The sequence below is a fragment of the Streptomyces antarcticus genome (assembly GCF_026627255.1).
GTDB lineage: Bacteria > Actinomycetota > Actinomycetes > Streptomycetales > Streptomycetaceae > Streptomyces > Streptomyces antarcticus.
Genome location: NZ_JAPNLM010000011.1, coordinates 168,914 through 225,272, shown reverse-complemented (window position 1 = coordinate 225,272; position 56,359 = coordinate 168,914). Strand labels below are relative to the sequence as shown.

Genomic DNA, 56,359 nt, shown 5'->3' with positions numbered 1-56,359 from the left:
GAGAAGGACCTCACCGGACCGGCCCCCGTCCGCATCGCGACCACGGCATACGCGGAGACCGAAGACCACACGGGCCGCTTCTTCGAGGAGTGCTGCACCTTCCACACCGACCACCGGGCCGAACAAGCACGCCTCTACAGCGTCTACCGCACCTGGTGCCAGAATGAAGGTACGCCCACGATCTCCTCCCGCGCCTTCGCAGCACGGGCCCGCGAGCTCGCAGGCCTCGCCTCACCCAAAGAAATGATCTTGTCCAACTCGAAGAAGTACTACCCCGGAATCGGACTGCTCGCAGAGGAGGAGGACGCATGAGCTCGCTCATCTCCGACGACGAGATCCACCACGAAGTCGACCTTGTCTGGCTGGAGGACGTCACTGAGCTCGACTACGTCCGCCAGTCCCTCGACCGGCTTCCCACCCGACGAGGCAAGCCCGCGTACCACCGCGACGGCCGTCTCGTCGGCTACGCCCAACTGGGACCGCAGGCGAAGCCCTCCCGCTCCAGCGGTACTTTCCGCCGCCGTGTCTTCTGGCTCCTGCCCCACGACCGGGACACCGTCCCGGGCGGCCTCTACGCATCGGGAGCCCCGGCGGAAGCGGTGGACCCCACCACGTTGACCGCTGGGAGCAAGGGCAGGAAGACGGAGCGGTCAGAGCGGCCTGCGCAGGCGGCCGACGTCTGACGGACGGACGGTCGGCACCTGTAGAGGAACGCATGTCCGACCTTCGGTCGCTTCAGTCGCTGATATCGCTGCTGGCAGCGTTCTGACCTGCGGACTTCCCGAAAGCGACTGAAGCGAGACGCTGAACCGCAGGACTACGGCCGCGGTGCCTGAGCCGAACGGGCCTCCCGCGGAGCCCTTCCGCGGAGCCCTTCCGCGGAGCCCTTCCGCGGAGCCCTTCCGCGACACCTACGCCGTGCGCCGCTTTCGCAGGCGCTGGCGGTGCGCCTCGTACAGGACGACGGTGGCGGCGTTCGACGCGTTCAGGGAGCTGGCGGAGCCCGTCATCGGAATGCTGATCACGTGGTCACAGAGCTCGCGCCAGGCCGCGCTGAGGCCCGCGGTCTCGTTGCCGATGAGCAGCAGGACCGGCTGGGTGAGATCGAACTCCGAGACATCGGCATCACCGTGCTCGTCCGTGCCGACGACGGCCACCGGCCGGCCTTGGGCACGTTCGGCCTCCAGCCACTCCATGACCTCGTGGTGCGACTGACTGCGCACCACGGGCACGGAGAAGAAGGAGCCCGTGGAGGCGCGTACCGACTTCGGGTCGTACGGATCCGCGGCGTGCCCCGTCACGATGAGACCGTCGGCGCCGAACGCGTCGGCCGACCGTACGATGCTTCCGATGTTGCCGGGCTGCGTCGGCCGGTCGAAGACGAGGCCGAGGAAGTCACCGTGGACCTCGATCCGCGACAGGGTGTCCGGCGGCATCTCGACCACAGCCAGGACTTCGGCAGCCCCGTCCTCCTTCTCGCTCAGTTCCGTGAGGAGCTGCGGTGCCATCGCGACGCGCTCGGCGCCGTTCCCGCGCAACAGGTCCTCCGCCCAGCGCGAGAGGGGCTTGTCGCCGTTGTACAGCAGGGAGCGAACGGTCCAGCCGTGCTCCACCGCCATGGTGATCGGGCGTACGCCCTGGACCAGGAACTCCTTCGCGCGTCCGCGCTTGGTGCGGTTGCCCAGGAGCGTCTGCAACTGCTGGAACCGGGCATTGCGGGTCGTGATGCGCTGAACCGCCACCCGTCCTCCAAACGCTCAATGATCACTTGAGTCCGAAACGCGCTGGTAGGCGCGGTAAAGGCTCCCGGAAGATTACACCGCCCCGACCGCTGCGGCCGTACGGAAGCCGCGCAGCGGTCGGCCGTCAGGCCGGGGGACCGCCCCTGCCCGGGCCCGGGCCCGCCCCCGCCGGCGGTTCAGGAGGCCGACGTCGGGACGGGCCGGCCGAGGAGTACCGCTTCCTCGGCGGGGGTGAGGGCGGGGCCGGGCAGGGGCTGGAGTCGCGGTCCGCGGAGCGCGCTGAGGAGCACCCGGGGGCGAACGAGGAGCGTTCCGTTCGCCTGGAGGGTCATGACGTCGGTGAGGGCCGCGACGGCGGTGAAGTCCGAGCAGGCGGTCGTGATGAGCCGGTTGATGTACCTGGAGGCGAGGCGGTCGGCGAGGTTGGGCTTCTTGCCGGTCGCGTGGGGGAACGAGGCGTCCTGGCCCACGGCCAGGAGCCAGGCGGCGGCCGCGGGGCGGGCCATTGCGCGTTGCGCGCGCCGTGCGAAGCCCTTCGACGCGATGCCGCTGTCCTTGGCCACGTCGCGCAGGGCCCGGGCCCCCTGGGCCGCCGCGGACATCCCGTGCCCGTAGAGCGGGTTGAGGGCGGTGGCGGAGTCTCCGAGGGCGATGAAGCCGTCGACGCGGGCCTTCTCGTAGTGGCGACGCCGGTTGGCCGTGTTCCGGGCGACCGTCACCGGGCCGACGGGCTCGGCCCGTTTCAGGTACTCCGCTATGAGGGGGCTTCGCAACGTCCCCGCGAACGTGGTGAACTGGGCCTCGGCGCTGGTGGGTTCGGCTCCGCGCGTGCCGGAGAGACTGACCAGCCACTCGTCGCCCTCGATGGGGAGGATGGTGCCGGCCGTGCCGGGCCCGGCACGCCGGGCGTCGGCCTGGACGTTGATGACCGGCCATCCGGCGGTGTCGGCGGGCGCCTTGTAGCGGCGGCTCGCGTAGGTGACTCCCGCGTCGACGACCGTCTCGGGAACAGCGCGGACCCCCAGCGCGGCCAGCCATTGCGGGGCGCGCGACGTGCGGCCCGTCGCGTCGATGACCACGTCCGCCTCGAGGACCTCCTCGGTGCCGTCCCCGTGCCGGATGGCGGCGCCGGTGACCCGGCTGCGGGTGCCGAGGAGACGTACCGGCTCGGCCCCGGACAGCAGACGTACGCCCGGCAGCGCGAGGGCCTGGGTGCGGACGGCCCAGTCGACGAGGTCGCGGCCCGCGCTGATGAGGTACTGCGCTTCGGGCCAGCACCGGCGGTACCAGCCGCCGGGGGACAGGGAGATCATGCCGTTGGGGATGGGCACCCGGTGCGCGCCGGCGCGCAGCCACATCTCCATGGTTCCGGGGAGGAGCGATTCGATCGCGTCGGCCCCGCCCGCCCAGAGCATGTGGGCGTGCCGGGCCTGGGGGAGGCCGCGGCGGGGCTGTGGGGTGTCCGGCAGCGCGTGTCGCTCGACGATGTCGATGCTGTCGCTGTACGGGGCGAGGGCGGCTGCGGCCAGGGTGCCGCTCAGCCCGCCTCCGAGGATCAGGACTCTGCGAGGTCGGGGGGTGGTGGCCATGCGGGTCTGCTCTCTGCCCCGGCACGGGCCGGTGTGGCGGAAGTCGAGTGGAGCGTGGATGGTGACCGATGTGCCGGGGAGTGCCTGCCCCGGCGTGGCAGGCGGAAGATCCTTCCGCCACGGCGGGCAGGCAGGGGATCTTCCCGGGCCGGCCGGGGCCAGGTTCGGCGGGTCAGCCGGGGTCAGGTCCGGCGGATCAGCCGGGGCCGGGTCCGACGGGTCAGCCGGTGAGGGGCGTGGTCGTCGCCTCCGGGGCCGGGTTCTGGGCGAGCCACCGCCCGTACGCCCGGGTCATTCCCCGGTTGCGCAGGCTGTCGAGCGCGAGGGCGAGGCGGGCGGAGGTCCGGGCACGGGGCGGGCGGCCGCGGGAGACGCGGCTCATGTGGGTCCGTACGAGGGCCAGGACGCCGGCGCTGGCGATGTCGGTGTCCCGCCAGTTCAGGCGCGGCGCGGCGACCTCGACGTCCTCGCCGTTCTCCCAGCGTGCGGGCAGGTCGGGGTGCAGGGCGAGGGCGGTGGCCAGCCCGACCATCGCGAACCCGCTCGCCAGGACTCGTTCGGCGGACGCGCGACGGCCGATGCCTCCCGTCAGCATGAGCGGCATGGGCGCGGACGCGACGAGCCGCTCGGCGATGGCGAGGAAGTACGCTTCCCGGTCGAGCTTCCGGTCGTCGGCGGTGCGCCCCATGGTCGCGGCGCTCTCCATGCTTCCTCCGGAGAGTTCCACCAGGTCCACGTCGAGGTCCTTGAGGAACGCGAGCACCTGTTCGACCTCGTCGACGTCGAAGCCGCCGCGCTGGAAGTCGGCCGTGTTGATCTTGATGCTCACGGCGAACTCCGGGGAGACCACCGCGCGGACGGCGTGCACCACCTCCAGCAGCAGCCTGGCCCTGTTCTCCAGGCTGCCGCCCCACTGGTCGGTCCGGCGGTTGACCAGGGGCGAGAGGAACTGACTCAGCAGGTATCCGTGGGCCGCGTGGATCTGGACGCCGTGGAACCCGCTCTCCTGCGCGAGACGTGCCGTGGTGGCGAACCGGCCGATGGTGGCCTGGATGTCGGCTTCGCGCATGGCCGTCGGGCGGGCGAAGACCCGCGTGTGTCTTCCGAGGCTGACGCCGATGTCGGACGGAGCCCAGGCGACACCGGGGAGGTCCGACCGTACCTGCCGGCCGGGGTGGTTGATCTGCATCCAGACCTGGCCGCCCTCCGATCCGGCTGCCGCGGCCCAGCGCCGGAAGGGGGCCAGGTCGGTATCGGCGTCGAGGACGATCGTTCCCGGAGAGGTGAGGGCCCGTCGGTCCACCATCACGTTTCCTGTGATGATCAGTCCGCTGCCGCCGCGTGCCCAGCTGCGGTAGAGCTGCTCGATCTCCGGGCCGGGCAGCTGGCCGGGCTGGCGGGCCAGGCTCTCCTCCATGGCGGCCTTGGCGATCCGGTTCCCGATGCGGCTTCCGTTGCGCAGTACGAGAGGTGTGGACAGGTGCATGGCAGGGCTCCTCTGTATGTCGTCACGCGCGGTCCGGTCGTGTTCCGCGGGTAGGGGTGCGGCCCGGTCCGTTCCCGGGCCGTCGGGGTGCCGGATCAGCGGGCTCGCAGCCGCAGGACCCGGCCTGCTGCCGTCCGCACGCGGGAGAGGCGTGCGGAGAGGCTCGGAGCCACGGGCTTGATCCGGCTCCCGCCCATCCGGCCCGTCTGGGGATCGGACCACAGCTGGCCGACCTCCTCGGCTATCGCGTGCTGGGCCCTGCGGGACGCCATCGGGTGGCTGATGCCCCGTCCGAGGGTCACGCGCAGGGCCCTGGCGGCGGCCTCGGTGGCCAGCGGCCCCCGGGCGTCCAGGGGACTTAAGGTTGCCAGCGCGTCCCCGATGACGACGAAGCCGCGGGGGCCGCGTACGCGCTCGTACCGGTTCCACCGCAGAGCCGACGTGGGGGAGACGACGACGTCGCCGGCGGGCTCCGCCTCCGCGATGAGCCTGCCAATGCCGGGGTCCGACAGGGCGAGCGCGGCATCGGCGAACGCTTCGGCGCCGGCGAGCCGTTCACGGTCCGGGGCGGTCTGGGTGACGGCCCACATCCCGCCCTCGACCGGGACGAGCGCCGCGCTGTGCGCGCCGTCCGCGACCGCGGTGAGGGGGACGTCAGCCTGCCCGTCCGGTGTCCGGAAGCGCCGGCTGGCCGTGAACCCGGCCGCGCCGCGTGTGCTGACCGGTGCGGCGGCGACACCGAGGTCCCTGAGCCAGGACGCGGTACACGCGTCGGCGCCGCTCGCGTCGACGACGAGCTGGGCGGTGACCTCCTGTTCCGTCCCGTCGTCGAACCGCACGTGTGCGCCGAGCACCGCGGACTCGTCCCCGATGAGCCCGACGGCGCGGGCGCCGTCCAGGATGGCGGCGCTCCGCTCGTGCGCGGGGTTGGCGACGACCACCTCGCGCAGCACCCCGATCAGGAGGTCGCGGCTGCACGTCAGCAACTCGCGTGTCCCCCACGCCCGCGGACGTGTCCGGGACAGGTGGGCACCGGCGGCGCCCGCGGGAAGGGGGAACGTCCGAGCACCGCGGCGCCCCAGCATCGCGCCCGAACCGTACGCCAGGTCGTTGATGTCCCACATGCCCCCGATGTGCAGGACTTCGCCGTGCTCAGCCGGTTCGGAGCCCGTTTCCGCGCCCCGGCCGGCGGGCTGGCCGCCCGCGAGCACGAGCAGGTCGTAGCCGGCCAGGGCGACCACGGATGCGGCCAGCAGGCCTGCGTACCCCCCGCCGATGATAAGAGCTTCGACGTGTTTCGGGTGCGTGGTGGTCATGGCCGTCTCTCTGTGAGGGTTCTCGGTGCGGCGGACGGAAGGCGGGGCTCGCGTGGGCTCGCGGTGCGGCGGCCGGAAGGCGTTCGCGGCCTGTTCTCCGTTGTCATGCACGGTGCTCGGGGAGTGCCGTGGTCTGCCGTGTCACCTCCACGCGCGCGGAGCGCAGGATCGCGGCGGACATGGTGAGGAGGTCCTCGGAGTCCTCGGTGGAACTGACCGTCCAGCGGAGCTCCGGCGCGACCGCGGGCGCGGCGCACCCCTTCCAGATGACCGCGCGGGCTATCACCGCGGCATCGGCCTCGCTGCGGGCCCGGCTCTCGGACTGCTCGGCCAGGGCGCGTGCGTACACCCCCGCACCGGTCGAGCGGTCGAACCAGGGCGTCAGCCGCAGTACCGCGTCGAAGATGTCCCGCTCGCGCTGCATGAGGCGGTGCTCCACGGGCTGCCACCACGGCATGGGGGGTTGGCTCGTGGAAGGTATCTCGGGACGGATCTCCAGCCACAGGGGCTGGAGTCCGCGAAAGCGGCGCAGGGCCCGCCACCGTGAGCCGATGCCCTGTCCGATGGGCGGCAGGAGGAAACCGGCGGAGACCAGGAAGGCGCTGAACCCGGCCAGGGAGAAGGCGACGTTGGTGCTCAGCCAGTCCAAGTCGTGTCCGAGCCAGCGGGCGACGATCGCCGTGTACTTCAGGAGGTCGTAGGCGAAGGTGCACGCCGCACCGGCCGCGATGAGGAGCAGTCCGGCCTTCAGGGTGCCGGGGACCTTCCTCGACCAACGCCAGCTGAGGACCACCATGGTGACGGCCGCCACGCTGTGCGCCGCCAGGTAGAGGAGGATCATCTCGCGGATCCAGGGCGTGCCGGAGTAGTACGTGTCCAGGTCGCGGAGCCGCTCCACCGGGGCGTCGCCCAGCGCGAACAGGACGCAGATGGCCACCATGACGGCGGCGTAGGCCGTCAGGCACAGCCTGGTCTGCCGCAGGGTCACGCGCGCGTCGTCGTTTCCCCGCCAGTGGATCAGCAGCACGATGGTGACGCCGTCGAACGCGGTCAGGATGCAGTACACGATGGGTGCGGCGATGTTCGGAACGCCGAGCGCCTCGTTGATGGCCGCGAGGTTGGGGGGAGCGGCGGTGACGAACAGGAGCGCGCCGACGAAGAGGGTCGCGATGACGGCCCACAGCAGCGGGTCCCGCGGGCTCTTTCTCAGCGCCCAGACCTTGATGGTGGTGGCGACGAGCAAGCCGCCGGCCGAACACAGGTACGCCGTTCCCGCGTTCATTGACGGCTTCCGTGCGTCATGGGGGAGGGAATGCGCATGATCAATCGCTCTCTGAGTGGGCGCCGCCGACGGGGAGACCGGAGTGGTGGATCTTGGAGAACTGGATGCTCAGGCGGGCGAGCCCGTTCGTTCCGGAGACGCGGGTGGGAATCGCGCCGCCCGGCTCCAGGGCGAACGCCGTCCGGCCGGATTCCGGCTCCCCAGGTTCCGGCTCCCCAGGTTCCGGCTTCCCGGACTCCGGCTCCCCGGGTACCCGCGCGGCGGCCAGGGCCGCGTGGATGGTGGCCGCTTCCGCGAAGATGAGGGCGGCTTCCGGCTTGCAGCCCTGCGAGGAGGCGTACCGCTCGGCTGCCTCGCGGTGGCCGCCGTCCAGGTGGGGCGCCAGATTGAGCAGACGATCGGCGATCTCGGTGGACCGGGCCATCGCCCGGATCTCCAGCGACGAGGTGGGACGGATCCGCATGGGCTTCCCGGGCCCCGCGAACGGTTCGAGCGCGTGCCAGAGGGGCTTCATCGCCCGGTAGGCCCGCCAGGACACCCACATCGACCCCAGCCGCGGCCCGACGACCGGCACCAGGAAACCGATCGTGGTCATGGCCGCGCCCAGTCCCGCGAGGGGAGGGGCCACGTCGGTGCTGAGCCAGTCCCAGGTGTCCGAACCGGCCCAGCGGGCGCCGACGGCCAGGAACTTGAACAGGGCGAACGACAGGGTGAGGGAGAACGCGGCCACGAGGATGAGCAGACCCCAGTGGGTCCACGCCGCCTGGACCTGCCGGAGTTCACGTGCCCACCGCCAGCACTTCGTCGCCACCACGACACTCGTGGCGGTGTGCGCGCTCAGGTACAGCACGATCATCTCGCGGACGTACGGGGTGGTCGCGTAGAAGGTGTCGAACTCGCGCTGCTGCTCGATGGGCACGTCGCTGAGCGAGAACAGCACACAGAACGTCGTGATCACCGCGGCGGTCGCCGCGATCCACACCCTCGTGTGCCGCCGGACGGTCCCCTCGGTCCCTCCGCGCCAGTGGATGAGGAGCACCAGCGAGCCGCACGACAGGCACGACAGGATGCAGTAGACGATGAGAGCGGAGATGTTCGGGACGCCGGTGAGCCGGTTGACCCGCTCGATCGTCGGCGGCGCACCGAACACGAAGCCCGCGGCCGAGGCCGCGAGGATCACGAAGATCGACTTCGACATCGGCGAGTGCCAGGTACGCAGGAACGAGGGAGACTTCACCACCAGCGCCACCGCCAGGACGACGGCGGGTATGTAGTAGTCCGATCCGGTCATGCTCAGTAGCCTCTGCCCATACTGGACTGGATCCGCCCCGCCAGGCCGGTGACCGGCACCGCTCCGCCTCCTTGCAGGTGTTCCCGCAGCCGGGATCCCAGCTGCAGCCCGAACTGCTCGGCGTCGCTCTCCTCGTTGGTGTCGACATGGCTCCGCGCGGCCAGGGAGACGAGGTCGTCGCTCGCCAGCTCCCCACCGAGTGACCTGGCGGCTGCCGTGGCGACGTCGCTCTGGGCCCCGTGGGAGAGGCAGTCCCCCCTCAGGGCGTGCCATATCTCGTGAGCGAAGATCACGAACTGGTGGAGCGTGGTCGTCTTGGTCTCGACGATGATCACGATGCGGTCGTCGAAGCTCGCGGTGAGACCGCTGGCCGTCTCCGCGGGGAACTCACGGAAGTACAGGAGGACCGGGCGGTACGGCCGTTCCCCGCGGTCCTGGTTGAAGCGCTGCTCGACGTCGGCCCTCAACGCCTCGAACAGGCTGTCCGGATCCGAGGGGATCGGCTTGTCGAGGCCCGCGAGGACCTCGTCGCAGAACCGTGCGATCCTCCGCTCGGCCGACCGCCGCGCCAGGAGGCCCTTCGGCGCGACGAGCAAGCTCCCGGGACGTATCAGCCTGCCGAGAGCCGCGCGTACCCCCTCGCGGAAGTCGGCCGTCTGCCGCTCGTTCATCCGAATGCCCCCACTCTGCGTTTCCTTCGATGGGCGGCGATGCCACAACCCACCTTGCCGTGCCTGTGACTGACGGTCAGCCAGTCCTCCGGGCTCCGCCCGAGCCTGCCTGCGGGCTCGGGGCCGCGTTCTCTCGTGCGATCGCGTCCACGAAGGCCATCAGCGCCGTCTCCAGATCAGGCGGCAGCTCCCTGTCGCCCAGACGGAGCTGGATCTGCATGGCATGACGGTTCCTCACGGCCTCGGAGGGGTTCTTGAGGAACGTCGTGAGGCCCGGGATGACTCTGCTGTCCAGAACGCGCTTCACGGCCTCAGGCGGCGTGTGGGTGAAGTACTCCATGGGGACGTCGAAGAACCGGGCCAGGCCCGCGCCGTGCCAGATGTTCGGAGTGCTGCGGTTCAGCAGCTTGCCGTGCCACTGCGGCGTCATCCCGCTTCCGGCGGCGATCTCGGCAGTCGTGTACTGCCGTCGGCCGCCCGTGTCGCTGTCCACGGTCAGCCGGGTCTCCCTGAGGAACGCGATGCGGCGGGCGAGTTCGGCCGTGTCGCTGGCCGGCGATTCGACGATCTCGCCGTCGAGCAGGCGACGGATGTCGGCCTCGGGGAGCGAGGTGTGGAAGGAAAGGTCCTTCAGGTTGAAAGTCGACGCTCTGTCAAGTCCCGATTCCGACTGGAGGTCTTCGACTTCCCTCACGGTCTGGGCGAGCTGCTCGTACCCGTCGCTCATGGACCCTCCCGGCAGGATGTACGCGGTACAGGTGGTCCGGACGAGACCGAGACCCGCCGGCCGCCACTAGATCACGGAAACGGTCGGCTCCGCAATGAAACGATCGTTTCATGAGACGGGTGGTAGCGGGTAGCGGGTAGCGGGTGGCGGGTGGCGGGTAGCCACCCCGCCCCTTACGCCCCGCACGTCTCTTGTCGCCCGCGCGGCCGCCGAGTTGATCGGTACCGCCGCGGGCGGGTCGCGGACGCCTCGCGCAGGGTTGCTACGCGCAGGGTGGCGTTCCGTAGCGGGCGGCGATCGTGGCGGCGCGGTCGCGCAGGGAGTCGCGCAACCACTGCGGGGCCAGGGCTTCCGCGTTCGTGCCGAGGTGCCACAGCGCCCATTCGGCGTGCCGCGCGTCCTGGAAGGTCACCTCGAGCCGAAGGCGGCCGTCTGCGTCGGCTTCCTCGGCGAGGACGGCCAGGGCGGTGCCCACCAGGTCCTCCCGCCGCGCCGGGTCCATCCGTACCAGGACGGCGACCTGGTCGCCGCCGGTCCGGAACTGCCTGCTGCGTTCCTGCCAGGCCCGGTCCAGATCGACCCGCTCCGGTCGCTGTGCCGGTTCGGGGAGCTCCTCCGCGGCCGAGACCCGGGACAGCCGGTAGGTGCGGTCCGCGCCCGACCTCGTGGCCAGCAGATAGCCCTGTTCGCGTACGGTGACCAGGCCGATCGGGTCCACTGTGCGCCACTTCGGGGGCTGGCCCACGGCCGCGTACCGGATGCGCAGCTTGTGTCCGGCGAACACCGCGCGCCGGATCTCGGTCACCACGGGGTCGGGTACCTCATCGGTGGCCAGCCGGCGCGCGAGGGCGTCGGTCTCCGGGTCGATCAGCAATCGCTGAGCCGCGCCCGCGGCGGTCGCCCGATAGCTCTCGGGGAGCGCGTCAACCACCTTGCGCATGGCCGAGGCGAGCGCCGGGCCGAGGCCGAACGCCTGCGCGCCGCGCCGCGATCCGGCGACCAACAGGGCCAGCGCCTCGTCGTGGTTCAGTCCGGTGAGCTCGGTGCGGAAACCGGGCAGCAGCGCGAAACCGCCGTGCCGGCCGCGTTCCGCGTAGACCGGGACACCGGCTGCGGACAGCGCGTCGATGTCGCGCAGCACGGTGCGGGTGGACACCTCCAGCTCGCGGGCCAGCGTGGCCGCGGACAGCCGACCGTGCTGCCGCAGCAGCAGTACCAGCGAGACCAGCCGATCGGCGCGCACACGAAAACGCTACCGGAATACACGACACACTGTGTCGTGATTCGTTGACAGGCTTCAACACGACAGCAGGTACATCGCACACGAGAGGTGACTCGCATGGCACACGCCCTGGTCAACCCGGACGGCTTGCACGACCCGGTCCCGTTCGGCTACAGCCACACCGCCACCGTCCCCGCGGGTACGGAACTGGTGCTGATCGCCGGCCAGTACGGATCGGGCCCGGACGGCGCGGTCGTCTCGGCCGATTTCACCGAGCAGGTCAAGCAGGCGTTCCGCAACGTCGGAGTCGCTCTCGCCGCCCATGGGCTCGACCTCGGCCACGTCGTCCAGCTCAGGACGTACGTGGTGAACCACGATGTCAGCAAGCTCGGGCCGATCGCCGGGGCCGTGCAGGAGGGCTGGGGTGCGAAACCGCCCACGCAGACCCTCATCGGCGTCGCGAGCCTGGCCGCGCCCGACGTGCTGTTCGAGGTCGAGGCCCTCGCCGCCCGGCCCTGACGTGCCACAGCCGGGTGAACGGGCGTCATGGAGGCCGAACGCCCCGGTGAGCGGTGTCTCGTGTGACCCGGGCCGACTCAGCCGGCCGTCGGGTTCGCGGCGCCGCTGCGGCGAACCGTCCCGAGGGGAATGCAGTTCCCCGAGTCTCCGCGGACTGGCCGTTCACGTGTACGAATCGGCGGGACTTCCGGCGTACGGGACCTATGGCGCTGAACCGGCCCGCGGGGCCGATGCGTAGGCACTCCGGGCCGAACCGATCCCGGCGATCCCGGCGATCCCGGCGATCACCGGTCATCGCCGGGCGAGACCTGAACGCCTCGCCCGGCGATGCCCCGCTCCTCGTCCGGCCGCGTCGCGCCCCGTCCCGTCGCGTCGCGCCGTTGGCCCCGTGCTGTCACGGAAGTGTCACGTGCCCTGTCGGCCCGGGCGGCTTCTGACAGCATCAGGACCATCGAACCCAGGGGGGTCCCATGCGTTTCCACGTTCGCTTAGTCACCGTCGCCGCCACCGCCGTCGCCACCGGGCTGCTGCTCGCCGGGTGCGGCTCGACTCCGGCCGAGGAACTGGAGGACTGGTGGTCCTCCGGGGGCAAGGACAGCATGAAGGCGCTCTCCGACACCTCGGGGCGGGTCAACAGCGTGTATTCGGGCCCGAACGACAGCAGGGTCACCGCCTGCCAGGAGCTGCTGACCGCGGTGACGAAGGCCAAGAAGCTCGACACCGTCCCGAGCGACGATGCCCGGGGGTTCTTGACGGAAGCCCTGACCGCCTTCGAGCACGGAGGCAACGAGTGCGTCGCCGGGGCCGCCGGCAACAACGAACCCCAGGCCGGCGAGGGCATCCGCGAGGTACAGAAGGGGCTCAGCCGGCTGGCCTCCGCCATGGCCATGATCAGGAAAGACCTCGAGGCCGAGTGACGCCGGAAGCGTCGAACTCGGCGAGCTCGGCGACGCGGACTCGGACATCGCCGTGGGCCGAACGGTGCCGCGACCCCCGGCGGAAGCGCTACGGCCGCACCGTGGGTGTGCCGTCGGCCTCCGCCGTGGCCCGGGCGATGAGGAGGGCCACGTCGTCATGGTCTCCCGGGTGGCGCAAGGTGAGCAGGAGCTGATCGCAGGTCTCGTCCAACGACCGGTGGGGGTCGTCGAGGGCGCCGAGGAGTACCTCGAGGCGGGTGTCGATCGGCTCGTGGCGGGTCTCGACCAGACCGTCGGTGTAGAGGACGAGCTGGTCGCCCGGGCCCATGGCGAGGCTGGTGGTGTGGAAGGCGACGCCGCAGCCGCCCAGTGGTGCGCCCGTGGGCAGGTCGAGGAGCTCGCGCGTGCCGTCCGGGTGGAGGAGGACGGGCGGCAGGTGCCCGGCGAGGGAGAGGTGACAGCGCGCCGCTCGGGGGTCGTAGACGGCATAGACGCAGGTCGCGATCGTGTCGAGGCCCTCGGTGACATGGTCCAGGTGGTGCAGGACCTGGGCGGGGTCGAGGTCGAGATCGGCCAGCGTCCGGGTGGCGGTCCGCAGCTGGCCCATGCTGGCCGCGGCTGCGACTCCGCTGCCCATGACGTCGCCGACGACGAGGGCCGTCTTGTCGCCGCTCAGGGGGATCACGTCGAACCAGTCGCCGCCGATCTCCATGGTGGCCTGGGCGGGCCGGTAGCGGGTGGCGACCTCCAGGCCCGGCCGCCGCGGTGGTGTGCGGGGCAGCAGGCTGTGCTGGAGGGTGAGGGCGGTGTGGCGCTGCTCTTCCACGGCGCGGTGCCGCTCGGTGACGTCCACGCTGGAGGTGGCGACGCCCAGCACGTTCCCGTTGGGGGCCTCGAGCCGGTAGAACGAGATCGACCAGGCGTGATCGTGATCCGGGTCGGCCGGGGTACGGCCGACGGTGTACTGGTCCACGATAGGGATGCCGGTCGCCAGGACCTGGCGCATCGCCGCTTCGAACGACGCGTCCACCGCCGGGAGCACCTCATGGACGTACCGGCCGATGTGCTCGGCGGCCGGCACCCCGTTGAGGCGCTCCTCCGCCGGGTTGACCGAGACGTACCTCAGGTCGGTGTCCAGCACGCCCAGACCGATCGGCGACTGGGCGACGAGCCGGGCGGCCAGGGCGAGATCCCGTTCGACCTGCTGTACGGTCGCCTGGTCCGCGGCCAGGCCCAGGGCGTAGTACTCCTCCTGGGAGTCCAGCAGCCGCATGTTGCGAAACTCGACCATGCGCGTGCTGCCGTCCTTGTGCCGGACGGGGAACGTGCCGGCCCAGTTGCCCCTGCCCTCCATGACCTGGGCGAACATGTCCAGCACGGCCGGAACGTTCTCCTCGTGGAGGAGCAGGCGGGCCGCGAACTCGCCGAGCGCCTCCTCGGCGGTGTACCCGAACAGGTCCTCGGCCTGCGGGCTCCACAGGTCGATCCTGCCCTCGGAATCGAGGAGCACCGCCGCGACGCCCAGCACGTCGAGCAGGCCGCCCTGCCCGGGCTCAGCGGCCCGCGCCCCGTCAGCGTCGCCCCGCGAAGGCTCGATCGCACCCATACTCCGGACTCCTCCTGGTACTCCGGACTCCTCCCGGCCGCTGGAGGCCGTGGCCTCCTGCCTGGTCGGGGCGGTGTACCGGCGTCTGTCCTCACGGCCATCCCATCGTCGCCCCTCCACCGCCCATACGTGTGCGCCACGCTGTCGGGGGTGGTCGAGCTGTGCGGTGTGAAACCGGTCCTGGACCGCAGGCCGCGCGAGAAGTCCTGCGGCGAAGCGGGAGGGAGGAGGCCGCAGGCGTGGCGTCCGTCCTGACGTGGGACGCGGCGTCCTGACGTGGGACGTGGCGTCCTGGATCAGGATGCCGATCGTGTCAGCCAACTACGCCTGTTTCCGAGCGCCCTCCGGCAGCATCACCACGCTGCGCGAAGCCAGGTGTCGTCCATCGTCCGCCCGGGTGGGATCAGGCTTGCAGCCGGGCTCGGGCCGCTTTGGTCGTCCGGCGCTTGAGCGCGCGTCGCTCGTCCTCGGTGAGGCCGCCGCAGACGCCCATGTCCTGGCCCCCTTCGAGGGCCCACCGCAGGCAGTCGTTGAGAACCGGGCAGCCCCGGCACACCGCCTTGGCCTCCTCGACTTGGAGCAGGGCCGGGCCGCTGGTGCCGATGGGGAAGAACAGGTCCGGGTCTGCCTGCCGGCAGGCGGCCTGGTGACGCCAGTCCATCGTCGTGCCTCCGTTGCGTTGCCTTCCGGATGGGTCACTGCTCGCCTGGCCGGTATCGGCGGCTGTATGCAGGGGAACGGGCAATCGTCGGCCTGATTCGGAATCGGAACGTGCGGGACTCCGTTTGACGCACGCGTACGGGGTAGGCGGGCCGCATGTTCAGGCATCGACGTGTTCGTACGGCTGTTGTACTTGTGATCAGCTGGTTGGTATTGACCGGCGTCGAGCGCTGGGGTGAGGACGCTTCCTGGCGGTCGGCCCTGCTCAGCGGGCTGCTGTGGGGGGCCGTGGTCACCGGCGCCTGGTGGTTCGCCGAGTGGACGCAAGTGGGCCGCTCCCGGGGTGAACGGCCCGTAGGCGGCGCCGGTACCGCGCGCGTTCCGCGGATGGCGGAGGCGCGGGACGAGCAGACACCCGAGGGTCAGCATCGGAAAGGCTAGGCCGGACGTCCGGGGGTGCCGCCGGCGAACAGGGTGTCGAGCGCCGGGGTCCGTGGTGGCCCGGGGGCTCACTAGACTCCGATCATGAACCCGGAGATGATCTGCGGCCCGGCCGACGGGCCGGCCCTCCTCGACGCCGCGGGCCTGGCCTCCGACCCGAAGCGGACTGAGCGGTTCGCGCGGCCTGCGTACGAGATCCTCGCGGAGCTGGTACGGGGAGGCGCCGCGCTGGGCTGGGTGGAACCGCCCTCGCCGGACGAGGTCGCGGCGCTGCTCGACGACATCGTCTCCGCGGCGCGGGCGGGGGACGCGGCCCTGCGCGCCGCCCACCTCGACAACCGGCTCGTCGGCCTGGGCTACTGGCGTCGCTACACGCGGCAGACCCATCGCCCACACGCCGACCTGGAGAAACTCGCGGTGGACGCCACCGTCCACGGCCGTGGCGTCGGCCGTGCACTGACAGCCGCCTTGATCGAGGACGCCCGGACGGCCGGGATCGAGGTCCTCACCTTGGACGTCCGGGGTGACAATGCCGCGGCCCTTCGCCTGTACCGCTCGCTCGGCTTCACCGAGTACGGCCGTCTCCCCGACTTCGTGGCCGTCGGGGAGAAGCGGTACGACAAGGTCTTCTGCATGCTGGACCTCCGCAGGTAGCCGCCCCCGGTGGCTCCCCCCGGTGGCTCCCCCCGGTGGCTCCCCCCGGTGGCTCCCGCCCCGGGGGCGGGGGTCTACGGCGTGCCGGGGAGTCTGACCGTGGCGAGGAGACCGCCCTCGGGGCGGGAGGCGAGGTGGAGGGTCCCGCCGTGGGCGCGGACGACGCTGTCGACGCCCGATACGCGCGCGATACACGGACCCCCGGCGCGGAACTCCTGGCCTTCGCCCGTGCGATGCACGCCGAGGAACGGGCCGCCGGGCAGGTCGCCGTCCTCGGCCAGCCGCTCGCCGCCGGCCAGACCGCGCCCGCCCTCGCCGCAGCGACCTCGGCCGGGCTCGCGCTGTGGATCGAGGAACTGGAGGCCGTACTGCCCCGGCTGCTCGGGGCGACCCCCCCCTGGCCGCCCTCGACTCGCTCGAACAGCCGCCGTCTTCGCCGAGGCCCCTGCAAGGACTCGGCCCCCTCCCAGGCTCTCCGGGGCGTAGATACGGTGCTGACGGCGGGGGGCGGCCGGGGCGGAAGGATCGCCGGAGCGGGCAGTGCCGTGTGTGGTTTGCTGTCGCCCGGGAGCAGTACCCGACCCGTACGTACCGCTTCGGCCATGGAACGCTGGTTCGGCCGACGACGAGGGAGTCGTATATGACCACGGCGAAAGATCTTTTCACCCTTGCCATGGAACCCCGCCCGGAGGGTGCCGTGGGGCAGGGCGACCTCTCCTTGTCCCTCGCAGGTGCCGAACTGATCGATCTCCTGAGTACGCGGGCCATCGCCCTGGACGGAGACCTCATCGTGCCGGGCGCGCAGCACGTACCGGACGACCGGCTGATCGGCGCGGCGGCGTCGGCCCTCCTTCGGCAGCCACCGTACGAGCCCCTCGAGGACTGGCTGTGGCGCCGGGGCCGCGACCTCGCCGCCGCCTACCAGGCCGCGTTCGAGGAGGACGGTCTGCTGACACGCGCCCGGCGCGGCCGACTGCCTTTCGGGGCCGAGCGCATGGAGCTCGTCGACACTCCCGACCGGCTTCGGGCGCGGAGCCGCTGGGAGGAGGACGAGCCCGTCCTCGCGGCTCTCGCCGCGGCCGTCGGCATCCGCCGCGGCCCGGCCGAGGCCGAGGAGAAGGCGGAGGCCGAGGCCGAGACGGCGCCGGGCGGCGGAGCGGTGACGACCGTGCTGGCCGCGGTCAACGACGCGGTCCTGGAACTGGAAGCCGTCCGCCAGCGGCGGTCCATCGAGAACGCGGCCTTCGCCAACGTCTGGCGGGTCCCGTAGCCGTACCGCGTACGCCGCGCGACGAGCTCGGTTCCGTGCGCTCTGTCCCCGTCCTCTGTCCCCGTCCTCCGGTGCTCCGGAAGTGGTGCGCAGATGCTGTGTTCGGACGTGCATGGAACGGGCCGCGCCGGACACACGTATGCCAACTGGCCTGAACGCAGGAACAGTCGGGCCGCTCCCCGTCCCTACGTCACCGAGGAAGTGAGACGTCATGCCGCTGACATTCCGCAAGAGCTTCAGGATCCTGCCCGGCGTCCGGCTCAACATCAACCGCAAGTCGTGGTCGATCACCACCGGTGGCGGCAAGCACGGCCCGCGTCACACCCACAGCAGCACCGGACGCCGCACCACCTCGGTGGACCTGCCCGGCCCCTTCGGCTGGCGCAAGACCACCCGCAGCTGATCCGCGGGGTGTGTGCGGGCGTCCACGAACCCCCGGCCGGGCAGGCCGGGGGTTCGTTCCGCCGGGTAGCGCTGGGCGTGGACGAAGAACACCGGTAGACGACACGACCGTTGGACCCCCACGGGCAAGGATGCGGAATCGGCCCGCGGATGAGCGTGCGCAGGGGAAAGCATGCTCGTTCGCCCCGTCGGCCGAAGTTCCTCCCACCACACGTCCGACCGCGCGGGCACGGACGGTCAACGGGCCACAGCGGACTCGTGGTCTCGCCGCTCCTCAGGCGCGTTCGGCCTCGGAGGCGGTGATGGCGGGCTCACAACCGGTGGGCAGGAGCTCCGCCAGGAGGCGCACGGCCTCTTCGGCGGTGGCGACTTCGCCGATCACGGCGTAGGGCTCGCGTCGGCGAACCGTGAACCGCCCGTTGCGCAGGGGCTCGATCGACCCGCCCCACACAGTCCAGGGGTGGCCGGTGGAGCTGCCGAGGCCGAGGGCGAAGTGACTGGTGAACGGATAGAGCCGCCGGATTCGTGGTTGAGCGGCTGCGGCCTCCAGCAGGGGGACGATCGGGGGGAAGGGGCGGCCGGCCGCGCGGATCTTCTGCGCTTCCTGCCTCCACTGCCACGCGAGCAGGAGGGACTGCCACCTCGCCTCGACGAGGTCAACGGGCCCGCGGGCGCGTGCCGCGGCCATGTCCGGCATGACCGGTCTCGGAGGCAGGAGCGGCTGTCGGTCGGAGGCCTCGTTCTTCGCGTCCACGGTCACAGTCTCGCTGCCCGAGCCTGAGACCGGTACGTGTGATGTCCGGGCGGGCGACGCCGGTCCCCGGGCCGGAGCGCCCGGCACCGGACACGTGCCGGTCAGGCCGCGCGCCGGTCAGGAGGTGTTTCGCTCAGGCCGCGAAGCGGCGGTTGCCGGTGAGCGACCACACGGCGGAGATCCGGCCGTCCGTGACCGCGAACATGTCGATGCCGCTCTTGACGATGATGTCGCCGTCTCCGTCGGCGTGGCTCTCGATCCACCGGCAGGCCATCTCGCCGCGCTCGGTGTCGACCAGCGGTGCGGCGTCGGCGGCGAACGTCATGCCGGTGAGGGCTTGGCTGTTGGCCGTGATGAACGCCGTCAGTTCGTTCTGGCCGAACGTCTTGGCGGAGCCGGTGCCGTCGAAGTCGTCCGCGAAGTGCAGCCGGAAGTCGGGGGCGAGGATCTGCTCGGCGGGGGCGACGTCTCCGTTCCAGAGCGCCGTCCAGCCCTCCACCAGCCGGGTGCCGGCCTCCCGGGTCAGCGGAGCGGAGTCGGTGGTGGTGGGGGTCGTCGTCACAGGCATGAGTGCCCTCCGTGGTCGGTTCGTTGTGACTCAGCCTCCGGGCCGGGGGCGACAACCCCCTGTCGGTGTTTGGCCCTTGGAGCCGCGGCTCAAGCGAAACCGTAGAGCTTGTCAAGTGCGGCGAAATCCCAACCGGGGGTGTCCAGTTGGGACAGGTCCACCGGACGCGGTTCCGTCGTCTCCTCCAGAGCCCGCGCCTCGCGAATGCGGTCGAGGCGGAACCCCCGCACCGCGGAGCGCGCCCGGCACCAGCCGATGAGGTACCAGTGGTCGCCTCCGAGGAAGCCCAGGGGCTCGACGGTGCGGTCGGTGACCTCCTCGCCCCGCGCGTCGGCGTAGCACAGGTGCAGCAGCCGGCGGCTCGCGAGCGCCTCGAGCAGGGTGTGCGGGAGCGCGGAGGGCCGTACGGGGTTCACGGCGAGCCGTACCCGAGCGGCGAGTTCGCGCGCGGCCTGGCGTTCGCGCTGCGGCATGACGGCGAAGACCTTGTGCAGCGCCGAGCGGGCGTCCGCGGCGAACGGTGTCCCGGACAGTCCGTGCAGGGCGACGGCCAGGGCCGCGGCCTCGGACGGGGTGACGGTCAGGGGCGGCAGGGTGTGATCCTTGTCCACCACGTATCCGCCGCTGCGGCCCGGTTCGGCGTAGAGCGGCACTCCGGACTGCTGCAGGGCGCTGAGGTCGCGCTCGATGGTGCGGGTGCTGACGCCGAAGCGCTCCGCGAGCCACCGGGCGCTGCGCGGCCGGGGCGAGACCGCGCGCAACTCCTCCACGAGGGCGTACAGACGCTCGGTACGGTTCACAGGCAAGGACCGTAGCCGATGGGCGCCGTCGTAATCCGGTACCGGCCTGAACCCCCCGGCGCCGGGGGGCGGCGAGGCCGCGTACGTCGTCGCTGAGGGCGGTGGTGAGGCCGGTGAGGCCGGTGAGGCCGAGCGCGGGCTGTGGGGGGAGGGGCGAGGCGATCTCACGGATGGCCGATGTGCTGCAGGCCACGGCGCAGGGACCATCCCCGGCTGCCGCCGCGGTCTGGGCCGCAGTGCCCGCTCGCATGCTTGAGCGCCGGCTCGAAGAGGATTCCGCCTTCGCCGATGCCGTGGCGGGCGCCGCCGCTCTGGCGGAGGTACACGGGCTCGGACGAAGCGCGAGCCGATGCCCGCCAGGCTCCGGGTCGCATTGATCGCGATCAGCCGCGGCGAGAGCCGGCGGGACGCCGCCCGGCTCTCGGGCATTGCGGCATCCCGGTTCCAGGAGCTGTGACGCACGTCTCCGGCCATGGACGCGCTCGTGCGAGCGGCGCAGCGGGCCCGCCCGGCCAGGGGCCAGGGGCAGACACCTGCTCCCGTCCGCGGTCCGGCGTGTCCAGCCGCGTGCGTCCGGCTCCACGTACCAGAAGTACCGCCTCGTCCGCCGCGGCGACCCGACCGGGAGCCGATCCGGCGGCGGAGAACGGGTGACGGTGACCCGGCCCGGCCGCGGCCTGGTGGGCGGATGCGGCTAGACTGGCGGGAGCGAAGGGGAGTAGTCCTGCGATACCGCTGGTCGACACGCTGGATGTCCTTGGGCATCCCGGCCACCGGGCCCCACATCCTGGGGTGGACGAGACCTTCGGCTACGGCATGACCGAGCCCGCATCTCCGTGCGGGCTGCTTCGTCGTGCCGGGCCGAGTGGTTCTTCCCATCGCCCGCCCGGGTGCTGAAGGAGCTGGCGGTCCGGCCCCAGCAGAAAGACCCGGAATGACCTTCGACCCAGTGGCGATCCTCACCGCCTTCGGGCTGATCTTCCTCGCCGAGCTTCCCGACAAGACCATGTTCGCCTCGCTCGCCATGGGCACGCGCATGAGACCGCTGTACGTGTGGTTCGGCACCTCGACCGCGTTCATCGTGCACGTCGCCATCGCGGTGAGCGCCGGCAGCCTCCTCAGCCTGCTGCCGAACATGGCCGTCAAGCTCGTATCCGCCGCTCTGTTCGCGTTCGGCGCGTTCGTGCTGCTCCGCAGTGGAGACGACGACGAGGGTGACGCCGACGCGAAGATCGTGACGGGGTTCTGGCCCGTCTACACCACCGCGTTCATGGCCGTCTTCATCAGCGAGTGGGGTGATCTGACCCAGATCACCACCGCCAACCTCGCGGCCGCCAACGGATGGCTTCCCACCGCGATCGGCTCGGCCGTCGCCCTCATGTCCGTCTCCGCACTCGCCCTCGTGGCAGGGCAGTTCATCGCCAAGAGGGTGCCGCTGAAGACCGTCCAGCGCATCGGCGCGCTCTGCATGGCCGGCCTTGCCGTCTGGACCCTCATCGAGGCCTTCACCGGCTGAACCACGGTGCCCGCCGCCGTGCCCGCCCCGCCGGCCACGGTGCCGGCCGCCGTTCCTGCCGTGCCCGCCTGCCCGCCTGCCCGTCGTGCCCGTCGCCGTTCCAGGAGGCGGGCACGGCGTAGTCCGGCGCCGCCGGGCCCGCGGCCCTGACGCCTCTCGGGGGCGGTATCCCCGTCGGTGAGGTCGACTTCCACAACTCCCTCGCGGTGCCGCCCCTCGCGTCGGCTTCCCCGGCGACCGGACCATGGTCGACGGCACCCTGGACCCGTACGTCACCGTCCAGGACGACACGGTCCGGCTGCGCCCGCTCGACGCCTCCACCGTCCGCGTCCACACCTTCGGCCAGGATGGGCCAGTTCGTGGGGTGGACCGGGCCGGTCCGCGGCCGCCCCGAAGGCCCCGCCCCCGCCCCCCGCCCGCGTCCGCGTCCGCCTCAGGGTCCGGCCGGGGGCCGTCCGACCGGGCCGTCCGGCCCGATGCCGGGCGCCGACGCGCTCGCCCTCACCGGGCTGCCGAACGGCGACGGCCAACTCCTCGCGGTCGGCCGCGACGGGAACGCCTACCACGCCACCCGCGGCCGCGACGGGCCGCTGAACCGCGTGCCGGCCGGTTTCGTGCGGGCGGGCCTGCCTCCCGCCCGCAGGCCCGCCCGCAGGCCGCGTACCCGCCGCGGAGCCGGAGGCGTCCCACCGGGAGTTGCCCGTTCGACCAGCCCATGCTGCCCGCCCGGACCTGGCACCGGCAGTTCTCCGCAACGTATCCAGGGATGGTCCGACGAACCCACGCCACCAGGGGCCCCCTTGCGCCACCACGCCAGCGCCACAGCCGACGGGGCCGGACGTGCCGCGCACCGGCGGCCGCCCCGCGGGCGAGGGGGAACCGCGGCGACACGGACACACCCCCGTACGGGCCGGGCCCGCGCCTGCCCGTATCCACTCCTGAGCAGGGAACATCTTGCGAAAATTGCCAAAGAAGGCGTACGCCGCCCCCGTTGCCCTGGCGGCCGCCGTCGCCCTGACGGCGGGCATGACCGGCCCCGCGACGGCACAGCCCGGCGGCCCCGACACCGGGCCCCCGGCCTCAGCCAACGGCCTCGGGGCGGCCGGCAAGACCGTGCACACCGTCACCCTGGTCACCGGCGACCGGGTTCTCGTGGACTCCCGCGGCCGGGTCGGCGGCATCCAGCGGGCCAAGGGCCGTGAGGACATACCCTTCTTCACCCAGGTCCACGACGGCCGCACCTACGTGGTGCCGCGTGACGCCCGGAAGCTCATCGCCGACGGCACGCTGGACCAGCGGCTGTTCGACATCACCGAACTCGCCAAGCCCGAGAGCCGCGAGGCCCACCGGGCCGGGCTCAAGGTGATCGTCGGATACCGCGGAGCCGCGGCCCAGGCGGCCCGCGCGGAAGTACGCTCCTCCGACGGCACCACCGTCCGCCGGACCCTGTCGGCCCTCGACGCCGACGCCGTCACCAGCGTCACCAGCGCCACCGACAGGACGGGCGCACTGTGGGACGCCCTCACCCGCCCGCAGGGCGACGGTACGGCCACCACCACCTCCGGCATCGCGCGGATCTGGCTGGACGGCGTACGGAAGGCGTCGCTCGACCGCAGCACCGGCAAGATCGGCGCCCCGGCCGCCTGGGCCCGTTCGTTCGACGGCACCGGTGTGAAGATCGCCGTCGCGGACTCCGGGATCGACGCGACCCATCCGGACCTGGCGGGCCGCGTGGTCGCGGAACGCAACTTCAGCGCCTCCCCGGACGCCGGGGACCGCGTCGGGCACGGCACCCACGTGGCCTCCATCGCGGCCGGTACGGGGACCAAGGACGCCCGGTTCAAGGGCGTGGCACCCGGTGCGCAGCTGATCAACGCCAAGGTGCTGGACGACCGGGGCAGCGGCGACGACTCCGGCATCATCGCCGGGGTCGACTGGGCCGTGGCCCAGGGCGCCGACATCATCAACATGAGCCTGGGCGGCCCCGACACCCCCGGCATCGACCCGATGGAAGCCCAGATCAACAAGCTCTCCGCGGAGAAGGGCATCCTGTTCGCCGTCGCCGCGGGTAACAGCGGGCCGATACGGGGCACGGTCGACTCCCCGGGCAGCGCCGACGCGGCCCTGACCGTCGGCGCCGTCGACGACGACGACGCCATCGCCTACTTCTCCGGAGTCGGACCCCGCACCGGGGACAACGCCGTCAAGCCCGACATCACCGCACCGGGCGTGGAGATCACGGCAGCCGCCGCGGAGGGCTCCGCGGGGCAGGACCCGCTCGGATACGTCAGCAAGAGCGGTACGTCGATGGCCACCCCGCACGTCGCGGGCGCCGCCGCGATCCTCAAGCAGAGGAACCCCGCCTGGACGGGCGAACGGATCAAGGCCGCCCTGACGGGATCCGCCAAGGACGGTGCCCACTCGGTCTTCCAGCAGGGCGCCGGCCGCCTCGCGGTCGACCGGGCGATCGACCAGAGCGTCGTCTCCGAACCGGCCTCGATCAGCCTGGGCACCCAGCAGTGGCCCCATACCGACGACACGCCCGTCACCCAGCAGGTGACGTACCGCAACAACGGCGCCGCCGAAGTGACGCTGGACCTGTCACTCGCAGCGTCCACCGGCGGCGACGCACAGCCCGCCCCGGCCGGGTTCTTCACGCTCGGAGCGCAGCGGATCACCGTCCCGGCGGGCGGCAGCGCCACCGTGGACCTGACGGCCGACACCCGGCTCGGCGCCGCGGTCGACGGCTCGTACGCGACCACGGTCGTCGCCTCCGGGGGCGGCCAGAGCGTGCGCACCGCGGCAGCCGTGGAGCGCGAGGTCGAGTCGTACGACGTCACCTTCAAGACCCTCGGACGGGACGGCGCGCCCAGCACCTCCTGGCAGGCCGACCTGAAGGGCTACGAAGGCCTCGCCACGGGCCGGCGGAGCTTCCCGGACCTGTCGTCCGGCTCCGGCACGGTCCGCCTGCCCCGCGGGACCTACAACCTCTCGGCCGACATGCTGGTCGACCCCACGGCCCCGCGGAAGGGCGCCGACCTCATCAACCACCCGCAGCTCACGGTGACCGGCCCCACCACCGTCACCCTCGACGCCCGGACGACCCGGCCGGTGACGGTCAAGGTGCCGGACGCGAAGGCCCGCTCGACGCGCGCCGGGATGATGTACACCCTGAGCACGCCCGAGACGTACATCATCGAGGGAGTCGAGCTCACCACCTTCGACGACCTGCGCACCGGCTACCTGGGCTCCCCGATGGCCGACGGCGCCCTCACCCAGCAGTGGTCCGCCAACTGGGAGCGCGGCACGACGGAGTACAACGTCCTCACGGGCGGCCCGGTCCGCGAGCTGGCCACCGGCTACGGCAAGACGTACAGGACCAAGGACATGGCCCTGGTGAAGGCGAGGATCGGGTCCTCCGTACCCGGCCTCGAAGGCGCCCTCGCGGCGCACGGCGTCCTGGACAACGGGGGCGGCGTCGAGGCGCCGTACTCGGTGCTGTCGGCGCCGGGGGCGCGGAACGTGTACCTGTCCACGGGTGACGGGGCCGCCTGGAACATCGCCGCGGGCATCCTGGGCGAGACGGACCCGGCGGGCTTCCGGAGGTTCGACTCGCTCCACTACCTCAACGAGTCGCGGCGGTTCGCGGCGGGGAAGACCTACACCGAGGACTTCAACACCGGTGTGCTGGGACCGCTGATGAACGAGAACGACGGGATCGTGCGCGACGGCGACGACATCCACGGGTCGTTGATGCTGGCCGGTGACGGGGCGGGTCACTCAGGCTTCGCCCGGTACGCGGGCGCGAGCACCACCATCCACCGCGACGGCGTGCCGTACACGAAGAAGGACGCCGCCATCGACCAGGCGTCCTTCACGCTGCCGGCGGAGTCCGCCACGTACACGGTGGAGACCACGATCAACCGGAACCCGACGTACAACCGCGCCGGGACCCGGATCGACGCCTCGTGGACCTTCACCTCGGCCCGCACCGACAGCCCGACGAAGCTGCCGGTCTCCACGGTCCGCTTCCAGCCGAAGCTCGCGCCGGACTCCACCGCCCCGGCGGGCGCCAAGCAGACCTTCCCCGTCGTGGTGCAGGGCGCGGCGGCGGGCGCCGACCTGAAGGCCCTGGAGGTCCTGGTGTCGTACGACGGTACGAAGTGGACGCCTGCCCCGGTCAGCGCGAACAAGATCACGGTACGCGCTCCGGAGAAGGGCAAGGCGATCTCGCTGAAGGCCGTCGTCACGGACAAGCAGGAAAACCGGTCGACGGTCACGATCCACAACGCCTACTTCGGCAAGTGAGCCACCCCGGGCCGCGACGCGCGACGCGCGGGCCGCGACCCGCGGGCCGTGACGAGGCGGGACACGGCCCGGGATGAGCGCGTAAGGGCGGCCCGCCGGAACTCCGGTTCCGGCGGGCCCGCCGCCTGGGGGCGGGCTCCCGGTGCCGGGCACGCTCGGCCACCTCTCGGCGCGGTGCGCACTGCGCACTGCGCACTGCGGCGAGATCGGCCCACCGGCGGCGACCGGCGGGCCGTGGTGTGGCCCCCACCTGGCCGTCGTCTGGCACCGGGTCCAGCCCGTGCGGGGGCTTCCGGCGGGTGTCATGCTGGGAAGCGGGGGAACCGGGCCTGCGGAGGTTCACAGCGATGGCTACGAGTGAGACGGCCACCACGGTCGGCGGCGGGCCCCGGCTCTCGGTCGCGGAGCGGGCGGCAGCCGGCAGGGCCGCCCGGCGGAAGGCCCCGCGGTCCGCCCACGGAACGTTCGAGCCCCCGCCGCACCGGGCGGACGCGGTGGACGTGATCACGCGGCAGTCCGGCACCAGGCTGCAGGAGCTGATCCCGATCCGCTACGGCCGGATGGCGCAGTCACCGTTCCGCTTCTACCGCGGTGCCGCCGCGGTCATGGCGGCCGATCTGGCCGGCACGCCCGACTCGGGCATCCGGGTCCAGCTGTGCGGCGACGCGCACATGATGAACTTCCGGCTGCTCGGCTCCCCGGAACGCAACCTGCTGTTCGACATCAACGACTTCGACGAGACGCTGCCCGGCCCGTGGGAATGGGACGTCAAGCGGCTGGCGGCCAGCCTCGTCATCGCCGGGCGCGAGAACGGCTTCTCCGACGGCGAGCGCGCGGAGATCGTACGGTCCGCGGTGCGCGCCTACCGCGAGCGGATGCGCGGCTTCGCCCGGATGGGCAACCTTGACGTCTGGTACGCGAGGGTGGACGAGACCAACCTGCACGCGCTGGCGCAGGGCGCGCTCCACACGCGCGGCCGCAAGAACGTCTCCGAGGCCCTGAGCAAGGCGCGCGGGCGCGACAGCCGGCAGGCCTTCGAGAAGCTCACCGAGGTGGCCGACGGCCACCGCCGCTTCGCCGCCGTCCCGCAGCTGATCACGCCGATCTCCCAACTGATGCCGGACCAGGAGCGCGAGGCGCTCGACGGGCAGATCCGGGCCCTGGTCGAGGGGTACGGGGACAGCCTCCAGACGGACCGCAGGCACCTGCTGAGGCAGTTCAGCGTGGTCGACATGGCACGCAAGGTGGTGGGAGTCGGCAGCGTCGGCATGCGCTGCTGGGTGATACTGCTGATGGGCCGCGACGGGGAGGATCCGCTGATCCTCCAGGCCAAGGAGGCCGGGGAGTCCGTGCTCGCTCCGTACGCGGGCGCCGGCGAATACGGCACCCAGGGCGAACGGGTCGTCGCCGGCCAGCGCGTGATGCAGGCCGCCAGCGACATCTTCCTCGGCTGGCAGCGGGTGCAGGGCATCGACGACCGCGAACGGGACTTCTACGTACGCCAGTTGCGCGACTGGAAGGGGATCGCGGAACCCTCCCGGATGGAGCCGCGCGGCATGCGGGTCTTCGCCGGCCTGTGCGGCGTCACCCTGGCCCGGGCCCACGCGCGGTCCGGAGACCGTGTCGCCATCGCCGCCTACCTCGGCCGCCGCGACGTCTTCGACCAGGCCGTCGCGCGGTTCGCGGAAAGTTACGCCGACCGGAACGAGCGCGACCACCAGGCCCTGACGGACGCGATCGGCTCGGGCCGGCTGGCCGCCGTCACGGCGTGAACCCGAGCCGAGCCGAGCCGCCTCCGCATCGCTGCAAGGTGGCGGACGGCGCCGCGTGGACGCAACTGGGAGGATCCGTCCACGGGCCAGGACGACGACACCGACGAAACGCCGGCCCCGCACGTGGTGGCCTTCCTCACGGCGAGGCTCCGGGAGGACTCCGGGAGGACTGGAACCATGCCCGTGACGCCACCGTCCGCCGACCGCCTGGTCCAGCACGGAAACCGCCTGTACGCGCAGACACTCGACCGCATCGCGGCGATCCCGCTCGACTGAGATCGACAGCCGACTCATCCGGCCAAGTCCTGCCCCAAGTGGCCTGGAAAGGCCATGCACCAGGATCCGCGAATCGAGATCAAGCCTGCGTGAGGTAAGGATGGGTGCATCGTCGTCGTCACCGCTCGCTTTCTCTCATGCTCATGGCTGCAAGATGACCGGGGAAGCATTCAGCAGAAAGTACGTGAAGCTTGCGAACAACCATCAGGCTGACCGCTGACGGAACCGCGTTCCGCGGACGGCTCACCCCTTCACAGGCCGACGCCATGGTCGAGGCGTTGCAGCTGCTCAGGAGCAGGGACTTCTCCGACACGGCGATCGTCATGCAGCTCAACGCGGACCGTGCGGAGATCGGCAGGCTGATCGAGAGGCTCGCCGGCGACCACGAGACGTCGCGTGACTACACCCTGAATCTGCACGACCTGCACGTCATCCACGCAGCGCTGACCGCGGTTGCCACGACGTTCATCTCGGACAGAGGATTCTCGGAAGAGGGCTTCCACGTGCGAACGAGTTTCTTCCGGGAGAACTTCGACGCCCTCGCCCTGAGCCTCGTACAGGCGGTGTCGGACGCCACCCCGACGCAGTAGTCCACACGTGGGCAACACCACGCGGACCCGGTGATGACGACCGGCCGGATCGGCGCGACCCGCTCTGCGGTAAGGCCTCCGGGGGCCCCAAACGGCAGGGCCTCCGCCGACGCGGGACTGTCTAGGGTGGGGGCATGCCCTCTCTCGCTGTCGGTCCGGGCCCGCGGTCCGGCGATGTACCGCTTGATCGCCGGATGCCTTCCGGGGTTGACCGGGTGATCACGTGGCTGTCGTACTGGTGGGTGGCTGCTCCCCTCGTCCTGCTCACCCCTGTCACACTCGTTCCTGCCGTGCGGCGCCCAGCACGCACGCCCTAGGCCCGCCTGACGCGCAGGGCTCGGCGGCCGATGCGCGGCCCCCGGCCGACACCTACCTCAGGCTTCGGCGATCCATTGGGCGAGGGACGTCAGGGTGGTCTCCACGCTGTTCGTCATGTAGTCGCGGAGCGCGTCGAGGTCGCCGCGGGTGGTGCCGAGCACGGGGTCGAGACGCAGCAGTTGCCAGGACTGCTCGACGACGGTTCCGCGCCCCTGGGGGCGGCAGCTCCAGCTCCATCGCACGATGCCGTCGTCGACGCCGCCGACCACGAAGACGAAGGCGGCGCCGGGATCGGCCCGTACGACCTGGGAGCGAGTGGTCCACTCCCTGCCGTCTTTGTGATTGCGGCCGCTGAACCAGGCCCCGACCCGGGGCCCGGCGTCTTGGTCGAACGTGACATCGGTGGCGTTGGGGCTCCAGCGGCTGATCGCCGATACGTCACTGACGAGGTCATAGACATGGGCGGGCTCGGCATCGACCCATGCGCGCCGGGCGAAGGCGAAGTCCGATGCGTCCAGAACCGCGAAGGGGTCGTGCTCGCTGGTGGCGGTGCTCAAGGGGTGCTCCTGGGAGTGTGAGGTGGTGCAGGGGACGGGCGGGCATCGCCTACGTCATCACCGGTCCCCGCGGGGAGCCAGACCCGCTGGTGCCTATCCCCGCCAGGGTCAGGCCGCGCGGCGGGGTTCGACCCATACTCGGATCCATGAACGGAAAAGTGCGGCTCGGGGACTTCCTGCGGACACGGCGCTCCCAGCTGCTGCCCGAGGAGATCGGGGTGCCCACCTACGGGGAGCGTCGGCGCGTGCCGGGGCTTCGGCGCGAGGAGTTGGCACTGCTGGCGGGCGTGAGCGTCTCGTACTACACCAGGCTGGAACAGGGGCAGTCCTTGAACGCCTCGCCGCAGGTGCTGGACGCGGTCGCCCGGGCCCTGCGGCTCGAGGAGACCGAGCGCCTGCACCTCCACGACCTGGCCCGGTCGGCGGCGGGTCCTGTCCGAGGCCGGCGGCCCGCGCCGGAACGGGTGGCGCAGGCGACCGGCCAGTTGCTGGAGGTGCTGGACCACGTTCCGGCGATCGTGACGGGCCGCCGCAGTGACGTCCTGGCGTGGAACCCGCTGGGTCACGCGCTGTTCGCCGGACACCTGGACCCGGACGCCGCGGACCGGTCGGCGGAGCGGCCCAACATGGCCCGACTGGTGTTCCTCGACGCGCACACGCGTGACCTGTACGCGGACTGGCCGGCCAAGGCCAGGGCCGTGGTGGGGAACCTGCGCCTGGTGGCGGGCCAGTACCCGGACGACACCGCCCTTCACGCGCTGGTGGGTGAACTGAGTTCGAAGAGCCCGGACTTCGCCTCGATGTGGGCCGACCACCGGGTGAAGGCGTGCGCCGTAGCCACCTACGAGATGCGACATCCGCTGGTCGGCCCACTGACCGTCACCCAGCAGACCCTGAGCCAGGGCCAAGGTCCTGGTCCGGGGCAGAACATCGTGGTCGCCACCACGGCGGCCGACTCACCCGCGCGGACCGCGCTGGCCTTGCTCGCCCAGATTGGCCGGCCGGGTGACCCGGCGCGACCGGGAACCCTGGCCGACACGGGCCGACCCGCCACCACCGGCTGACCGCACCTCACCGAGACCGCAGCACCCCCGTATCCCGGTATCCCGGTATCCCGGGCCCGCGTATCCCCGTATCCCCGGCGCGTCGGCGTACCGCTGCCGCATGCCCGAAAACAGTGAAGGAACCATGTTCAAGAACAAGCTGTCCCAGACCGCCGTGTCAGCCGCCCTGTCAGCAGCCGTACTGGCCGCGGCCGCCGTCGCCGCCGCCGGCCCCGCCGTCGCGTCGGCCGTCTCCGCCCCGCTGAGCTGCGCGCACATCACCGCGCACTTCGACCTGGCCCGGCAGCAGACGCCCGAGAACATCGCCCTGGCTCCCGACGGAAGCGCGTACGTCACCTTCGCCGCCGCCCGTCAGATCGCCCGGATCACCCCGAAGGGAGCCACCCGGATCGTAGCCACCCTGCCAGCCCCCGCCGACGGCGGCATCCACACCCCGGTCCTGGGCTTCGCCCTGACCACCGGCATCGTCCGTGCGCACGACGGCACCCTGTACTTCCTGTACGCCACCGGCACCGCCGATCTGACCGGCCTCTGGCGGCTGCGCCCGGGCGGCGAACCGCAGCGCATCGCCGCGCTGCCCGCGACCGGCCTGCCCAACGGCCTGGCCCTGGATCCGCGTACCCGCACCCTCTACATCACCGACTCCGTCCTCGGCACCATCGCGAGCGTGCCCACCACCGGCGGCACCCCCCGCACCTGGTCCAACGCCCCCGAACTGGCCTCCACCGGATTCCTCGGTGCCAACGGGCTGAAGATCCGCAACGGGGCGCTGTGGGCCACCAACCTCGACCGGGGGACCGTCCTGCGCATCCCCATCCTGCGGGACGGGCGCCCCGGCGCGGTCCAGACCCGGGCCACCGGTCTGACCGGGATCGACGACTTCGCCTTCACCGGGCAGGGCGACCAGATCCTGGCCGCCCTCAACGGCCCCGGCGAGGTCGCGCTCATCCAGCCCGACGGCACTCACTCCACCGTCCTGACCGCCGCCGACGGCCTGCAGAACCCGACCTCCATCGCCCTGCGCGGCGACACCGCCTACGTCCTGAGCGCGGCTTACGTCACGGCCAAGGACCCCAACCTCCTCCGCGCTCACCTGAACAGGTAGCACCGGACCGGCGGCGGTTCGCACCGGGGGATCCGTATCGGTCCGCCGCCACCGGCAGTGAGTGGCTCAGCAGTGGGCCGAGTGGTGGCGGCGACCGGACGGTCCGGTGAACACCCGCTCGTACTCGACCTGTTGCAGCGGGCTGCCGTCACCGAAGTCGTGGAGCCGGGTTCCGCCGGTCTCGGTAAAACCGGACTTGGTGTAGAAGCGGCGGGACTGCGGGGTGTCGCGCAGGGTCCACAGGTGAGCTCCGGCGGCTCCCCCCTCGCTCATGCGGCAGAGCGTCGCGTCGATCAGGGCGGCGGCGATGCCGCTGCCCCAGCCGTCCGGGTGGCCGTAGAAGCTGTACAACTCCGCGAGACCGGGCCGGTCCGCCGACGGGCCGAAGAACGCGAGGGCCAGGGGGCGGCCGCCGAGCGAGGCGAGCAGGACCGTCTCGGGCCCTGCGGCTACGCGCGCGTGCCAGCGGGTGCGCCGGTCGCGTACCGCCTGTGCCGCGAACTCGGGTGCGAAGAAGGGGGCGTAGGCGGCCTTCCATGCCTCGGCGTGGATCTCGCCGAGGGCACCACCGTCCGGCGGGCTCGCGCGACGGATTTCGATCATGCGATCAGGCTAGTCCGAGCCCGTCCCTGCTGTCCTGCCGCCGCGGGACCCGCCCGGAGCGGGGCCGGGGGCCGGGGCCGGGGGCCGGGAAGGCCGTCGATCGTTGGAGGTGAGCAGCCCCCTGCAGCGTCCCGGCGACCATCCCGGCGACCGTCCCGGCTGTTGCGCGGACCCGCCCGCATCGGGACGTCACCCGGTACGGATCCGCGCCCGGGCACGACGAGCGGCACGCAGTGCCTGACTGCGTTGTCGCCGCACGGCTACCAGCGCTACCAGCGGCCGCCGCTGCCCTCGGGCCGGTCCGACCAAGCCTTGCCTGTCCCAGCGCCCATGATCTCAAGGGCAGTCCGAATCGGCTGACCCCCGCATACGCCATCACCATGTCGAAGAGCTCCATGGGATGCCCGGGCCGGAACCGTTCGTACCCATGCGCCATCGATCCGAAGCTCAGTGCGCGACCAGACATGCCGAGCGTCCTGACACGGGCCGCGCCGGCAGCGCCCGTACTTTCGCACCGGCCAGAGCCGCGGCGCCCCCCACCGTCGATGCGTCACCCCGGTCGAACCGGCGGGTGCCGTCGACCTGCGGCAGACTGATGCGCCCCTACGGAGAGGCAGAGGTGCTCAGGTGTCAACGGAGCGACAGCCAATGGACCTTGAGGCGTACGTGGAGCGGACCCGGAGCGGCCCGTGCTTCGTCTGCGCGTTCCTGGCCGGGAACCCGGAGTACCCGCACGAGACGGTTTTCGAGGACGCCGATCACGTGGCGTTCCTGGACAGGTGGCCCACGGTGCCGGGCAAGGTCCTGGTCGCACCGAAGGCACACGTCGAGCACGCCGTGCGCGACGTGGACGAGGCGGCCTACAGCCGGCTCATGCTGTTCGTGCGGGAGATCGCCCTCGCCGTCGAGGCCGTCTACGAGCCGGAGCGCACCTACCTCTACTCGCTCGGCAGCCGGCAGGGCAATGCGCATCTGCACTGGCACATCGCCGCTCTGCCGCCCGGCGTCCCCTACCCCGAGCAGCAGTTCCACGCTCTGATGACGGAGAACGGTGTCCTGGCGCTGCCGCCGGACCAGGCGGCAGCGATGGCCGCGAGCCTGCGCGAGGCGGTTGTCGCCCGACGCCTGCTCAAGCAGTGAGGACCGGTGGCGGCCCGCTGTCTCCGTGCGGCCGCACCCGAAGGGTTTTGCCGGCCGGAACCGGCCGGCCCGTGGACGCGGCCCGCTGATCATCGGGGTGGGTGCGAAGACAGACGACTCAGCCTTCTCCATCAAGCCGGAACCGGGATCACTAGCCCCGGGGCCCCCGGGTTGCCTCGGCGCGGCGGAAGGCGTCCTGGCAGGTCCGGCCGGAGCGGGTGGCTACCAGGGAAAGGGTGTCGACGAGACCGCCGTTGATGAACTCCAGGCGCCAGGAGCCGCTGGTCAGCGCCACGGCCGGGACGGGTTCACCGCGGCGGGCCGTGACCTGCCAGCCGCGTTCGTTCAGGGCGGTTTCGAGGGCGGCGAGGTGGCTGTCGCCGACGGGACCGTCGCCGGTCCAGGCCGCAATGCAGTCGGCGAGCTCCCCCTCCTCGGCGCGGGACTTGGTGTCGGAGGTGAGCCCTGCCGTGGTGGCGGCGGCGGTGAGTTCCGCCATGACCTCGCCCTGCGAGGGCTGCCTGTCGGCGAGGGCCGGGGTCTTCGCGCCCGCGGGCTCCCGGATCCAGCCGTCCCCGAGGTCCTCATCGGCCGATGCCAGCACGACCCCGCCGGCGACGATGGTGCCCGCGAGCGCCGCGCCCCCCGCGACGGCCGCCCACACGGCTTGGGCCTTGCTTCTGCTCACGTACGTCTCCCCGCCCTGCTGTGGCCTGCCGCCGGGGCAACGCGCCCTGGCGGCAGGCCACAGACTAAACGCTCCCGGCGCGCCAGTGCTTTCCTCGCTGACCTCGGGACTTTCCGGTGAGGTGCCGACGTTCGGTTCCACTGTGGCGACACTCCCGTCCGAAGCGGTGGGGTGGAAGACGCCGTCGCCGAGGCACTTCGTGACGGTGGCGGCGAGGCGATCGTACGTCGCCGCCTGTACGTCGCCGCCCGTACGTCGCCGACTGCACCGAACGCCGAGCACGTACGCCTGCTGGAGCGGTTCCCCGGAGCTTCGGCGGGCTGCTGGAACTGACCGGCGCCCGCACGCGTCATGGCCCGTATGAGACAGGGTGGGAGCACGATGGGTGACGATCCGACGTGGGTGGAGTTGCTGCTGAACTTTGCCCTCATTGCGGGCGTCCCTGCCGTCGTCGGCGGGACGTTGATTCTTTCCCTGGTCGGTCTGACGATGTGGGCGACGGCATCGCTGCGGCGACGCAGGCGTTCACCCCCCGCACCATGAAGACGTCGATCGGATCCTGGACTTCCACGGCGAATCCGTGGCGTTCGTAGAGCCGCTGGGCGGCGCTTCCGCGCAGAACGTTCAAACGTACGGTCATGCCGCGCGCAGCCGCTGCCGCACTCGTGACCCGGACCCGGACCCGGACCGCCTGTGAAAGGGATGCCGAACGTCACGAGGTCCCATCCCCGTGCCAGATCCGGGGGAGGGTGAGTCCGTTCGGCACGTCCGAGGACGAACCACCCAGGGGGAGTCCGTGTGGTGCGGATCCGCTGGCGTCGGTGAAGTCGACTATGCCTCCGGAGAACTCCGCGTCCGTGAAGTAGACCTCGCCCCCGGAGAACTCCGCTTCGATGAAGTAGACCTCGCCCCCGGGGAACTCCGCGCCGATGAAGCTGAAGGTGCCGCCCGAGAACTTCGCGCCGGAGAAGTCGACGGTGCCGCCGGAGAACCTCGCACCGGAGAAGTCTCCGCCGTCGAAGGTGACGTAGGAGAAGTCGAAGTGCCGGCCTTGCCATGAGTGGGGGTGCCGGGACGGATACCTCAGGTGGTCCCCGATGAGGCGGATGATCGTGTGCCGGACCGTCCGCAGGGCCAGGTGGCCGCGGCGCGCCTCCGCGTCGTCCTGCGGGACGTCGCTCTCCGCGGCGTAGGGCAGCCGGAGGTAGGCGCACAGGACGTCGATGCAGGTCTGCTGCAGCGCGGAGGTGGGGGCGTCGTCGGCGAGTCCGGCGAGGCCGTGCACACCGCCGAGGCGCACGGCGGCGGACTCGTCGCCGAGCTGCGCCACGGCGGTGGTGAAGCGCTCGTTGTGAAGGCGGGTGGCATCCCGCAGGGCGCCGTCCTCGTCGACGCGCTGGCGGCGGTAGGCGACGACCAGGGCCACCAGGGCGCCGGCCCCGGCCACGACTCCGAAGGAGAGCTTGACCAGGTCGAACAACGTCTTGGAGTCGATGCGGGGTTCCTGCTTGAGCCCGCGTGCACCCAGCAGGTCCCACCCGATGGAGAACACCGCGGCCGCGACCAGGACCGCAGCGGTGAAGGTCAGGCCGAGGACCGCGCCTACCGGCCATAGACGCAAGGCGCGCACCCGGCGCCGGGGCTGACGTGAACTCACCATGACAAGACTGTAGAGGCGTACGGTCGGTGACGGTGACCCGCGAGTCACGGAACGGCGCCTGTGGCTCGGAGGCGAGAGCGCCCCCGCCCCGCGGCGATCCACGTCACGCAGTGCGCGATGCGGGAGCACCGGGTTCGTGCCGCCGGGCCGCTCACCCACTCTCACCGCGCTGGACGCCCCCGGCCCGACACGTTCCTCGGCTACGGTGCGCCGAGTCGAGGTGCGGTGCGCGAAGGGGGTCGGTGATGGACACGCTGGGAGCCGCGAAGGGCCCGGGCGCGATGAAGCGCCGTCTGGGGCTGGCCGACGCGGTGGTGATCGGCCTGGGCTCCATGATCGGGGCAGGGATCTTCGCCGCGCTCGGCCCGGCGGCCGCCGCCGCCGGTTCCGGGCTCTTGGCCGCCCTTGCCCTGGCAGCGGTCGTGGCCTACTGCAACGCCACGTCCTCGGCCCGTCTGGCCACCCTGTACCCGCAGTCCGGCGGCACCTACGTCTACGGCCGCGAACGCCTGGGCGACTTCTGGGGCTACCTGGCCGGCTGGGCGTTCGTCGTCGGCAAGACCGCCTCTTGCGCCGCGATGGCCCTCACCGTCGGCGCCTACCTGTGGCCCGGCCAGACGCACGCGGTGGCGGTGGCGGCCGTGGTGGCGCTGACCGCGGTGAACTACGCCGGGGTGCGGAAGTCCGCGCTGCTGACCCGTGTCATCGTCGCCGTGGTCCTGGCCGTACTCGCCGCCGTCGCCGTCGCTTCCCTGACCTTCACCGGCGCGGATGCCGCGCGGTTGGCGATCGGTTCCGACGCCACCGTCGGCGGGGTGCTCCAGGCCGCCGGCCTGCTGTTCTTCGCCTTCGCCGGGTACGCCCGCATCGCCACCCTCGGGGAGGAAGTGCGCGACCCCGCCCGAACCATCCCGCGCGCCATCGCGATCGCGCTCGGCACCACCCTCGCCGTCTACGCCCTCGTCGCGGTCGCCGTCCTGACGGTGCTGGGCGCGGGCGGCCTGGCCGACGCCACCGCCCCGCTGTCGGACGCCGTACGGGCGGCGGGCGCCGACTGGCTGGTGCCCGTCGTCCGCGTGGGCGGCGCCGTCGCCGCGCTCGGCTCGCTGCTCGCGCTGATCCTCGGGGTCTCCCGTACCACCCTGGCGATGGCCCGCGACCGGCATCTGCCCCACGCCCTGTCCGCCGTCCACCCGCACTCCGGCGTTCCGCGCCGCGCCGAACTGGCCGTCGGCACCGTCGTCGCCCTCCTCGCCGCGACCGCCGACGTACGCGGGGCGATCGGCTTCTCCTCCTTCGGCGTCCTGGCCTACTACGCCATTACCAACGCATCCGCCTGGACCCTCGCCCCCGAAGAGGGACGGCCCAACGCCACGGTCCCCCTCGTCGGCCTGGCCGGTTGCGCGGTCCTCGCCTTCGCCCTGCCCCTGACCACCGTCATTTCCGGCACCGCGATCCTCATCCTCGGAGCCGCCGTCTACCGTTCCCGGACGGCCGTGTCCGGCAGCTCCCGCCGCTGAGGCCGGGCGGCCGAGGCAGAGGTCGCACGTCGGCCGCGCGGGTGAGCAGCCTGCTCTCGGCGCCCAGGACCGCGGGCTCGAACAGGTCCGTTCCGTCGCCGCCCACCTCGCCGGCGACGGCGAAGCCGCCCGGCGTGTTGAACTCACCCTCCCCGAAACCGGTGTCTGCGGCGGCGGCTGCCGCGGCGCCCCGGCCATCCGCACCGGGTGAGTACGATCGCCCAGGCCGGTCTGGGTACGCGAGCGGTTGTCCGCGGTGCGCGGTGCCGGAAGGATGGACACATGCGCCGATTGTTGTTGCTCGTACCGCTGTTGCTGTTCACCATCGGCTGCGGGGTGGTGCAGTCCTCTGAGGACGAGGCGACCGACGCCGCACGGGAGGTGGCCCGCAAGGCGGGCCAGCGGCTCTACGGCCAGCGTCCGCGCACGGCGGAGGAGGTCGGGCGCTCCGCCTCCGGCATCGACGGGGTGGAGGTACTGCGGCTGACGGGTGCCTCGACACATGACGGGGACGGCGTCGACGTGGTCGTCCGCACGTCCGGCTCGGCGTACGACGGATCGCTCGCCCCCGAGAAGGTCGCCGTGCGGCGCTGTTTCGCGGTGCGGGTGTCGCCCGTGTCGGAGTGGGGCGAGGAGCCCCGTGACGTGGACTGCCCGGAGGGCCCACCGCTGGCCTTCGCCCCGCCTCCCGAACCGCCCCGGCTGCCGTACGAGGAACTCCGCGCGCGGCTGCCCCGGATACCGGCGGACGGCCGGGCGGACGAGGCCGAGGTGCGCCGTACGCTCGCCGCCCTGGACCTGCGACCGGAGATCCGTACCGAGGTGAAGGCGGACGGCGGCCGGGTCGGCGTTCTCCTGTCGGTGAAGGGGAACGGCTTCGACGCGCAGGACTGCCTTCTGGCCCGCGTGGGCCCCGGCGCCACCGAGGTGTGGGTGCCGCCCCGGATCCAGCGGATGCCCGGCGAAGGCGGCTGCACCGTCGGCAACGCCCTGGACCCGCTACCGTCACCGCACTGAACGGGGCGGCCAAGGGAAAGCGGCCGGGCCGCTCCCCGTCCGGCCGCACCGGGACGTGGCCGGCGCCCTGGTCCACGCGCTGCCCGACGACGGCACCGCCGGGAGGCCGGACGGGTCTGGGGCATACAGCTCCGTCCCCGTCCCCGTCCGGAACCGTCCGCGCCGGAGAGCGGGGGCCGAAGCCGCGGGACGCGCACGGGTCACCGCGGCGCGGCCGGGATTCGACCCCGTGCGCGTCACGCCGGCGGCTACCGACGGCACCGCCCGGATCCTGTTGCGGGGCCGGGGCCGGGGCCGGGGCCGGGGCACGTCAGACTTGCCGGGCCACCGTCAGCAGGACCACCGAGTCCTCGACCGCTTCCAGGCCGTGCACCGCTTCGGGCACCGGCAGCAGGTCGTACGGCGTCCCCTCACGGAACGACTCCTCCACCGTCAAGCGGACCCGTCCCCGTACGACCAGCACGGTCGCCTGGCCCGGGTTCTCGTGATCGGACAGAGTGCTGCCCGCCAGCAGCGCGATCATGGTCTGACCCAGAGCGCTGCCGTGACCGCCGAACACGGTCCTGCCACTGCGGCCCGCGCTCGACCCGGCCGCCCGCGCGGTGGCCAACAGCTCATCCGCCAACGGCCCCAGCGAAGTGATCTCCATACCGGAACCCTAGGCAGCAACCCCGCCCACCGCACGTCAGCACGCCGCCGCCCCGCCGCCCGCCACCTGGCCGCCTCACCGTCCCGGAGCCAGGTGATCGTTTCGTGCGCATCGCGGAGAAGCTCTTCGTGCAGTTCTCCCCTCCCGGGCTGCTCCTGCGCCAAGACGGCCTGACGACCGAGTGCAAGCCGGCCCCACGTCCGGGGGAAGACACCAGCCCCCCCGTCAGTGGGTCGACAGCCAGCCGACCCCCACGGCGGTGACCACCCCTGCTGCTGCCAGCGCGGCCACGCGGAAACGCTGCAGCGCCACGGCGACGATCGCCGCACTGATCAGGACCGCGACCGTGCCGATCGCGCCCCGCAGTGCTCCGTTGCTGTACCCCAACTCGTCCCATTGGTCGACCAGCCACCCCAGCCATGCCAGTCTCATGACTCCCCCTTCGTGATCTAGATCATCGTAGGCCGGTGTTCGAATGCACCGGTGTGATCAAGCCAGCGGTTGCTGACGGCCGTCGCCAACGGGGTCGCCGTCGCCAACGGGGTCGGGCCCTCGCCGGTGGCTATCCCTCGCCCAGCAAAGGGGCGAGGGGGTCCTGGGTGAGAGGGACCGGCGCGGCCAGGGCGTTGTCGTAGGCCGGGCGCGGGAAGACATAGGGCCCCAGGGGCAGTTCGCCCCAGTTCGGCCGGTGGGGCTGGTAGAAGCCGGACCAGGCGACTTCCGTCGCCGTGACGCGGACCGTGGCAAGCAGGGGCCAGCAGGCGTCGATCCCGCACGAGCAGCCCAGGAGCCACAGGGCGCCCGTGTCGCGGTCGCGGAGATCCGGTGGGGCGTCGCCCAGAAAGTGAGCCCGGGCTCGGGCGCCGTCGGCGTCGTCGTCCAGGTGCAACGGGGCGTGTTGGCGCAGCAGGAACTCCTCCCGCTCCTGCGGGGTGTCGTCGTCCTCGTCGAGCTCCCGACTCCAGAGCGCGCGTGTCGCCTCGGCGACCAAGACGCGCAGGTCGGTGCCTTCGATCCGGATGCCCCAAGCCGTGAGGTGCGGGTATCCAGGGTGGGGGTGACGCAGGAACTCCACCCGGTGCTCGGCGGTCGGCGGACTCATACGCCCCATCCTGCGGCGCTCACCCCCACGGCCCCACCGAATTCCACCGTACGGGGGCACAGGCAGGACGGCCGACAGCCCCGGGCCGCGCCGGTCCGCACGGCTGGGACGCCGCTACAGCCACCGGCCAGGATCGCGCCGGCGACCACCCTGAGGCAGTCCAGGCAGTCCAGGCAGTCCAGGCAGCCCGCAGGGCTGGTGCGGGAACTACGCGGACTTGCCCCCGGGTGCCGGCCGGGGAGCCAGTAGCGTCCGTTCCATGATCGCCTCTGATGCCCGTGCTGCCTTTGACGCCCTCGTTCGCCTCTGCCCGCCGCCCGCCGACCCGCCACCCGCTGTGGACTGGACACAGGCCGAACGCGCCCTCGACACGGCCCTGCCTGCGGACTACAAGCAGCTCGTCGAGACCTACGGCGCCGGCATCTTCGACGAGACGATCTGGCTGCTCGCCCCCGGCTCCGCCTACGACGAATGCGATCAGCACGCACAGACGGCGGAACGGGACGAGATCCTGACCGACCTTTGGGAGTTCGAGGCGAAGCCCGCCAGCCTGCAAGAGCCTGGGGCGAGGGTGGTGCCCTGGGCCTTCGAGGAAGGCACGGGGGCCTTCCTGTACTGGCTGGTGAGGCCCGGCCAGCACCCCGACGAGTGGACCGTGATGTACAACGAGGGACGCGGCCCACTGTGGGAGCACCACGCCATGGGGTGCCTCGCCTTCCTGTTGGCGGTGCTCACGCAATCGGCGAAAACGCAGTACTTCGGCCACCACTACGAAGTGCTGAAGCCGACGGAGCACCGCTTCGCGACGGCCGACCGGACTCTCGGAAGAGCCAGGCGGTGACGCCCAATCCGGGACCGGATCCCCGTCGGCGTCTCCGCAATGCGGCGTCTCCGGAATGCCGCCCGCTGTCTCGGCCCGTTGGGGGAGCGCCATCACCCGGAGGTTGTGCCGGGCGGCGTGCTCCAGGAGCGGCGAGCACACGGCGGCTGACCGCGACTGCCCGTGACCACCGAGACCGTCTCTCGCATGCGACGGGGCGGATGCCGCCGGCTCGCATCCGGGCATGAGACGAGACCGACCACCGAGGCCGGTCACCGGCGACGAGCACCACGGCGCCATCGCGGAGATCGGGCGCACCTTCGGCGCCCTGGTCTGGTATTGCAGTCAGGCTCCGGCGACGGGCCCTCGTGAGATCCGCTGGGGAGATGGGGTGCGCCGGTAGACTCCGGGCCATGTCACATGTCCGCGAGTCCCTCGCTGGCCGGCGTCTTCACTTCATCGGGATCGGGGGGTGCGGCATGTCCGGGCTGGCCCTCGTGGCTCGGGAGCTGGGCGCGCACGTCACCGGGAGCGACGCCAAGAAGACGATCTACACCGAGTCGTTGGAGCGTAACGGCGTGGCGGGCGTGTCCATCGGCCACGACGCCGCGAACGTGCCGGAGTCCCCAGCCGAGGTCGTGTTCTCCAGCGCGGTCCGGCCGGAGAACATCGAGCGCGCCGAGGCGCGCCGCAAGGGTCTGGGCGAGCTGCACCGCTCCGCGCTGCTGACCGAGTTCACGGCTCTGCACGAGACGATCGCGGTCGGCGGCGCGCACGGCAAGTCGTCCACGGCCGCGCTGCTGGCGCACGTACTCACCTCCTGCGGCACGGATCCGAGCTACGTGGTCGGCGCGCTGCTGCGGCCGCCCGGCGTCCATGCGGCGGCCGGCTCCGGCGGCGCCCTGGTCATCGAGGCGGACGAGTCGGACAAAAGCCTGCTGAACTACCGGGTGCACACCGCGGTCGTCACGAACGTAGACCTCGACCACGTCGGGGACGGCGGCGGCTACCAGGACATCACCGACGTGGCGAAGGTGCTGGGCGAGTTCGCCACCAACGCCAAGGCTGCGATCGTCTCCACCCAGGCCGCCGCGCACCTGCGGCCCTTCGTGTCGGACATGACAGTGGTGGAGCCGGAACTCATCGACGGCGAGCCGATGCGGTTCCGACTCCAAGGCGAGGAGTACGAGGTCAACCAGCCGGGCGTACACCAGCTGCACAACGCCGCGCTGGTCGTCCAGGTCGCCCTCGCACGGGAGTGCGCGCCTGCCGACATCCGTGCCGCCCTGCTGGCATTCCCCGGCCTTGCGCGCCGCTTCGAGCTGCGGGGCACGACCGGGGCCGGCGCCCGGGTGTACGACGACTACGCCCACCACCCCGTCGAGGTGGCCGCCGCCCTGGCCGCCGCCCGTCAGGTCGTCGGCGCCGGGCGGGTGCTGGCCGTCTTCCAGCCGCATCTGTTCAGCCGTACCCGGCAATTCCAGACCGAGTTCCTCGACGCCCTGTCGACGGCGGACCGCGTCTGGGTCGAGCCGGTCTATCCGGCCCGGGAGAACCCCACCGAGTGGACGTACGTCGCCGAGCAGCTCGCTGCCGACGTCACCGGCCGAGCCCCGCGGATGCGGATGTCGCCCGGCCGGGCCGAACTCGCCCGGCAACTGCTGCGTGACGCGACCGACGGGGACGTTGTCATGCTGATCGGCGCCGGCGATGTCAACGCCCTGGCCGAGGACCTGATGCGCTGACCTCCGATCACGTCCACGTCCACATCCACATCCTGGCGACCCCGGCCCGGCCGACCGGGCGGCACCCGTTGTGTGCGCGGGCCGGTTGGTCGGCTGTGGGCCAGGGTCGGCTCCGGAGGGAGTTCAGGACAGAGATTCAGTGCTCGCAGAGGGAGAATTCTCGTTCGTAGAGCTGCTCGTTGTGTTCGTCGACGAAGAACTTGCGTTCCTGCATGAGTTGTTCGCGGTAGTTCTCGGCCTGTTCAAGCGTCATGGTCGAGGTGGCGGACCATGGTTGCTGCGGTGGCACATCGGATGTCGAGACGATCTTTTCCGACGGGTCGACCAGGAAGAACGCGAGGATCTTGCGGTATCCCGGGCGTGTGGCGTCCGTAAGGCGGAATGAGCCGACGCGGTGTTGCAGGATGTTCGGGAACGCCAGGCAGCGGCCCGCGGGGGTCGATGCCGATCCCAGTACCTGGTTCAGCGCGTCTTCGTCCTCCAGGCCGTAGACCTCACGCAGACCGTCGTCGTCGTTCTGTTCGTAGTGCGGGTCGTCGAGCGCCGCCCGGAAACTCAGCCGGCTCTCGGTGATGTTCTCGCTGTCCCAGTAGTAGATGCCGGTCGAGACGATCCGCTCGTTCAGCATCCCCTCGACGTGCCAGGAACCGCCGGCGTACTCGGGCTTGTCCGGGGTGAGATGAATGGTGGCGAGCTTGACGATGACCTGGAGACGGCGGCCGCGCAGGTCGACCCGGGCGGATTCACCGGGCAACTCGGGCGGGGTGAACGCCGGGGCGTCCGGGATGACCGGGCGGCGGTTCTCCCACCAGTCCTCGTGGGCCTCCTCCCATGCACGGAGGGCTTCCGCGTGGGCCCCGGCATCGCTGTAGGAGGACTTCCTCGGATACTCCGGCTTCGAGTCGTACCACGCGTAAGGATCGGCCTCGATCCGAAGGGGCCGCGGATGCCGCAGGTCGGTGAGCACGTTCTCCAGCAGCGGGCGCACGCGCGCGAACAAGTCGGGCAGCACGGAGGCCAGTTCGCGATGAACTTCGGGGTGGACGTTGTTGACGTAAGAACGGAAGACGACATCGCCGTCGTCACTGACGTCGACGTCAGTGGGCAACCACTGGAACTTCTCCGAGAACTCGTACTTCGAGTAGCGGTCCGTGGGGTTCTTCCAAGCCCGCTCGGGCGCGCCGCTCACCTCGCTCACCTCGCTCACCAGGCAGAACAGTGAGGGGTGGACCAGATCCAGTACCTGACCGCCCGATCCGGGATGCCAGTCCATCTCTGCTTCGGGGACCTCTTCCAGAACCCGGACCGCCTCGCGCAGCCGGGACCTGAGCGCGTCGTCGACGAGTGTGTCCGACTGCCACACCCCGTCGACGGCGGACACCTCGACGCCGGTTCGTCCGTCCCGCAGCGCGGCGTAATGCGCGAGTTCGGCAAGAACGTAGCGAACCTGCGCTTCGGTGAGGCCCTGGTCGACCGCTTCCCGCGTCCACCTGCCGACGATGCCGGCATCCTTCATCTTGTCGAACCACCCCGGCTTCGCCCGAATGTGTGCGCTGCACCGCATCATCTGAAGTTCCCGCAGTGTTCGGGGTGTCGCGAACGATATGGAACGGGAAGCCTGAAAGGGCAGCGGGAAAGCCGACAGGGCAGTCAATTCTCTTGGTCCTCTGAGTCGGTGTGCGGTGGCCGGAAGGATACTTCAGAGGACTGACACCCGACCGCAGCCGTCGTCGCAGGGGTTCCCGGCGCTCCAAGCGTTCCCAGCGCGCCCGGAATTCCCAGCGTCCCCGGCGTCGCTGGTGACGGGAGTCGGAGAGGGGTCAGTGCTGGTCGGTCGGGCGGGGCCGGCGGTGGAATTCGGTGCGGCCCTGGTCGATGAGGCGTCGGCCCGCTGTGCGCAGCCGGGTGTCCATCAGTGCCTTGCCGTCGGCTTCCTGCTTCATGCCGCGGAGCACTTTGGCCCCGCCGCGGATCTTGCCCATCAGTTTCTCCCTCGGAACGTGAGATGTTGTGCGCCAACCCGACGCTGTACGCGGTGTGACATGGGATATACGGCCAGTGGGCGCCCACCAGGTCCACCACGAGCACTCGCGCATAGACGTTATTACCCTCACATTCTCTGCAAAACGTACATACGGTAAACGGTGTGCTCGGGAGTGCGTCCCCCGGGGTACGAGGGCGAGGTTTCGAGCCGCGTGAACGCGCCACCGCCAGGCGGGACGCCCCGCGCCCGCCCCCATTCCGGACCGGGCGTGTGCTGGGACCGGACTTCCGGGGTAGGTCGTGTGAAAGGCGTGGCGGGATGTCGGGCCGGTCGCGGGCGCCGCCCGGACGATCATGGAGCGGTACGGGCCCCGTCGGGAGTCCGACCGAAACCGAAGGAGTGAACGGATGTCGAACGACCGAGCCGGGCAGTCGGCGCGCGTAGAGGACCTCATCGACGTGCCGCGCCTGGTGACCGCGTACTACGCCCTGCACCCGGACCCCGCCGATCCGGCCCAGCGCGTCAGTTTCGGTACCTCGGGGCACCGGGGTTCGTCCCTCGACACGGCCTTCAACGAGGACCACATCGCCGCGACGAGCCAGGCCATCTGCGAGTACCGGGCCCGCCAGGGTGTGGACGGCCCGCTGTTCCTCGGCGCCGACACGCACGCGCTGTCCGAACCCGCCCGGGTCACCGCCATCGAGGTGTTCGCCGGCAACGGCGTGAGCGTCCTCATCGACACCGCCGACGGATACACTCCCACCCCCGCGGTCTCCCACGCCATCCTGGCCCACAACCGCGGCCGCACCGCAGCCCTGGCCGACGGGGTCGTCGTCACGCCCTCGCACAACCCGCCGCGGGACGGAGGGTTCAAGTACAACCCGCCCCACGGCGGGCCCGCCGGGTCCGAGGCGACCGACTGGATCCAGGAGCGGGCCAACGAGATCATCACCGGCGGCTCGAAGGAGGTACGGAGGATTCCGTACGCACGCGCCCTCGCGGCCGCCACCACCGGCAGGTACGACTTCCTCGGCGCCTACGTCCGCGACCTCCCCTCCGTACTCGACCTGGACGCCGTCCGCGCGGCGGGCGTCCGCATCGGCGCCGACCCGCTGGGGGGTGCGTCCGTCGCCTACTGGGGGCGCATCGCCGAGGAACACCGCCTGGACCTGACCGTCACCAACCCGGTGACCGATCCCACCTGGCGGTTCATGACGCTGGACTGGGACGGGAAGATCCGGATGGACTGCTCCTCCCCGTACGCGATGGCCTCGCTGATCGAGGGCAGGGACCGCTTCGACCTCACGACCGGCAACGACGCGGACGCCGACCGGCACGGCATCGTCACGCCGGACGGCGGGCTGATGAACCCCAACCACTACCTCGCCACCGCGATCGACTACCTCTACCGCCACCGCGAGGGCTGGCCGCGGGCCGCGGGCATCGGCAAGACGCTCGTCTCCTCGGGGATGATCGACCGGGTGGCCGCCGACCTCGGCCGTGAACTCGTCGAAGTACCCGTCGGCTTCAAGTGGTTCGTGGACGGTCTGGCCGGCGGAGCCCTCGGCTTCGGCGGCGAGGAGTCCGCCGGCGCGTCCTTCCTGCGCCGCGACGGCTCGGTGTGGACGACCGACAAGGACGGCATCCTCCTCGCCCTGCTCGCCTCGGAGATCCTCGCCGTGACGGAGCAGAGTCCCTCCGAGCGGTACGCCGGGCTCACCGCCAAGTTCGGTGAGCCCGCGTACGCACGCATCGACGCGCCGGCCACCCGGGAGGAGAAGGCCGTGCTCGGCCGGCTCTCCCCGGACCAGGTCACCGCGGACACCCTGGCCGGCGACCCGGTCACCGGCGTACTGACCAGCGCCCCCGGCAACGGCGCGGCCTTCGGCGGGATCAAGGTGAGTACCGGCCACGCCTGGTTCGCGGCGCGCCCCTCAGGCACCGAAGACGTCTACAAGATCTACGCGGAATCGTTCCGCGGCCCCGAGCACCTCGCCGAGGTCCAGGAATCGGCACGGTCCGTGGTGTCGGCGGCGCTTTCCGCCTGACCCGCGGCAGCCCAGGCCGTACGGGAGGGGAAGGGCAGGCGAGGGCAAGGGAGGGGAGGGCCGGGGAGGCGAGGGCAGGGCAGGCCACCGCCACCCGCCCGCTCCGCCGGCGACGGCAACCGCCGACGCTGATGGACGGAGTTGCCGGGCGGGGTCCAGCCTTCGGGCCATGGCCGCTGACCCGCCGTCGTCCGACGCCGCCACCGAGTTCGTCGGGCGTGGCTGGCTCGCCGACACCGTACGGGATTGGGCTGAGACCGGGTCCCCGTACCTGTTCCTCACCGGAGGGCCCGGCACCGGCAAGTCCGCTGCCGTGGAGCACCTGTGGGGCGGCGGCCCGGCGGCGGGCACGGCCGTGCACCGCCGCCGGGCCGCCAGCCCCGGCAGCTGCGACCCGGTCCGCTTCGCCGAGTCCCTCGCCGAGCAGTTCAGCACGACCGTGCCCGGCTTCGCCGAGGCCCTGAAGCGGGTGGCGCGGGAGCTGTCGGGGCGTCCCGGGGACCTGCGCATCGAAGGCACGGCCTCGGCGGGCACGGTCCACCCGCACGCGAGCCTGGTCGGCGTGCGGATCTCCCTCCCCCACGTCCCCGCGGACGAGGCGTTCGAGCAGCTGGTGTGTCGGCCGCTGGAGCTCCTCGCCCCGGCACAGCGGCCGGTCGCCGTCGTCGACGCCCTGGACGAGGCCCTCACCTACCGGGGCCGCCGTACGATCGCCGAACTCGTCCTCGCCGGCACCGACCGGCTCCCGCTGCGGTTCGTGCTCACGTCGCGGCATGACGCCCGGGTCACCGCGGCCGTGCGGCACCTGCCGGACGCCGTCGTGGTCGACGTCGTGGACGACGCTCCGGACCCCGCCGCCGACCTCCTCGCCTACGCCCACCACCGGTTGCGCCGTACGCCGTTGGCCGGACCGCGCCGGGAGGAGCTGGCCCACCGGCTGGCCGCGGCCGGCAAGGGGAACTACCTGTACGTGCGCCACTTCACCGAGGAACTGTCCGCCGGAACCCGGACGGCGGAAGAAACGGCTGCTCCGGCGCCCCCGAACGGGCTCGACGGCATCTGCCGGCAGTTCCTGCAACGGGAGATCCGCCCCGTCGGCAGCGCGGACGCCGAGGAACGCCGGCGCGTCGCCTTCAGGCCGGTGCTCGCCCTGCTGGTCGCCGCCCGGGAGGACGGGTGCACCGCCGGCCGCCTGGCCGACCTCCTCGACCGTACGGAACAGGAGGTGCTCGACACCGTCCGGGTCCTGGGGCAGTACCTGCGGGGCGGCGGCCCGCGCGGTCCGTGGACGCTCTTCCACCGGTCGTTCGAGGAGTTCCTGATCTCCGGGGGACGACCCCTGCCTCGACGCCGGCGAGGGCCACCGGCGCATCGCCGACCACGCGTTCGCCGCATGGACGGACGCGTGGGACAGCTGTGACGACCCGTATGTGGTGCGGCACCTCACGGACCACCTGACGACCGCCGCCGAATCCACGGCGGGCGGCCTGGCCCGGCCTGGCCCGGCCCGGAGCCGGACGCTCCAGGACCGTCTGCAGGAGCGGCTGTACGCCCTGGCCACGTCCCCCGGCTACCTCGCCGCGCAGCGCGCGGCCGCCCCCGGCCGGGAACCGCACCTGGTCACGCTGGGCCTCGCGCTGGAGGCCCCATGTCCTCCGTGTCGTCGTCGAAGGGAGGACGGCCATGCGGTACCGGATCGTGGAGAAGGAGCCGTTCCGGGTCGTCGGCAGGAAGGCCCGCGTCCCCCTCGTGCACGAGGGGGACAACGCGGCCGCCACGGCGCACGTGGAGAGCCGGGACGAGCGGGCGGTCGTCCGGATGAAGGAGCTGGCCGACGGGGAGCCGGAGGGTGTCCTGTCGGCGCTGGTGTACCTGACCGACAGCCGGGAGGAGGGCGCCGAGGCGGACTACTGGGTCGGCGTGGTGACCGGTCCCGAGGCGGCCGCCGAGGAGCTCGACACCCTCGACGTACCGGCCGGGACCTGGGCGGTCTTCGACGACCACGGGCCGTATCCGAGCGCGCTCCAGGAGCTGTGGCGCGACGTGTTCACGCAGTGGTTCCCCTCGAACCCGTACGCGCCCCGGCCAGGTCCGGAGTTCCTGCGGACGCAGCCGGTGCGGGGGCACCGCTACCCCCCGGCCGGCTCGCTCCGCACGGAAGGTGACGCCCTCAGGGGTTCGGGGTTCGTACCCAGGAACACAGCGGCCAGACGGGGGAGCCGACGGCTCATCTCCTCGTCGTCGTCGAAGTCGAAGTCCTCGCCCATGTCCGCCGCGCTGTCACCCTCGGTCTCGGTCGTGCGGAAATCGAGCCAGGCTTCGTAGAAGGAATCCGCGTTTCCCGTGATCCGTTCGAACGCCGCGCCGGCCGCATAGTTCATCTCCTCGTAGAACAGCGTCTCGGAACGCGCCCCGGCGTCGACCGTCTCGACCGCTTCCGGGTGCGCGGCGAGGCTGTCGGGGTCGGTCGTCACGCGCCGGTACCACGCGCGGCCCGAGGCGATCACGCCGGCACGGAAGTCGATGAAACTGTCGTCGGAGCACCCGCCCCCGATGAGATAGGCCGCTGCCCACACGTCCCAGCGGTACAGGGCGTCGTGCAGTTCGTCGAAGCGTTCCGCGTACTCCAGGATCGTCTGCGTCGGCCTCTCCGCGAGTTGCTTGACGAGGACCTCGTCCAAGGGCTCGCCTGCCCCGGCTGCCCCGGCTCGCGCGCCTTCGATGATGTCCCAGAACGTGTCGATGTCCATGGCCGCGCACTCTGCCACGGCCCTCTGACAGTCGGCCGGGACACGATCCCCGTCCCCGGCCCGGTTTCCCTGCTCCCCGACGCCCGCCCGACGCCCGGCGGCCGTTGCCGCACGTCGGACCCGGCACGGCTCCGTAAGGGGGGCGTACCGGTCTTCCCGTGCGCGGAAGTCCGGCGGATCTATTGGTCCAGACCTATTGACCGGGATTCCGGCGCCTCCTACGATCCGGTCCGGCACAGCCCCACCTGTCCGCACGTCACCCAGAGCCGGGCGTCACGCCCCCACGCGTCGGTCATGTCCACGGCGCTCGGCGGGAAGCGAGTACACCATGTTCCGTCGGAAGCCGCGTACTCCACGTCCGTCGCGCGATGTCGGCCCCCGTCCGGATCCCGGCCCGCAGGGAGCGGACGTCGAACGCACGTCGCAGGCGCACCGGACCGGCCGTGCCGGGCGCGGACGACCGGCCGTCCTGAGCCGCTCCCTCGCCGGGGTGAGCGCAGCTGCCGTCGTCGCCGCCGGCCTCGCCGTGGCCGGCGCGGTCACCGCCGGTGCTGTCACCGCCGGCGCGGTCACGCCCGGCGCCGCCGCCAACCTGGTGGCCAACCCCGGATTCGAGAACGGACTCTCCGACTGGACCTGCTCCGGCGGCTCCGGCACGGCGGTCGGCAGCCCGGTCCGCTCCGGCGCCTCCGCGCTCAAGGCCACGCCGACCGGCCAGGACAATGCCCGGTGCACGCAGACCATCAGCGTGCAGCCCAACTCCCAGTACACGTTGAGCGCCCACGTCCAGGGCAGCTACGTCCACCTGGGCGCGACCGGTACCGGCCTCACGAGCGCCCCGTCCACCTGGACGCCGAACAGCCCGACGTACGGCCAGCTCAGCGTGGGCTTCACCACCGGGCCGAACACCACCTCGGTGACCGTCCACCTGCACGGCTGGTACGGGCAGCCCGCGTACTACGCGGACGACGTGTCCCTGGCCGGCCCCGGAGGCGGCACCCCGACACCGACCACCACCCCGACACCGACCACCACCACCCCGCCGACGACGCCTCCGCCGACGACGCCTCCACCCACCACCCCTCCACCCACCACCCCTCCGCCGGGTGAGACCTGCCCCACGAAGCCCAAGCCGCCGGGCAAGGTTCTGCAGGGATACTGGGAGAACTGGGACGGCGCCGCGAACGGCGTCCACCCCGGCATGGGCTGGGTCCCCATCACGGACAGCCGGATCGCGGCGCACGGCTACAACGTCATCAACGCCGCCTTCCCGGTGATCCTCTCGGACGGCACCGTCCTGTGGCAGGACGGCATGGACGTGACCGTCAAGGTCTCGACCCCGGCCGAGATGTGCCGGGCCAAGGCGGCCGGGGCGACGATCCTGATGTCGATCGGCGGTGCCACCGCGGGCATCGACCTGAGCTCCAGTACGGTCGCCGACCGCTTCGTGGCCACCGTCGTCCCGATCCTCAAGAAGTACAACTTCGACGGAATCGACATCGACATCGAGACCGGCCTGTCCGGAAGCGGCAACATCAACACGCTGTCCGCCTCGCAGGCCAACCTGGTGCGCATCATCGACGGCGTGCTGGCCCAGATGCCCGCGGGCTTCGGCCTGACGATGGCCCCCGAGACCGCGTACGTCACCGGCGGAAGCGTCACCTACGGGTCGATCTGGGGCTCCTACCTGCCGATCATCAAGAAGTACGCCGACAACGGCCGGCTGTGGTGGCTGAACATGCAGTACTACAACGGCAGCATGTACGGCTGCTCCGGCGACTCCTACCAGGCCGGTACCGTGCAGGGCTTCACCGCGCAGACCACGTGCCTGAACAACGGCCTGACCATCCAGGGCACCACGATCAAGGTGCCCTACGACAAGCAGGTACCCGGCCTGCCGGCCCAGCCCGGCGCCGGTGGCGGCCACATGACGCCGGCCCTGGTCAGCCAGTCGTGGAACGCGTTCGGCGGTTCGCTGAAGGGACTCATGACGTGGTCGATCAACTGGGACGGCTCGAAGGGCTGGACCTTCGGCGACAACGTCAAGTCCCTCCAAGGCCGTTGATCACCCGCTGACGCCCCGCCCCGGTGCACCGCTTCGACCCGGAGCCGTCGACCGACCGGCCCCCCCGGTCGGCCGAGCCCGGGGCGCGGGCTACCACCGGGGCATGAGCGGGCGTGGCCCCGCGGAAGTTCGGCCCGAGTGAAGTCGGCTGCCGCGGAAAGTCACCCTCGAGCGACTACCGGCTCACCATCGAGCTCTCACGGGACGTCCAGCTCAGGAACGCCAGTAGCGTCCACGTCGTTCACGGCGGCACCGGCGTCAGCATCAGGTACAGCGGCGGGACCGGAAGCAGGGACTACCAGCTGCACGGACGCTCGACCTGACCCGGTCCGTGCTGGCGGCAATCCCGGGCCCGCCGGATCCGTCGGAGAGGCGCGATGTTGGCACGGAGGAGGCCGACTCGGCTCTCCGGGCGCGGACCTGACGCGGTGACAGGGAGCCATAGGATGCGTGCATGCCTGCATCCGCCCGTCGTTCCGGCGCCGTCCTCACCGCGCTGTTGGCCCTCCTCGCAGGACTCTCGGGGTGCACCGCAGATCAGCGCGATCCAGCGAAGGCCGGGCCCGCCGCCTCGGACCGGGCCGTGGAAACGCCGGATGCAAAGCCCCGCTCCCCCAAGACGGACGGCAGCCCGGGCGACATCCTCGTGGCCGGCCGCCCCATCACGGGCTCGAAGGCGACGGGACACCCGGTAGCCCCGTTCCAACGCACGTACACCGAGGCAGAGTTGTACTCCTCGATCACGGGCTACTGGTCGATGGCCTTTGGCAAGACCGGCCTCGACATGGTGATGGAGGACGAGATCAAAGCCGGCAAGGACGTGCCGACGACCATCGATCCCGGCATGCAGCGAGCTGCTTTCGACGGCCTGCGGGGCCTGCAGGGTGCGGCCGTCGTCCTTGATACGCAGACCGGGGCCGTCCTCGGCCAAGTAAGCGCGCCGTCCTTCGATCCAGGCACCTTCAGCGGCAACTCCGCAGCTGATGCGCGGGCCTGGGCATCGATCAAGGATCTCAGCGATGGCCCTCTGCGGAATCGCACCCTGCGGGAGGTAGCGAATCCAGGGTCGGCCATCCACGTCCTCGTGGCAGCCGCGGCCCTGGAGAAGGGGCTTCTTGCCTCTGTGGACACCCCGACGCACAACCCGGCCGCATACATCGTCCCGGGCAGCACCGCACAGTTCTCCGGCGACCCGGCCCACTGCACCGACGCCACACTCCGGGCGGCGCTGCGGTACTCGTGCAAGAACGTCTTCGCCCACATCGCCTCCGACCTCGGAGCCGACGCACTGGCATCCACGGCCGAGGCGGCCGGGTTCAACCACGACACGTTGGACACACCAGTACGCGCCTTCGAAAGCACCTGGCCGCGCAAGCCGGAGAACACCACCCAGCTCGCCCTCGCCGCGGGCGGTCTCTCCGAAGTCAGGGCCACCCCCCTGCACATGGCGATGGTGATGGCCTTGCTGTCCAACGGCGGCACCCGCGTCCACCCTCACGTGGTGACCGACACGAAGACATCCATCGCCCCCCACCGTGCGCTCTCCCAGCGCACCGCGGACCAGCTGCGATCAGCCCTCGGCGACTCGTTCAGCGCATGGGTCCCTTCCGCATCTGCCTCCTGGGCTCTCGCAGCCACGCGTACCCCCGCCGGCCGTTCCGTCGCCATCGCGGTCTACATCTCTTCCCCCACCGATGCCACGGTGCAGGCGGGCCAGGTCGCCCAGCGGATCGCCGCCCGCCGCTGAGCGGCGGGAACGGGTCGGCCGGCTCTGAGGTGCCGAGCTTCGAGGTGGTTGGCGTCCTGGCCGACTGCTCGGCGTCGGCCGCCGCCTTCTCGGCCGCGGTGGCGTCCACGCACATCACGTTTGTCATCAGCAGCCAGTGAAGTGGCACTGATCGTGCAACAGGTACTTGACGGCGCGAAACTGGCGATCAGGCGCAGTGGGTACGTGCTCTTCGTCGGCGACTGATCCTCCGGCCCCGGTCCTGGCCGCGTCATGTTCGATGCGGATCGGCCCCGCGCGGCGGAAGCAGCTGCGTGTGGGACCTGAAAGAGCTGTGCACGCCGACTCCTCGCCCCGAATGGCGTAGCTCAGAAGGATGCCGAAACCTACATGGGTGGGCCGAGGTGACAGGCCGGCGAGGGCCCGGATCCCTCGTGTCGGCACTTCTGAGCATCCGAGGTGGCGAAGCGGCTTCACCCCCATCGGGCTCCCGACCGCCCCCCAGACGGGACACACGCGGCGCCCTGCGGCAGCTGGCGGCCTGCGCTAAGTCCTCAGCGGCAGGTGAGCGCGGAGCAGGCGTAGCGGCCGGGCGTGGTGCCCACGATTCGCTTGAAGTGCCGGGTGAAGTGGGACTGGTCGTGGAATCCCGTGTCGACCGCGACCTCGGCGGCCGGGCGGCCATCGAGGAGCAGTCGGCGGGCCAGGGCGATCCGGCGCGAGATGAGGTACTGGTGCGGGGCGATGCCGAAGGCGGCGCTGAACGAGCGGACGAGATGGGCGGGGTGGACCCCAATGAGACCGGCGGCTTCCGGCAGGCTGATGCCCGCGACCGCCCTCTCGTCGAGGAGTTCGCGCAGGCTCCGCGCGATGCCGCGACGGGTGCCGGCGCCGAGCGGCGCGGTGTGCCCGTCGGGGAGTGCGAGGCGTGGCTGGAGCAGCGCGCGCAGCCGTTCGCTGATCAGGGCCAGCCGGCTCTCCGCCTCGAATTCGTCACCCGGAGAGGCCAGGGCCCGGTGGAGCTGGCCGACGCGCCGGCGCAGGACCGAGTCAGCGAGGTCCGGTCCGTCCACGGCGGCGTCGATGAAGCGCTCGTCCAGCACCGTCGTGTCGAGGTAGACGACGCGCTTGCGGAACCCGTGCGAGGTGGCGGCGGAGCCGTTGTGCGGAACCCGGGGCGGGAGCAGGCTCACGGTGTCGCCCGGTGTGCCGCGCCGGTGGCGGTCCAGGTCGTAGCGGACGGCACCGTCGTCGACGATCAGCAGGGTCCACTCGTCGTGGACGTGCATCGGGTACGCGTGCGCGGTGAAACGGGCGTGGAAGACCTCGACGACACCCGCGACGCGGGGGCGCCAGGCCGAGACTTCCTGCTGGAGCTGCACGCAAAGAACGTACAAGACCACGCGAGGGCGCGCCCGGCAGTCTCGGGCCATGAGCGACGAGACGAAGTACGAGAACACCGAGCAGAGCGAACAGAGCGAACAGAGCGAACAGAGCGGACAGAGCGGACAGAGCGCCGCGGACGCTCCCGTGCGCTTCGACACCAAGATCGCGGTGCTGCTGCGCGACGACCTGGAGACGTGGCAGCGGCTGAATGTCACCGCGTTCCTCGTCAGCGGGCTCGGAACGGCTCTCCCGGAGGTGGTCGGCGAGCCGTACCAGGACGCCGACGGTACCGCCTACCTGCCGATGTTCCGCCAGCCCGTTCTGGTCTTCGAGGGCGGGAAGGAAGCCGTGACGGCGGCGCACGAGCGGGCAGTGCGGCGCGGACTGCCGACCGCGGTGTTCACCACGGACCTGTTCGGCACGGGCCACGACCGGGCGAACCGGGCGGCGGTGGCGGCGGTGGGCAAGGACCGGCTCGATCTGGTCGGGATCGCCGTTCACGGGCCGCGCAACTCCGTGGACAAGGTCCTCAAGGGCGCCCGCATGCATAGGTAAGGGGCGCCCTGGCCTGCGAAAACGCGCGGCGGAAAGCGCCTTTGGGGTCGTCGGGGCCGCCGGGTGTGCCGAGGCCGGCGTTGGCCATCGCGCTGCGTACGAGCGATCAGCCGCCCCCCCCCGGCGAAGTCGGACGTTGAGGCGGCACGTGACGTGGTCGGGAGGGCGTCGGACGACGAGACGGACGCTACTCGTGAGCTGTGTCGACGGCGCCTCCCGTCGGGTAATCGTGCGCGAACCGTTGACAGGATGGTCACCTGATAGAAATGTATCACTCTGACAACGCAAAATATTGACTGAAACGCTCAAAGAAGCTTGCTGGTGCCGCCCTCGCTTCGTGTTGGGACGTGGTCGGCGCTTGGCAAGGGGTCTGTCGACGTTCACCTGGTGCTGCCGATCCGGCCGCCCGCCCCTGCCGCTCATCGGTGCTGTGCGCTGGCGGACAGGGTCGCGCCCGCTACCGGCCGCCGCAGATGAGGAATCAAGAGGATTTCATGCGATCCGGACAACTGGGACGGCGATTGATCGTCGGCTCGATGGCGGCGGGGCTGATAGGCGCGAGCCTGCTCCCCACGCCCGCCCATGCCGTGGAAGGACCCAACAAGGCCCAGGGCAAGCCCGCGAGCGCGGGCGGCACGAACGCCAGCTACGTCGCCAACAACGTGACGGACGGAAGCCAGGCGTCGTACTGGGAGGGCCCCAACGGGGTGCTTCCGCAGTGGGTGCAGGTCGACCTGGGGGCCAGCACCGGAGTGGACCGGGTGGCGCTGAAACTGCCCGCTTCCTGGGGCTCCCGCGTCCAGACGCTGAGCGTGCTGGGCAGCACGGACGGAACCTCGTTCGCCACGCTCTCCGGGTCGGGTGCGCGCACCTTCGACCCGGCCCGGGCCAACACCGTCAGCATCCCCGTCACCGCGACCACGGCCCGCTTCGTTCGCGTACAGGTGGCGTCGAACACCGGGTGGAACGCAGCCCAGCTCTCCGAGCTGGAGATCTTCGGCGAGGCGGGCGGCGGCCCGCCCGATCCGGAACCGAGCGGCACCAACCTGGCGCGCAACAAGCCGATCGAGGCCTCGTCGGTGACGCAGTCGTACGTGGCCGCCAACGCCAACGACGACAGCGACGCCACCTACTGGGAATCGGCCGGCTTCCCCGCGACCCTGACGGCGAAGCTCGGCGCCAACGCCGAGCTCCAGGCGGTCAAGGTCCGGCTCAACCCGGACCAGGCATGGGGTCCGCGTACGCAGGCCATCGAGGTGCTGGGGCGCGAGCAGGCGGCCACCGGATTCACGTCGCTCAAGGCGCGCGCCGACTACCAGTTCAGCCCGTCATCGGGCGGGAACACCATCACCATTCCGGTCACCGGCCGGTACGCCGATGTCCAGCTGAAGGTCTTCAGTAACAGCGGCGCCCCCGGCGCGCAGGCCGCCGAGTTCCAGGTGGTCGGCACCGCCGCCCCGAACCCGGACCTCACGATC

At 71.5% G+C, this 56,359-nt stretch carries 52 protein-coding genes and 3 pseudogenes (2 of these 55 cut by a window edge); 29 read left to right on the top strand and 26 right to left on the bottom strand.

Translation table 11 applies throughout. From position 1 onward, the window contains the following. Positions 1-312, top strand: partial view of a DNA primase family protein gene (locus tag OTB16_RS18995; protein WP_383899218.1) — the 3' end only. 1,215 nt of this gene lie to the left of the window's left edge; 312 of the gene's 1,527 nt are visible here — the last part of the coding sequence; the start codon falls outside the window, past its left edge; it ends in the stop codon at positions 310-312. Continuing rightward, the gene (locus OTB16_RS18990) at positions 309-683 is read left to right on the top strand and encodes a DUF6009 family protein (protein WP_267721406.1); all 375 of its coding nucleotides are present in this window, start codon (positions 309-311) and stop codon (positions 681-683) included. The genes OTB16_RS18995 and OTB16_RS18990 overlap by 4 nt, the downstream gene beginning before the upstream one ends. 228 nt (positions 684-911) lie before the next feature. Here OTB16_RS18990 and OTB16_RS18985 read toward each other — a convergent pair whose 3' ends face one another. From OTB16_RS18985 to OTB16_RS18945, 9 genes are all read right to left on the bottom strand, one after another. Beyond that, complete coding sequence (locus tag OTB16_RS18985; protein ID WP_267721405.1) at positions 912-1,742, bottom strand: RNA methyltransferase; 831 nt, start codon at positions 1,740-1,742, stop codon at positions 912-914. Positions 1,743-1,918: 176 nt separating this feature from the next. After that, positions 1,919-3,331 carry an FAD-dependent oxidoreductase gene (locus OTB16_RS18980; protein ID WP_267721404.1) on the bottom strand — a complete coding sequence of 471 codons (1,413 nt, stop codon included), beginning with the start codon at positions 3,329-3,331 and terminating at the stop codon, positions 1,919-1,921. Positions 3,332-3,551: 220 nt separating this feature from the next. After that, positions 3,552-4,817, bottom strand: coding sequence for an NADH:flavin oxidoreductase/NADH oxidase family protein (locus tag OTB16_RS18975; RefSeq protein WP_267721403.1), 1,266 nt, complete (start codon positions 4,815-4,817; stop codon positions 3,552-3,554). A gap of 95 nt (positions 4,818-4,912) precedes the next feature. Further along, a complete protein-coding gene (locus OTB16_RS18970; RefSeq protein ID WP_267721402.1) occupies positions 4,913-6,133 on the bottom strand; it encodes an FAD-dependent monooxygenase family protein in 1,221 nt (406 codons plus the stop codon). 103 nt (positions 6,134-6,236) lie between these two features. Continuing rightward, entirely contained in the window at positions 6,237-7,415 is a 1,179-nt protein-coding gene (locus OTB16_RS18965) for an MAB_1171c family putative transporter (protein WP_267721401.1), read from the bottom strand. A gap of 40 nt (positions 7,416-7,455) precedes the next feature. Continuing rightward, positions 7,456-8,706 carry an MAB_1171c family putative transporter gene (locus OTB16_RS18960; protein WP_267721400.1) on the bottom strand — a complete coding sequence of 417 codons (1,251 nt, stop codon included), beginning with the start codon at positions 8,704-8,706 and terminating at the stop codon, positions 7,456-7,458. 2 nt (positions 8,707-8,708) lie between these two features. Continuing rightward, positions 8,709-9,377 (bottom strand): toxin-antitoxin system, toxin component, encoded by a 669-nt coding sequence (locus OTB16_RS18955; RefSeq protein WP_267721399.1) that lies wholly within the window; start codon positions 9,375-9,377, stop codon positions 8,709-8,711. A 76-nt stretch (positions 9,378-9,453) separates the two neighbouring features. After that, the gene (locus OTB16_RS18950) at positions 9,454-10,104 is read right to left on the bottom strand and encodes a hypothetical protein (protein ID WP_267721398.1); all 651 of its coding nucleotides are present in this window, start codon (positions 10,102-10,104) and stop codon (positions 9,454-9,456) included. A 262-nt stretch (positions 10,105-10,366) separates the two neighbouring features. After that, positions 10,367-11,347 (bottom strand): helix-turn-helix transcriptional regulator, encoded by a 981-nt coding sequence (locus OTB16_RS18945; RefSeq protein ID WP_267721397.1) that lies wholly within the window; start codon positions 11,345-11,347, stop codon positions 10,367-10,369. A gap of 96 nt (positions 11,348-11,443) precedes the next feature. On the opposite strand from OTB16_RS18945, the gene OTB16_RS18940 reads away from it, so the two are divergent. Together OTB16_RS18940 and OTB16_RS18935 are read left to right on the top strand one after the other, a co-directional pair. After that, the gene (locus tag OTB16_RS18940; RefSeq protein WP_267721396.1) at positions 11,444-11,845 is read left to right on the top strand and encodes a RidA family protein; all 402 of its coding nucleotides are present in this window, start codon (positions 11,444-11,446) and stop codon (positions 11,843-11,845) included. Positions 11,846-12,315: 470 nt separating this feature from the next. Further along, a complete protein-coding gene (locus OTB16_RS18935) occupies positions 12,316-12,762 on the top strand; it encodes a hypothetical protein (RefSeq protein ID WP_267721395.1) in 447 nt (148 codons plus the stop codon). 88 nt (positions 12,763-12,850) lie between these two features. Here OTB16_RS18935 and OTB16_RS18930 read toward each other — a convergent pair whose 3' ends face one another. Next, on the bottom strand, positions 12,851-14,368 hold the full coding sequence (locus tag OTB16_RS18930) for a SpoIIE family protein phosphatase (protein ID WP_267721394.1): 1,518 nt from the start codon (positions 14,366-14,368) through the stop codon (positions 12,851-12,853). A gap of 403 nt (positions 14,369-14,771) precedes the next feature. Beyond that, complete coding sequence (locus OTB16_RS18925) at positions 14,772-15,029, bottom strand: WhiB family transcriptional regulator (protein ID WP_267721393.1); 258 nt, start codon at positions 15,027-15,029, stop codon at positions 14,772-14,774. A 524-nt stretch (positions 15,030-15,553) separates the two neighbouring features. Between OTB16_RS18925 and OTB16_RS18920 the strand changes: the two genes are divergently transcribed. From OTB16_RS18920 to OTB16_RS18905, 4 genes are all read left to right on the top strand, one after another. Further along, positions 15,554-16,123, top strand: a complete 570-nt coding sequence (locus OTB16_RS18920; protein WP_267721392.1) for a GNAT family N-acetyltransferase — start codon at positions 15,554-15,556, stop codon at positions 16,121-16,123. Between the two features lie 134 nt (positions 16,124-16,257). Continuing rightward, entirely contained in the window at positions 16,258-16,767 is a 510-nt protein-coding gene (locus tag OTB16_RS18915) for a hypothetical protein (protein ID WP_324290853.1), read from the top strand. Next, complete coding sequence (locus tag OTB16_RS18910) at positions 16,764-17,393, top strand: GPP34 family phosphoprotein (protein WP_267721391.1); 630 nt, start codon at positions 16,764-16,766, stop codon at positions 17,391-17,393. Before OTB16_RS18915 ends, OTB16_RS18910 begins: the two co-directional genes overlap by 4 nt. A gap of 211 nt (positions 17,394-17,604) precedes the next feature. Continuing rightward, entirely contained in the window at positions 17,605-17,796 is a 192-nt protein-coding gene (locus OTB16_RS18905) for a DUF4236 domain-containing protein (protein ID WP_267721390.1), read from the top strand. Positions 17,797-18,069: 273 nt separating this feature from the next. Here OTB16_RS18905 and OTB16_RS18900 read toward each other — a convergent pair whose 3' ends face one another. The 3 genes from OTB16_RS18900 to OTB16_RS18890 all read right to left on the bottom strand — a co-directional run bounded on the left by OTB16_RS18900 (position 18,070) and on the right by OTB16_RS18890 (position 19,917). Next, positions 18,070-18,549 (bottom strand): DUF6193 family natural product biosynthesis protein, encoded by a 480-nt coding sequence (locus OTB16_RS18900; RefSeq protein WP_267721389.1) that lies wholly within the window; start codon positions 18,547-18,549, stop codon positions 18,070-18,072. Between the two features lie 133 nt (positions 18,550-18,682). After that, positions 18,683-19,117 (bottom strand): nuclear transport factor 2 family protein, encoded by a 435-nt coding sequence (locus OTB16_RS18895; protein WP_267721388.1) that lies wholly within the window; start codon positions 19,115-19,117, stop codon positions 18,683-18,685. Positions 19,118-19,206: 89 nt separating this feature from the next. Beyond that, the gene (locus OTB16_RS18890) at positions 19,207-19,917 is read right to left on the bottom strand and encodes a helix-turn-helix transcriptional regulator (RefSeq protein WP_267721387.1); all 711 of its coding nucleotides are present in this window, start codon (positions 19,915-19,917) and stop codon (positions 19,207-19,209) included. A 934-nt stretch (positions 19,918-20,851) separates the two neighbouring features. On the opposite strand from OTB16_RS18890, the gene OTB16_RS18885 reads away from it, so the two are divergent. The 4 genes from OTB16_RS18885 to OTB16_RS18870 all read left to right on the top strand — a co-directional run bounded on the left by OTB16_RS18885 (position 20,852) and on the right by OTB16_RS18870 (position 28,379). Next, entirely contained in the window at positions 20,852-21,433 is a 582-nt protein-coding gene (locus OTB16_RS18885) for a TMEM165/GDT1 family protein (protein WP_267721386.1), read from the top strand. Between the two features lie 1,026 nt (positions 21,434-22,459). Beyond that, entirely contained in the window at positions 22,460-25,741 is a 3,282-nt protein-coding gene (locus tag OTB16_RS18880) for a S8 family peptidase (RefSeq protein WP_420717740.1), read from the top strand. A gap of 347 nt (positions 25,742-26,088) precedes the next feature. Further along, on the top strand, positions 26,089-27,513 hold the full coding sequence (locus OTB16_RS18875; RefSeq protein WP_267721384.1) for a DUF2252 domain-containing protein: 1,425 nt from the start codon (positions 26,089-26,091) through the stop codon (positions 27,511-27,513). Between the two features lie 467 nt (positions 27,514-27,980). Beyond that, positions 27,981-28,379, top strand: a complete 399-nt coding sequence (locus OTB16_RS18870) for a hypothetical protein (RefSeq protein WP_267721383.1) — start codon at positions 27,981-27,983, stop codon at positions 28,377-28,379. A gap of 374 nt (positions 28,380-28,753) precedes the next feature. Here the strand turns inward: OTB16_RS18870 and OTB16_RS18865 are convergent, their stop codons facing one another. Further along, on the bottom strand, positions 28,754-29,254 hold the full coding sequence (locus OTB16_RS18865) for an SRPBCC family protein (RefSeq protein ID WP_267721382.1): 501 nt from the start codon (positions 29,252-29,254) through the stop codon (positions 28,754-28,756). A gap of 146 nt (positions 29,255-29,400) precedes the next feature. Between OTB16_RS18865 and OTB16_RS18860 the strand changes: the two genes are divergently transcribed. Together OTB16_RS18860 and OTB16_RS18855 are read left to right on the top strand one after the other, a co-directional pair. Further along, positions 29,401-30,318, top strand: coding sequence for a helix-turn-helix domain-containing protein (locus tag OTB16_RS18860; RefSeq protein ID WP_267721381.1), 918 nt, complete (start codon positions 29,401-29,403; stop codon positions 30,316-30,318). Between the two features lie 100 nt (positions 30,319-30,418). Next, positions 30,419-31,423, top strand: coding sequence for a hypothetical protein (locus OTB16_RS18855; protein ID WP_420717734.1), 1,005 nt, complete (start codon positions 30,419-30,421; stop codon positions 31,421-31,423). Positions 31,424-31,489: 66 nt separating this feature from the next. On the opposite strand, the gene OTB16_RS18850 is transcribed toward OTB16_RS18855, so the two are convergent. After that, on the bottom strand, positions 31,490-32,026 hold the full coding sequence (locus OTB16_RS18850; RefSeq protein ID WP_267721380.1) for a GNAT family N-acetyltransferase: 537 nt from the start codon (positions 32,024-32,026) through the stop codon (positions 31,490-31,492). Between the two features lie 648 nt (positions 32,027-32,674). Here OTB16_RS18850 and OTB16_RS18845 point away from each other — a divergent pair. Then, on the top strand, positions 32,675-33,166 hold the full coding sequence (locus OTB16_RS18845; protein WP_267721379.1) for an HIT family protein: 492 nt from the start codon (positions 32,675-32,677) through the stop codon (positions 33,164-33,166). Positions 33,167-33,317: 151 nt separating this feature from the next. Here the strand turns inward: OTB16_RS18845 and OTB16_RS18840 are convergent, their stop codons facing one another. Next, positions 33,318-33,854 (bottom strand): hypothetical protein, encoded by a 537-nt coding sequence (locus tag OTB16_RS18840; RefSeq protein ID WP_267721378.1) that lies wholly within the window; start codon positions 33,852-33,854, stop codon positions 33,318-33,320. 171 nt (positions 33,855-34,025) lie between these two features. On the opposite strand from OTB16_RS18840, the gene OTB16_RS18835 reads away from it, so the two are divergent. Both OTB16_RS18835 and OTB16_RS18830 read left to right on the top strand, forming a co-directional pair. Beyond that, entirely contained in the window at positions 34,026-34,187 is a 162-nt protein-coding gene (locus tag OTB16_RS18835) for a hypothetical protein (RefSeq protein ID WP_267721377.1), read from the top strand. A 48-nt stretch (positions 34,188-34,235) separates the two neighbouring features. Continuing rightward, positions 34,236-34,397, top strand: a complete 162-nt coding sequence (locus tag OTB16_RS18830) for a hypothetical protein (RefSeq protein WP_267721376.1) — start codon at positions 34,236-34,238, stop codon at positions 34,395-34,397. Here the strand turns inward: OTB16_RS18830 and OTB16_RS18825 are convergent. Then, positions 34,387-34,497 (bottom strand): annotated as a pseudogene (locus tag OTB16_RS18825) (GNAT family N-acetyltransferase); the annotation flags it as partial. The gene OTB16_RS18830 and the pseudogene OTB16_RS18825 sit on opposite strands and share 11 nt — an antisense overlap. Before the next feature lie 69 nt (positions 34,498-34,566). Then, positions 34,567-35,514 (bottom strand): pentapeptide repeat-containing protein, encoded by a 948-nt coding sequence (locus tag OTB16_RS18820; protein WP_267721375.1) that lies wholly within the window; start codon positions 35,512-35,514, stop codon positions 34,567-34,569. Positions 35,515-35,759: 245 nt separating this feature from the next. Here OTB16_RS18820 and OTB16_RS18815 point away from each other — a divergent pair, with 245 nt between their 5' ends. Together OTB16_RS18815 and OTB16_RS18810 are read left to right on the top strand one after the other, a co-directional pair. After that, positions 35,760-37,034, top strand: a complete 1,275-nt coding sequence (locus tag OTB16_RS18815) for an APC family permease (RefSeq protein WP_267721374.1) — start codon at positions 35,760-35,762, stop codon at positions 37,032-37,034. Between the two features lie 282 nt (positions 37,035-37,316). Then, positions 37,317-38,051 (top strand): translation initiation factor IF-2, encoded by a 735-nt coding sequence (locus tag OTB16_RS18810; protein ID WP_267721373.1) that lies wholly within the window; start codon positions 37,317-37,319, stop codon positions 38,049-38,051. Positions 38,052-38,361: 310 nt separating this feature from the next. Here OTB16_RS18810 and OTB16_RS18805 read toward each other — a convergent pair whose 3' ends face one another. The 3 genes from OTB16_RS18805 to OTB16_RS18795 form a co-directional block, all read right to left on the bottom strand. Further along, complete coding sequence (locus OTB16_RS18805; RefSeq protein ID WP_267721372.1) at positions 38,362-38,700, bottom strand: cupin domain-containing protein; 339 nt, start codon at positions 38,698-38,700, stop codon at positions 38,362-38,364. Positions 38,701-38,925: 225 nt separating this feature from the next. Continuing rightward, on the bottom strand, positions 38,926-39,132 hold the full coding sequence (locus OTB16_RS18800; protein WP_267721371.1) for a hypothetical protein: 207 nt from the start codon (positions 39,130-39,132) through the stop codon (positions 38,926-38,928). Between the two features lie 130 nt (positions 39,133-39,262). Then, complete coding sequence (locus OTB16_RS18795) at positions 39,263-39,802, bottom strand: hypothetical protein (protein WP_267721370.1); 540 nt, start codon at positions 39,800-39,802, stop codon at positions 39,263-39,265. A 259-nt stretch (positions 39,803-40,061) separates the two neighbouring features. Between OTB16_RS18795 and OTB16_RS18790 the strand changes: the two genes are divergently transcribed. Both OTB16_RS18790 and murC read left to right on the top strand, forming a co-directional pair. Next, a complete protein-coding gene (locus OTB16_RS18790) occupies positions 40,062-40,643 on the top strand; it encodes an SMI1/KNR4 family protein (RefSeq protein ID WP_267721369.1) in 582 nt (193 codons plus the stop codon). A gap of 392 nt (positions 40,644-41,035) precedes the next feature. Next, positions 41,036-42,367 (top strand): UDP-N-acetylmuramate--L-alanine ligase, encoded by a 1,332-nt coding sequence (gene murC / locus OTB16_RS18785; protein ID WP_267721368.1) that lies wholly within the window; start codon positions 41,036-41,038, stop codon positions 42,365-42,367. A 136-nt stretch (positions 42,368-42,503) separates the two neighbouring features. Here the strand turns inward: murC and OTB16_RS18780 are convergent, their stop codons facing one another. Then, entirely contained in the window at positions 42,504-44,021 is a 1,518-nt protein-coding gene (locus OTB16_RS18780) for a DUF4246 domain-containing protein (protein ID WP_267721367.1), read from the bottom strand. Positions 44,022-44,187: 166 nt separating this feature from the next. Then, positions 44,188-44,349 (bottom strand): hypothetical protein, encoded by a 162-nt coding sequence (locus tag OTB16_RS18775; RefSeq protein WP_267721366.1) that lies wholly within the window; start codon positions 44,347-44,349, stop codon positions 44,188-44,190. 409 nt (positions 44,350-44,758) lie between these two features. Between OTB16_RS18775 and pgm the strand changes: the two genes are divergently transcribed. The 3 genes and pseudogenes from pgm to OTB16_RS18760 all read left to right on the top strand — a co-directional run. Next, a complete protein-coding gene (pgm, locus tag OTB16_RS18770; RefSeq protein ID WP_267721365.1) occupies positions 44,759-46,399 on the top strand; it encodes a phosphoglucomutase (alpha-D-glucose-1,6-bisphosphate-dependent) in 1,641 nt (546 codons plus the stop codon). Positions 46,400-46,568: 169 nt separating this feature from the next. Continuing rightward, positions 46,569-47,819 (top strand): ATP-binding protein, encoded by a 1,251-nt coding sequence (locus OTB16_RS18765; RefSeq protein ID WP_267721364.1) that lies wholly within the window; start codon positions 46,569-46,571, stop codon positions 47,817-47,819. Positions 47,820-48,082: 263 nt separating this feature from the next. Beyond that, positions 48,083-48,442 (top strand): annotated as a pseudogene (locus OTB16_RS18760) (GyrI-like domain-containing protein); the annotation flags it as partial. An 86-nt stretch (positions 48,443-48,528) separates the two neighbouring features. On the opposite strand, the gene OTB16_RS18755 reads toward OTB16_RS18760, so the two are convergent. After that, the gene (locus tag OTB16_RS18755; protein WP_267721363.1) at positions 48,529-49,149 is read right to left on the bottom strand and encodes a DUF4240 domain-containing protein; all 621 of its coding nucleotides are present in this window, start codon (positions 49,147-49,149) and stop codon (positions 48,529-48,531) included. 328 nt (positions 49,150-49,477) lie between these two features. On the opposite strand from OTB16_RS18755, the pseudogene OTB16_RS39325 reads away from it, so the two are divergent. The 3 genes and pseudogenes from OTB16_RS39325 to OTB16_RS18745 form a co-directional block, all read left to right on the top strand. Continuing rightward, positions 49,478-50,077: pseudogene (locus OTB16_RS39325) on the top strand (carbohydrate binding domain-containing protein); the annotation flags it as partial. Positions 50,078-50,119: 42 nt separating this feature from the next. Beyond that, the gene (locus tag OTB16_RS39320) at positions 50,120-51,214 is read left to right on the top strand and encodes a chitinase (protein ID WP_420717739.1); all 1,095 of its coding nucleotides are present in this window, start codon (positions 50,120-50,122) and stop codon (positions 51,212-51,214) included. Positions 51,215-51,668: 454 nt separating this feature from the next. Then, on the top strand, positions 51,669-52,961 hold the full coding sequence (locus tag OTB16_RS18745) for a penicillin-binding transpeptidase domain-containing protein (protein WP_267721361.1): 1,293 nt from the start codon (positions 51,669-51,671) through the stop codon (positions 52,959-52,961). Positions 52,962-53,494: 533 nt separating this feature from the next. Here the strand turns inward: OTB16_RS18745 and OTB16_RS18740 are convergent. Then, positions 53,495-54,373, bottom strand: coding sequence for a helix-turn-helix transcriptional regulator (locus tag OTB16_RS18740; protein WP_420717732.1), 879 nt, complete (start codon positions 54,371-54,373; stop codon positions 53,495-53,497). Here OTB16_RS18740 and OTB16_RS18735 point away from each other — a divergent pair. Further along, positions 54,372-54,881, top strand: a complete 510-nt coding sequence (locus tag OTB16_RS18735) for a DUF2000 domain-containing protein (RefSeq protein WP_267721359.1) — start codon at positions 54,372-54,374, stop codon at positions 54,879-54,881. The two genes, OTB16_RS18740 and OTB16_RS18735, sit on opposite strands and share 2 nt — an antisense overlap. A gap of 494 nt (positions 54,882-55,375) precedes the next feature. After that, on the top strand, positions 55,376-56,359 hold the start of the coding sequence (locus OTB16_RS18730) for a CARDB domain-containing protein (protein ID WP_267721358.1). 2,388 nt of this gene lie beyond the right edge of the window; only the first 984 of its 3,372 coding nucleotides appear in the window; the start codon lies at positions 55,376-55,378; its stop codon lies off the right edge, out of view.

Bases quoted from the DNA above. Each gene is read 5' to 3' on its own strand.
- OTB16_RS18990 (WP_267721406.1), top strand. From the start codon at position 309: ATGAGCTCGCTCATCTCCGACGACGAGATCCACCACGAAGTCGACCTT.
- OTB16_RS18980 (WP_267721404.1), bottom strand. From the start codon at position 3,331: ATGGCCACCACCCCCCGACCTCGCAGAGTCCTGATCCTCGGAGGCGGG.
- OTB16_RS18975 (WP_267721403.1), bottom strand. From the start codon at position 4,817: ATGCACCTGTCCACACCTCTCGTACTGCGCAACGGAAGCCGCATCGGG.
- OTB16_RS18970 (WP_267721402.1), bottom strand. From the start codon at position 6,133: ATGACCACCACGCACCCGAAACACGTCGAAGCTCTTATCATCGGCGGG.
- OTB16_RS18965 (WP_267721401.1), bottom strand. From the start codon at position 7,415: ATGAACGCGGGAACGGCGTACCTGTGTTCGGCCGGCGGCTTGCTCGTC.
- OTB16_RS18960 (WP_267721400.1), bottom strand. From the start codon at position 8,706: ATGACCGGATCGGACTACTACATACCCGCCGTCGTCCTGGCGGTGGCG.
- OTB16_RS18955 (WP_267721399.1), bottom strand. From the start codon at position 9,377: ATGAACGAGCGGCAGACGGCCGACTTCCGCGAGGGGGTACGCGCGGCT.
- OTB16_RS18950 (WP_267721398.1), bottom strand. From the start codon at position 10,104: ATGAGCGACGGGTACGAGCAGCTCGCCCAGACCGTGAGGGAAGTCGAA.
- OTB16_RS18940 (WP_267721396.1), top strand. From the start codon at position 11,444: ATGGCACACGCCCTGGTCAACCCGGACGGCTTGCACGACCCGGTCCCG.
- OTB16_RS18935 (WP_267721395.1), top strand. From the start codon at position 12,316: ATGCGTTTCCACGTTCGCTTAGTCACCGTCGCCGCCACCGCCGTCGCC.
- OTB16_RS18930 (WP_267721394.1), bottom strand. From the start codon at position 14,368: ATGGGTGCGATCGAGCCTTCGCGGGGCGACGCTGACGGGGCGCGGGCC.
- OTB16_RS18925 (WP_267721393.1), bottom strand. From the start codon at position 15,029: ATGGACTGGCGTCACCAGGCCGCCTGCCGGCAGGCAGACCCGGACCTG.
- OTB16_RS18920 (WP_267721392.1), top strand. From the start codon at position 15,554: ATGAACCCGGAGATGATCTGCGGCCCGGCCGACGGGCCGGCCCTCCTC.
- OTB16_RS18910 (WP_267721391.1), top strand. From the start codon at position 16,764: ATGACCACGGCGAAAGATCTTTTCACCCTTGCCATGGAACCCCGCCCG.
- OTB16_RS18905 (WP_267721390.1), top strand. From the start codon at position 17,605: ATGCCGCTGACATTCCGCAAGAGCTTCAGGATCCTGCCCGGCGTCCGG.
- OTB16_RS18895 (WP_267721388.1), bottom strand. From the start codon at position 19,117: ATGCCTGTGACGACGACCCCCACCACCACCGACTCCGCTCCGCTGACC.
- OTB16_RS18885 (WP_267721386.1), top strand. From the start codon at position 20,852: ATGACCTTCGACCCAGTGGCGATCCTCACCGCCTTCGGGCTGATCTTC.
- OTB16_RS18880 (WP_420717740.1), top strand. From the start codon at position 22,460: ATGACCGGCCCCGCGACGGCACAGCCCGGCGGCCCCGACACCGGGCCC.
- OTB16_RS18875 (WP_267721384.1), top strand. From the start codon at position 26,089: ATGGCTACGAGTGAGACGGCCACCACGGTCGGCGGCGGGCCCCGGCTC.
- OTB16_RS18860 (WP_267721381.1), top strand. From the start codon at position 29,401: ATGAACGGAAAAGTGCGGCTCGGGGACTTCCTGCGGACACGGCGCTCC.
- OTB16_RS18855 (WP_420717734.1), top strand. From the start codon at position 30,419: ATGCCCGAAAACAGTGAAGGAACCATGTTCAAGAACAAGCTGTCCCAG.
- OTB16_RS18850 (WP_267721380.1), bottom strand. From the start codon at position 32,026: ATGATCGAAATCCGTCGCGCGAGCCCGCCGGACGGTGGTGCCCTCGGC.
- OTB16_RS18845 (WP_267721379.1), top strand. From the start codon at position 32,675: ATGGACCTTGAGGCGTACGTGGAGCGGACCCGGAGCGGCCCGTGCTTC.
- OTB16_RS18830 (WP_267721376.1), top strand. From the start codon at position 34,236: ATGGGTGACGATCCGACGTGGGTGGAGTTGCTGCTGAACTTTGCCCTC.
- OTB16_RS18820 (WP_267721375.1), bottom strand. From the start codon at position 35,514: ATGGTGAGTTCACGTCAGCCCCGGCGCCGGGTGCGCGCCTTGCGTCTA.
- OTB16_RS18815 (WP_267721374.1), top strand. From the start codon at position 35,760: ATGGACACGCTGGGAGCCGCGAAGGGCCCGGGCGCGATGAAGCGCCGT.
- OTB16_RS18810 (WP_267721373.1), top strand. From the start codon at position 37,317: ATGCGCCGATTGTTGTTGCTCGTACCGCTGTTGCTGTTCACCATCGGC.
- OTB16_RS18805 (WP_267721372.1), bottom strand. From the start codon at position 38,700: ATGGAGATCACTTCGCTGGGGCCGTTGGCGGATGAGCTGTTGGCCACC.
- OTB16_RS18800 (WP_267721371.1), bottom strand. From the start codon at position 39,132: ATGAGACTGGCATGGCTGGGGTGGCTGGTCGACCAATGGGACGAGTTG.
- OTB16_RS18795 (WP_267721370.1), bottom strand. From the start codon at position 39,802: ATGAGTCCGCCGACCGCCGAGCACCGGGTGGAGTTCCTGCGTCACCCC.
- OTB16_RS18790 (WP_267721369.1), top strand. From the start codon at position 40,062: ATGATCGCCTCTGATGCCCGTGCTGCCTTTGACGCCCTCGTTCGCCTC.
- murC (WP_267721368.1), top strand. From the start codon at position 41,036: ATGTCACATGTCCGCGAGTCCCTCGCTGGCCGGCGTCTTCACTTCATC.
- OTB16_RS18775 (WP_267721366.1), bottom strand. From the start codon at position 44,349: ATGGGCAAGATCCGCGGCGGGGCCAAAGTGCTCCGCGGCATGAAGCAG.
- pgm (WP_267721365.1), top strand. From the start codon at position 44,759: ATGTCGAACGACCGAGCCGGGCAGTCGGCGCGCGTAGAGGACCTCATC.
- OTB16_RS18765 (WP_267721364.1), top strand. From the start codon at position 46,569: ATGGCCGCTGACCCGCCGTCGTCCGACGCCGCCACCGAGTTCGTCGGG.
- OTB16_RS18755 (WP_267721363.1), bottom strand. From the start codon at position 49,149: ATGGACATCGACACGTTCTGGGACATCATCGAAGGCGCGCGAGCCGGG.
- OTB16_RS18745 (WP_267721361.1), top strand. From the start codon at position 51,669: ATGCCTGCATCCGCCCGTCGTTCCGGCGCCGTCCTCACCGCGCTGTTG.
- OTB16_RS18735 (WP_267721359.1), top strand. From the start codon at position 54,372: ATGAGCGACGAGACGAAGTACGAGAACACCGAGCAGAGCGAACAGAGC.
- OTB16_RS18740 (WP_420717732.1), bottom strand. From the start codon at position 54,373: ATGGCCCGAGACTGCCGGGCGCGCCCTCGCGTGGTCTTGTACGTTCTT.